We start from the raw sequence: 55,019 nt of genomic DNA, 5'->3' as shown, positions 1-55,019 counted from the left end.
CGCCCTGGGCAAACCTGCCCTGCGGGCTGGAGACCGCCAGGTCCTCCCCCGCGAAGACGTCCCCGAACTGGCGCGCCAGCCGGTGCACCGAGTGCCCTTCGGGCATTACTGGACGACCTCGCCGGTGCGCTCGTACGCGGCGATCTTGCCGATCCGGCGGACGTGGCGCTCATCGTTGCTGAAGGGCTCGGCGAGGAAGGCCTCAATGATGGCCGTGGCCTCCTCGACGCTGTGCTGGCGGCCGCCGACGGCGACGACGTTGGCGTCGTTGTGCTCCCGGGCCAGCTTGGCGGTGGACAGGTTCCAGGCCAGCGCGGCGCGTACGCCCCTGACCTTGTTGGCCGCGATCTGCTCGCCGTTGCCGGAGCCGCCCAGCACGATCCCCAGGGCGCGGGTGCCGGCTTCCTGGTCGGCCACGACGGCGCGGGCGGCGTTGATGCAGAAGGACGGGTAGTCGTCCTGCGCGTCGTAGGTCTGGGGCCCGTGGTCGATCATTTCGTAGCCCCGGGCGCCGAGGTAGCTGACGAGATGGGCGCTGAGCTCCATGCCGGCGTGGTCGGTGGCGATGTGAACGCGCGGGAAGTCATTGGAAGTAGTCACGGCGGATCCGTTCAGTCGGGCACCGGCAGTTCGGGGATCGGGGCTGCCGGGCGGGGGTGGGGGCTGGTCCAAGCCTACTAGGGCGGCGTAACCGCACCCTCGCCGCTACGCACAGTCCTTGACCCCCTTGGCGCATGCCTCCTAGTGTTAAGCCAAATCTTCTGGGGAGGTCCTCACTATCGGGGAGGCGCCATGTCCTCATCGGATGCCCAAAACAGCAAACCAAAGGCAGCCGCCAATAATCCGAAGCCACTTTGGAAGAGACCCGTCTCGTGGGCAGTGGCTATTATCCTGGCAGCCCTGGCAGCATCGTTGACCGACGTGATCAAGCCCATAATCACTGCTGGAATCAATCAGATCACGGAGACGGGGGACCCCGTGGCCTTTCGGACGGAAGTTCACCAGGGCGCGGGTGATGTCACGCTGCCGCCCGACGCATCCCTATCAGGGGAGGACCTGGCGGCACTGGAGCCCATGAGACTCCAAGGACAAATCGAGTCGTTGAAAAAACGGGGCGCGGTTGTTGCCGGCGGGCAGACCCTGATGGTCACGCTGAGGGGAAACCGGACGGACCCTGTTCGGGTCACGGACCTCCGGGACGCCTCTGCATGCACTGGCCTCCGACGCGGAACGCTCCTGCGGATGGGTGCTCCCATGCCATACGAAGACCTGTCGCTTCGGATCGGGCTCCAGGTTGGCGATTCATCTTCTGAAGCGAAGCAGTGGGACGAGAAGTCCCTGTCCTTCCGGCCCTACTTTCCCGACAAGACAATAACTCTGAAGAAAGGTGAGGAGCAGGTAATCAACATCGACCTGTATCCGGCTGCGGGCAAGGTTTGCCGGCCCCAGGTGCAAATGACCGTCATCCATCGAGACCAGAAACGCATCCAACAACTGGTGCCCGAATCCCAGCAGGTTCCGCTCATGGCCTCGGAGCCTGCTGAAGCGGAGCCGCGGTATTCCCGTGTCTATATAGGGGGAAACTTCTGCAGGAAGTTTGTGGCGGCGCCTCCCGACTGGGAGCTGGTCAACAAAGAGGTCATTTGTGGACCCGGGAATTCTCCGCCGCGCTAAGAGTTCCGCGGCTCACAAACCAGCGGCTTCGCCGTTCCGGCGGGCGCGTGCCGCCACCTGGGACAGGACCTGCGCGATGTTGTCCGCCGAGGCGATGCTTCCGCCGCTCACCGTCAGCTGCCGCCCGTCGGAAGAATCGACGACGACGGCCGGGCCGCTGCTGACCAGCAGGGCAGTGGCGGCGCCGTGGCTCCGGTAGCCCCAGCCGCCGTAATCGGCGGCCTTGACCTCCTTCGGCGTCGCGGCCTCGATCGCCGCCGCGGGGACGTCCATGACCCGCACGAAGCCCGCGGCGAACACCCGGAACCCGCTCCGGTCAACCCGGATGCGGGCGACCAGGAGGGCCGCGCCCAGCACCGCGGCAGCCACCAGGAGGGCCGCAAGCCACGGCACCGCGATGGCCAGCAGCGCGGCCGGCAGCAGCGTCGCAATCCCGATCATGACGAAGACCGAACTGCGGGCGTGCACCCACACCCGGACCGAGTCCCGGGCCAGATCCGGATCCAGCTCGCGTGCCAGGGCCTCCCGCATGGCCTGGTCATCATCGACCGACCAGCGTTCGTCGGCCTTGAACACGAACCCCATGACCACCCCGAGGCCCAGGGCTGCCCCGCTGCCCAGGGCCAGGACGGACACGTCCACCCGGGATTCCCGTGCGTTGGCCAGGCCCAGCTGGCCCACCAGCACGGCGGCGAGCACGGTCGTGACAAAGAGGCTCAGGGACAGGCCGGCCCCCATCATGAGGCGGCGCATCACCGCCGGGCGGGAGAGCGGTGCCGCCTGCAGCAGCACGGCCCAGCCGATCAGCACGATCAGCGCCGCACCGATTCCCGCGACGGCTCCGAACGGCGCAAAATCCGCCGCCCCGGCGTCGGTCCAGCGGACGGCCAGCGGCTCCGGCAAATCGGAATGGACCAGGAAGGCACAGACAAGGAAAGCGGCGGCCAGCACCACGGGGAACCCCACCGCAAAGCGCAGGGCCCGCACGTCCACAGAATCCCGGAAGTGTCCCATAGCACCAACGCTACCGCGGCGCGCCCGCCGTGATGCCGGTTCTGTGACCCACGCGACTTGCCACCGGCCGGGGTCGTGAAAGAATAATTTCAAATCGACTTCACTGTTTCTAGCCCTTCTGGAGGCACCACTTGCCCGGTATGAACCTGACACGCGCCGAAGCACGCGAGCGCGCCGCCGTGATCGCCGTCCAGTCCTATGAAGTCAGCCTGGACCTGACCCGGGGGGAGAAGGTCTTCGGCTCCACGACGGCCGTGAAGTTCACGGCGAAGCCGGGGTCCTCGACGTTCATCGACGCGGTCACGCATGCGGTGCGGAGCGTGACCCTGAACGGCCGCGAGCTTGATCCGGCGGAGGTCTCCGACGGCATCCGGATCCAGCTGCCGGGACTTGCGGCGGACAACGAGCTGCTGGTGGTGGCCGAGGCCCCCTACATGAACACCGGCGAGGGCCTGCACCGCTTCGTGGATCCGGTGGACAACGAGGTCTACCTGTACACCCAGTTCGAGGTCCCCGATTCCCGGCGGGTGTTCGCCGTCTTCGAACAGCCCGACCTCAAGGCCAGCTTCAGTTTCACCGTCACGGCGCCCTCGCACTGGGACGTGGTGTCCACCTCCCCCACCCCGGTGCCCGTCGGGACCCTTCCCGGCACGGACGGCGCCGCCCGCTCCGTCTGGGAGTTTGCCCCGACCCCCCGGATTTCCTCCTACGTCACCGCCCTGATCGCCGGCCCGTACCAGTGCGTCCGCAGCGAGGTGACCTCCGCCGCGGGCACGGTGACCCCGCTGGGCGTCTTTGCCCGCAAGTCCCTCATGCAGTACCTCGACGCGGAAAACATCTTCGAACTGACCCGGCAGGGCTTCGGGTTCTACGAGGCGCAGTTCGGCTGCCCGTACCCGTTCGAAAAGTACGACCAGCTCTTCGTGCCGGAGTTCAACGCCGGGGCCATGGAGAACGCCGGGGCCGTCACCATCATGGAAGGCTACGTCTTCCGCGGCAAGGTCACGGACGCCCAGGTGGAGCGCCGGGCCATCACCGTGCTGCACGAGCTCGCGCACATGTGGTTCGGGGACCTTGTCACGATGCGCTGGTGGAACGACCTCTGGCTCAACGAATCCTTCGCCGAGTACATGTCCCACCTCGCCGCCGTGGAGAACACCAGGTTCGACCACGCGTGGACCACCTTCGCCTCGGTGGAGAAGTCCTGGGCCTACCGCCAGGACCAGCTGCCCACCACGCACCCGATCTTCGCCGAAATCAACAACCTGCAGGACGTCGAGGTCAACTTCGACGGCATCACGTACGCCAAGGGCGCCTCGGTGCTGCGCCAGCTGGTGGCCTGGGTGGGGCCGGACGAGTTCATGGCCGGCGTCCGCGAGTACTTCCGCAAGCACGCCTGGCAGAACACCGAGCTCGGCGACCTGATGGCCGAGCTGGAGAAGGCCAGCGGCAGGGACCTGGACAAGTGGGGCCGGCTCTGGCTGGAAACCGCCGGCGTCAACACCCTCCAGCCGGAGCTCTCCGTCGGTGCGGACGGCCTGATCGACTCCTTCGCGATCCTGCAGACGGCCACCGAGGACCAGCCCACCATCCGTCCGCACCGGCTCGCCGTCGGCTTCTACAACCTCGACGGCGCCGGGAAGCTGGAGCGTGTCCACCGTGAGGAGCTCGACGTCGACGGCGAGCGCACGTTGGTCCCGGCGCTGGCCGGGCGGCCGCGGCCGGACCTGGTCCTGCTCAACGACGACGACCTCGCCTACGCCAAGGTCCGCCTCGACCCGGCGTCCCTCGCCACGGCCACCGCCCACCTGAAGGACTTCACCCGGAGCCTCCCCCGGACCCTGGTCTGGGGCTCGGCCTGGGACGCGGCGCGCGACGGCGAAAGCCCGGCCCGCGGCTACGTCGACCTGATCCTGGCCAACATCGCCGAGGAGTCCGATTCCTCCGTGATTATGGTCCAGCTGCGCCAGCTGGCCACGACGCTGAACTTCTACGTCGCCGAGGAACACAAGGAAGCCACGATCGTGGCCGCGGCCGACCGGCTCTGGGAGCTTGCCTCCGGTGTTCCGGCAGGCTCCGACGCGCAACTGCAGTTCGTGAAGTCCCATGCGCTGCTGGCACGCAGCGCCGGGCAGCTGGACACCATCGCCGGGCTCCTGGACGGTTCCCTGGTGCTGGACGGCCTGGCCGTGGACCAGGACCTCCGCTGGGAACTGCTCGCCTCCCTCGTCACCGGCGGCAGGGCCGCACAGGAACAGATCGACGCCGAGCTGGAGCAGGACAACACCGCCAGCGGGCAGAACGCCGCCGCCCTCGCCACGGCCGCCATCCCCACCCCCGGGGCGAAGGCCGCGGCGTGGGATTCGATCGTGGCCAAGGGCGACCTCTCCAACGCCCTGCAGGGCTCGGCCGTGAACGGCTTCACCCGGGTCCTGGACACCGCCCTGCTGGAACCGTACTCCGGAAAGTACTTCGATGCCGTCCCCGGCATCATGGCCAGCCGCACCCACGCCCTGGCGCAGCAGATCATCGTCGGGCTCTACCCGGCCCAGCTGACCACGCAGGAGACGGTGGACCGCACCGACGCGTTCCTGGCCGCACTGCCGGAGGACAGCACCTCGCTGCGGCGCATGATGCTGGAGAACCGCGACGGCGTGGCCCGCGCCCTGCGGGCCCGCCAGGCCGACGCCGGAGCGTCATGACCCTGGACGAGCACCGCTACGCGCTGACGGTCCGCTGGACCGGGAACCTGGGCGAGGGAACGGCGTCGTACCGCGGCTATTCGCGGGACCACGACGTCGAGATCCCCGGCCTGCCGGTGTTGCACGGCTCGGCCGATCCGACCTTCCACGGGGACCGTCAGCGCTACAACCCCGAGCAGCTGCTCCTGGCCGCGCTCTCGCAGTGCCACATGCTGTCCTTCCTGCACGTGGCCGTGAAGCATGGCGTGGTGGTGACGGCCTATGAGGACCAGGCCGCCGGGCTGATGCGGACCAACCGGGACGGCAGCGGCCAGTTCGAGTCGGTCACGCTCAAACCCCTGGTGACCACCGCGGGTCCGGTCGCCGCGGGACTGCTGGAAGAGCTGCACGCCGAGGCGAACAAGGTCTGCTTCATCGCCCGGAGCGTCAACTTCCCGGTCCTGCACGAGCCGGCCGCCGCGGTGGGGCCCCAGGCCGGCTGAACCGTTTGCCGGCGGGCTGAACTCCTGTACGGGCGGGGCCCGGGTGCGCACGGGCCCCGCGACGGCGCTAATGTGGAAGATCAAGAGTCTTATGAGTCCCATGCGCCCGGCGAATGCCGGCCAGCGGTCCGGCCGCCCGTCCCACCTCCCCCGTTTTACCCCTGCCGGCCGGCAGCCAGCGCAGCAGTGAGGAGCACCCCCGCCGATGTACAGCCCGTTTTCGACCACCCCCATCACGCCCATCACGCCGCCGGACATCTCGGTGATCAATGTGCCCGGACTCCTGATCAGCATCGGGGTAGGCGTCGGCATCTGGCTCGTGGCCTCCTTCCTGATCGCCGGGATCACGAAACGGGTCGCCGCGGGCACCAAGTTCTTCAAGAAGCCGCACTTCCGCTGGGCGGCACCTGCCCTCCGCGCCCTGGACCACGAACGCCGGGTCCAGCGGGCCCACACGATCGGTGGACTGCTCAACAGCATCGTCGGTGTCCTGATCTCCGTCATCACCATCATCTACGTGTTCAAGAACCTGAACGTGGACATCGCGCCGCTGCTGACCAGCGTGGGAATCCTCGGTGTGGCGATCGGCTTCGGCGCCCAGCAGCTCATCCGCGACTTCCTGTCCGGCATCTTCATCACCATCGAGGACCAGTACGGGATCGGCGACGTCATCGAAACGTCCGAGGTCGTGGGCACGGTCGAGGCCATGGGCCTGCGCATCACCCGGGTCAGGGCCGAGGACGGCACGGTCTGGTACCTGCGCAACGGGGAAATCCTGCGCGTCGGCAACCGTTCCCAGGGCACCTACATCCCTCCCACGGACGAACCGGCGGCCACCACCGACGCCGGAACCGCCCCCCAGCAACAGGCCGGAGAATAGCCATGACGAGCCCCAGCGCCGGCGAACCCCGGCAGCCCAGGCAACTGATGCAGAACGACCCGTTCAGCCAGCCCGGCTACACGGACAATTTCTACGACGCCGTCGGCGGCCACGAGACGTTCGTGAAGCTCGTCGACGTGTTCTACGACGGCGTCGCGGCGGATCCGCTGCTGCGGGCCATGTACCCGGAAGAGGACCTCGCGCCGGCCAAGCGCCGCTTCCTGATGTTCCTGGAGCAGTACTGGGGCGGTCCCACGACGTACGGCGAGGAGCGCGGGCACCCCCGGCTGCGGATGCGCCACGTGCCCTTCCGGGTCACGCCCGAGGCGAAGGATCGCTGGCTGCACCACATGCGTGACGCGGTGGATGCCCTTGCGCTCCCGCCGCTGTACGAAGGGACCCTCTGGGACTACATGGAGCGGGCAGCCGTGTCCATGGTGAACAGCCCCTCCGAGGCCTGAGCAGGGCCTCCGGGTCAGAGCCCGGAGCCGGTCCTGGCCAGGACGTGCCCGCGGGGTCCGCTGAGCCGGAACCAGCGGCCGGCGCGGTACAGCTGCTGCTCGCCGTCGGCCAGGAACCCGAGGGTGAGGGCCGCGAAGGCGGCACCTGACGGGAGCCCCCCGGCGTCGGGCAGGCCCCTGCCCCAGACCGTGGCCCGGGCGTTGTTGACCACCAGGGCGCCGGGCTTGTCCGGAATGATCGCCGCGACCTCGGCGATGCCGGCCTCCGCGGCCTGCCGCAACGCGGTGTCCTGCAGGCTGCCGAGCAGCTCCCAGCCGCTCCGAGGCGCCCCGATCCCGGCCCAGGACTCGGCGACTGTGACCGGCGGCAGCGGCAGTTCGACGTCGTTCTGCCCCGCACGCGCCAGCCGGTCCAGCACCGCGGAGAGCGGCACCGTCACGTCCGTGACCGCCGGCTGCGCGAGCGCCATGGTCCGCAGCCCGAGGATGGTGGGCGTGGACTCCCCCAGCAGGCGGGGCCGGAGCACGCACACGTAGGCGGCCAGCACCGGGCCGGACGCCTGGAGCCGTATGGCGCCGTCGTCGATGGACCTGGCGCGGGTGGCAAAGGTGCGCAGGTCGGCAAGGTCGCTGGGATCGGTGAACTTCAGGGGCAGGGTGAGGACATCAGACACAATATGGACTCTACCGGTTGCGCCTCTTTGGGGTGGTGCCCGGGGGACGTCTAGAGTCAAACCATGACTGAAGCCGAAGCCGGATTGCAGGGCCTGCCTGCCCAGGACCCCACCTCCATGCTCATCGAACTCCTGGACCTCGGAGAACTCCAGGGCGCCCGTACCGATGAGGACATTTTCATGGGCCCGTCCCAAAAACAGCTCCGGCAGCGTGTTTTCGGCGGACAGGTCCTGGCGCAGTCACTCGTCGCGGCCATGCGCACGGTTGATGCCGGGCGCAAGGTGCATTCGATGCACGGCTACTTCCTGCGTCCCGGCGACGCCAACGAGCCCATCACCTTCGGCGTCGAGCGCCTGCGGGACGGCCGCTCCTTCTCGGCGCGGCGGGTCCACGCCTACCAGGAGGGCATGCCCATCCTGTCAATGATCGCGTCCTTCCAGGACCAGGACGAGGGCGTCGAACACCAGTCAGAGATGCCGGCCGGCATCCCGGATCCGGAGTCGCTGCCCAGCACCGCGGACCTGCTGGGGACTTTCGACCATCCGGTGGCACGGGAGTGGGCCTTCGAACGGCCCTTTGACATCCGCCACGTCGATCCTGCGCTTTATGTCTCGGCGACGGGCCGCAAGGAAGCACGGAACGCCGTGTGGATGAAGACCTTCGGGCCCATGCCGGATGACCCCGACCTGCACCGCGCTGCCCTGGCCTATGCGAGTGACTACACGCTGCTGGAGTCCATCCTCCGCAAGCACGGAATGAGCTGGGTTACCCCGGGCATGTCCGTGGCAAGCCTGGACCACGCGATGTGGTGGCACCGTCCCGTCCGGGTGGACGAATGGCTGCTCTACGTCCAGGAGTCCCCCAGCGCGCAGGGCGCCCGCGGGCTGGCCACCGGCAAGATCTTCAGCCGGGAAGGCCTGCATGTCGCCACGGTGGCCCAGGAAGGCATGATCCGCGTCCCCGCCGAGGTCAAGGACCAGGTGGACGGAGCCCTGCGGACGAGGTCCTGAAGCCCGGTTGCGCCGGGCCGGGCGCGGCCGGTGCCGCACCGGCGGCTTGCATGCAGAAGGCCGGCTCCCCCTGAGGGGAGCCGGCCTTCTGCGCTTGCGGCTGCGGGCCGCTGCTTCCGCTGCGGGCGGCCTCAGTCGCGGGTGAGGCGGCGGTGGGTCACCCGGTGCGGCTTGGCCGCGTCGGGGCCCAGCCGCTCAACCTTGTTCTCCTCGTAGGACTCGAAGTTGCCTTCGAACCAGTACCACTGGGAGGGGTTGGCCTCGTCGCCTTCATAGGCGAGGATGTGGGTGGCGACCCGGTCCAGGAACCAGCGGTCGTGCGAGACCACGACGGCGCAGCCCGGGAATTCGAGCAGGGCGTTTTCGAGGCTGCTGAGCGTCTCGACGTCGAGGTCGTTGGTCGGTTCGTCCAGGAGCAGCAGGTTACCGCCCTGCTTCAGGGTCAGGGCCAGGTTCAGGCGGTTCCGCTCACCACCGGAGAGCACACCGGCCTTCTTCTGCTGGTCCGGGCCCTTGAAGCCAAACGCGGCGACATAGGCGCGGGACGGCATTTCGACGTGGCCGACCTGGATGTAGTCGAGCCCGTCGGACACGACCTCCCACAGGGTCTTGTTCGGGTCGATGCCGCCGCGGCTCTGGTCGGCGTAGGAGATCTTGACGGAGTCGCCGATCTTCAGTTCGCCGCCGTCGAGGGGCTCCAGCCCGACGATGGTCTTGAACAGCGTGGTCTTGCCGACGCCGTTCGGGCCGATGACGCCCACGATGCCGTTGCGGGGCAGCGTGAAGGACAGCCCGTCGATCAGGGTGCGGTCCTCGAAGCCCTTCTGCAGGTTCTTCGCTTCCAGCACGAGGCCGCCCAGGCGCGGTCCCGGCGGGATCTGGATCTCTTCGAAGTCGAGCTTGCGGGTGCGGTCCGCCTCGGCAGCCATTTCCTCGTAGCGGGCCAGGCGGGCCTTGGACTTGGTCTGGCGGCCCTTGGCGTTGGACCGGACCCACTCGAGTTCCTCGGTGAGCCGCTTGGCCTGCTTGGCGTCCTTCTTGCCCTGGACTTCCAGGCGGGCGCGCTTCTTCTCGAGGTACGTGGAGTAATTGCCCTCGTACGGGTACAGGTGGCCGCGGTCGACTTCGGCGATCCACTGCGCCACGTGGTCGAGGAAGTACCGGTCGTGGGTGACGGCGAGGACGGCACCGGCGTAGCTGGTGAGGTGCTGCTCGAGCCAGAGGACGCTTTCGGCGTCGAGGTGGTTGGTGGGCTCATCCAGCAGCAGCAGGTCCGGCTTCTGCAGCAGGAGCTTGCACAGTGCCACGCGGCGGCGCTCACCGCCGGAGAGCAGTGTGACGTCGGCGTCGGCCGGCGGGCAACGCAGGGCGTCCATGGCCTGTTCGAGCTGGGAGTCGAGGTCCCACGCGTCGGCGGCATCGATGGCTTCCTGGAGCTGGCCCATCTCCTCGAGGAGCACGTCGTAGTCCGCGTCCGGGCTGGCCATTTCTTCGGAGATGGCGTTGAAACGCTGGATCTTGCCGATGATCTCCCCGACGCCTTCCTGGACGTTGCCCAGGACGGTCTTCTCCTCGTTCAGCGGCGGCTCCTGCAGCAGGATGCCCACCGTGTAGCCGGGGCTGAGCCGGGCCTCGCCGTTCGTGGGCGTGTCCATGCCTGCCATGATCTTGAGAATGGTGGACTTACCGGCACCATTCGGCCCAACAACTCCGATCTTGGCCCCCGGGAAGAAGGACATGCTCACGTCATCGAGGATAAGTTTTTCGCCAACGGACTTACGCGCATTGGTCATTGTGTAGATAAATTCCGCCATGCCTACAAATCTAGTGGTTCGGCACGGATAACTCATATTCCGGCAGGCCCTGATGCGCTGCGGCAGCCGGGCACCGTGCGGGAGTCTCAGACCGGCGTGCCCACCAGGCACCGGCCGCCGGCCAGCACCGGAAGGACACTGACCGTAACGCCGCCCGTCCGGAGCTGGGCAACAACGCAGTCACTGCCCACCTTCACCGCGGCTTCGACGGCATCGGCGTCCAGGCCCGTGGGGGTCCTGCTCGCGGTGACTTCCTGCTGTCCGGAGGTGAAGCCGGCGTCGGTGAGTGCAGCCCGGGCACGGTCCGTGCCGGGCTTTGCCCCGCCGGCGACGGCACCGCCCAGTGCCGCTTCGACCCGGGCTTTCGCGGCGGCCGTGGCCGGGTCGAGCGCGGGCTGGGTCCCGGACCCGGCGGCCAAGGGGGCCTGGGTGGGCGCCTGGGCGGCGGTGTGGGCCGGGTCCGGCGACGGCTGAGTGCCGGTCCCGGCGGGCAAGGAGGCCTGGGTGGCGGTGGGGGCCGCTGACCCGCTGCCTGCGCCGGAGGGCGGCGAGCAGGCGGCCGCCGACGCGAGCACCAGGACCAGAACACCGAGCGAAGCGGGGGACCGGAACCCCGCAGCGCATCGCTTGCCCCCGGCGGGGAGGAAGGCCGTCCGGTCACTGTCATTCCTGGCTCGCATCACCCGGCAATTCTGCCATGGGCGGCCCCGCTCCGAGGTCCGGGCGTGCCCCGAGTGCCCGGGGCGGGCCCGGCGTGCCCGCGGCGGGGGCGCGCCGGGAGTATCGCCCGGCGTGCCCTTCGTCCGGCCCTTGTCCGCGCCTGTCCGGCCATGGTCCGGTCGGCGGGGGCGGCGAGCGCGGGGGCTGCGGGGATGTCCGTATCAGGCCGCCACACCCTTCAGTTCGCCGGTCTCCTCGTCGACCTCCTCCGCCGCGCCGCTGGCGTCGTCGATGAAGACGGTGCGTGAAGCCTCCCCGCCGTCGTTGTCCTGCCCGTCGCCCGGCGGCAACTGCCCGGGGTCGGTGTCATCGTCCCCGGCGGCGGTTGCCGGCTGTGCGGCGGCGCTCTGGCTACCGACGCTGACCATGCGGGTGAAATTCGCGGAGCCCCACATGAGGTCGTGGCCCACGGACTCGGCATCGATCTCCGCCACATGGTAGATCCGGCCGTCCTTCTCCCAGCTCCGCATCTTCAGCCGGCCGACAATGATGACGCGCTGGCCTTTCTTGATGCTGCAGCCGATGTTTCCGGCCAGCTGCCGGTAGCCCTGGACCGTGAACCAGTTCGTGTTTCCGTCGATCCAGGTGCTGGAGGTACGGTCATAGCGCCGCTCGGTGGAACCGAGGCGGAACGACGCCGTGGCCACGCCGCCGGGTGTCGTGGAACTCCTGATCTCCGAGGCGACGAAGCCACGGACCGTGATGTTGTCACTCATTCTCATGTCCTGTCTCGAATTGTCGTGCCCTTAGCAGGCATGTCCAGCTTCATCCCGCGGGCCGTGCGCCGCGAGATGCCGGCTGCTCCATGTGGATAACCGCCGCATAAAACCGCAGCACAAAGGAGGTGTTGGGGACGGGTCCGCAGGACGAGCCGCCGGGCTGCCTGACCGCCGTCGGCCGCGGGACACTGTAAACTTCTTCTGGCGTCCCCGGCAGCAGCCGGCCGGCACGCCGACGTGCCCCAGTAGCTCAGGGGATAGAGCAGCGGCCTTCTAATCCGCCGGTCGGGGGTTCGATTCCCTCCTGGGGCACCAGAGCGCAGTTCTGGCCTGCCGGAACTTTCCGCAGGCCAGGGCCGCGCTCATCACGCATGGGCCGCCGGCCCGGCGGCCAAAGCCTAAATCCACTTGTTGTGCCTGAACGTCCAGTACAGCACCAGGCCCATGGCGACCATGAGGCCCAGGGCCATCGGGTAGCCGAAAAACCACTCCAGTTCGGGCATTGCGCGGAAATTCATTCCGTAGATCGACGCGATCAGGGTCGGGGCAAACAGGATGGCCGCCCACGAGGAGATCCTCTTGACCTGCTCGTTCTGGGCGATGCTCGATTCCGTCAGCAGGCGCATTTCGTCGTTCTGCCGCTGGGCCACCAGCGCCGCGTTGACGGCCAGCGCATTCTGGAGCAGGGCGCGGAAGGCCGTAATGCGGTCGTTCAGCCGCAGGACGTGGTCCAGGACGTCCCGGAAGTGGTCCTGCAGCTCGGGGCCGGGCTGCAGGTCCGGGGACCCGACCATCAGCGCCTGCAGGAGGGCGGCCAGCGGCGCGGTGGCACGCTGGAACATGATGACCTGGCGCGAGAGTTCGTAGATCCGGCGGGACACGCCCGGATCCGCCGCGAAGAGATCGTCCTCGATTTCGTCGACGTCGTTCTCCAGCCCGGCGGCAACCGGTTCGTACTCGTCCACCACCTGGTCCACAATCGCGTACAGCACAGCCGCCGGGCCGAGCGCCAGGAATTCGGGCTGGGATTCCATCCGCCGGCGGACCCGGGCCAGATCCGGTGATTCGGCACGGCGGACGGTGACGACAAAGTCCGCCCCGGCGAAGACGTGGATCTCACCGAATTCAACCTTTTCCAGGTCATCCAGATAGCGGGCCGGGCGCAGGACCAGGAAGAGCGTTTCCCCGTAGTGTTCGAGCTTCGCCCGCTGATGGCCGGCGAGCGCATCCTCGACGGCGAGATGACTCAGGTCGAATTCCTCAGCCACCGAGCGCAGCTCCTCCGCGTCCGGCCGGTAAAGCCCGATCCAGGCCATGCCCTGGCGCTGCCGCAAGATGAAAAAAGTCTCCTCCAGACCCTCCGGGTCCGCGGTCCGGCGACCGTCCACGTACACGGCGTTGTCCACGATGGTCATGGCAGCGGCCTCCTCCGCAAGGCATCCCTTGGCTGAGACGTTATACCGTGCCCGGGCCGGTGCCAACAGCGACGATGCGCTGTCCGCGCCGGCGTCCCGGGGTCTAAAATTCGCATAGGCCCGCTGGCCGTCGGTACCCGAGTCCACGCGGGACGACCCTTGAGAGGAAATTGCCGCCATGACCGAGACACCCCGTGAAACCGGGCCCGATATTCCCGGCGTGACCCCGCAGCCTGGAGACCGGCCCTCCGGGCGCCCGGTCTCCCCCGCACCCGGCTACGGCCCCGACGGAACGAACACAGACGGAACGAACACACGGGCCCCGGCCGGCGGAACCGAACCCGCCGCTGGGCGAGGCGGAACGGTGGATACGCCTCCGCCGGCAGGGCAGCCGGGGCCGAGAGGTGCTGCCGGTCCGGAACACCATAAGGTCACCCGTGCAGGCATGGTCTGGGCGGCGGTTGCCAGCGCCCTCGTCGTGCTGATCCTGCTCATCGCCTTCATCCTGCAGAACCAGGACTACGTCAGGGTAAGGTTCTTCGGCTTGGAAGGCGCCGTCTCCCTCGGCGTCGCCCTGCTCATTGCGGCCGTGGGCGGCGGGGTGCTGGTCGCCATTGCCGGGGCCGCGCGCATCATCCAGCTCCGGCTTGCAGCCCACCGCCAGAGGGTGAAGACGGCCGGCCGCCGCTGAGACCAGCCCCGGCTTGAAAGCGGCCGCGGGCGGATGTCCCGCCCCTTAGGGCAGGGTCAGGATGAGGGGCCCGTCGGCCGTGACGGCGACGGTGTGTTCGCTGTGCGCCGCCCGGCGGCCGTTCGCCGAGCGGAGGGTCCATTCGTCGTCGTCGTGGAAGTAGTCATCCTTGCCGCCCAGGATCAGCATCGGCTCGATGGCGATGACCAGCCCTTCGGTCAGCTTGATGCCCCGGCCGGGCCGCCCGTCGTTGGGGACGGGCGGCTCGGCGTGCATGGTTTTGCCGATTCCGTGGCCGCCGTGGTCCGCGAGCAGGCCGTAGCCGGCCCGGCGCGCTGCGCCGCCGATCGCGTAGCCCAGGTCGCCCATTTTGTTCCCGATCCGGGCGGCGTCAATGCCGCGGGCCAGGGCGGCGTCCGTGGCGTCAATCAGCGCCTGGTCCACCGGGTCCGCGGTGCCCACGATGAAGCTGACGGCCGCGTCTCCGCACCAGCCTTCGAGGAAGGCGCCGCAGTCGACGCTGAGCAGGTCCCCGTCCTGCAGCCGGTAGTCGTCGGGGATGCCGTGCACCACGGCGTCATTGACGCTCGCGCAGATCACGCCCGGGAACGGCACGGCTGCCCAGCGCGGCCGGTAGTCCAGGAAGGCGGGGGTCGCTCCGGCGTCGGCGATCGACGCCGCGGCCAACTCGTCCAGTTCCTTCAGGGACACCCCGACGGCGGACGCCTCCCGGACCTTCGCCAGCGTGTTCGCGACCACCCGGCCCGCCTCGCGCATGAGGGCAATCTCGGCTGGACTCTTGATCATGGACATTGGGTTTCCTTCCGACGCGGACCGGCGGCCTGATGCCATCAACTCTAGGGCCCGCCCGCCGGTGTCTACAGTGGCACCATGGCCAACACAGCACTGATGACCGCGATCCGCTCCGGACTGCAGGCCGCCGCGGATCCGGTCCGGGCGGCGGCGGCGCAGGCCTACCTGAAGTCGGAGATGCCGTCCCTCGGCGTGCGGGTGCCGGAGGTCCGCCGGATCGTCAAGGCCGCGGCCGCCGGCCTGCCCCCGGCCACTGTCGACGATTTGAAGGCCACGGTGCTGGAACTGTGGCGCGGTGCCACGTGGCGCGAGGAACGGTACGCGGCCATCGACCTCACCGGCCTCAGGCTGGCCGCCGGCCAGCTGGGCATGCTGGCCGTCTACGAGGAGATCATCCGCAGCGGGGCCTGGTGGGACCTGGTGGACGGGGTGGCGCACCGGCTCCGCGGGCTGCTGCAGGCGCACCCGGTGGAAATGGCCCCTGTCCTGCGCCGCTGGAGCACCGATCCGGACTTGTGGATCCGGCGGGCCTCCATCACGGCCCAGCTCGGCGCGAAATCCGCGACTGACACGGCACTGCTGGCAGCCGTCATCGAGGCCAACGTGGCGGACCCGGAATTCTTCATCCGGAAGGCCATCGGCTGGGCGCTGCGCGACTACGCCAGGACGGATCCGGGCTGGGTCCGCGCGTTCGTGCGGCGGCACGGCGAAGGCCTCAGCCCGCTGTCACGCCGGGAAGCCGTCCGCAACCTGCCTGCCTGACCCGGCCAAAGGACCGCCCAAAAAACCGGCGCCGGCGGCTCAGATGACCGGGCGGGTGGTGACCGGTTCGTCCGACTTGCTGAACAGCAGCTTGGTCCGCGGATCCAGGAAAATCAGGTACAGGGCGAACAGCAGGGCGATGATGGCGGCGGCGTTGCGGGCCAGGGCGAGGGCCAGGCCAAGGTCGGCCGTCTGGAGGTACGGGAACACGTCCAGCTGGTCCGAGATCGCGTACACCATGAAGAAGGACACGATGAAGTAGAGCGCCTTGACCTGCCAGTCGTCCCGGATGCCCGTGACGGCAAACAGCGGAATGAGCCAGACGATGTACCAGGACTGGATCATCGGGGCCAGGAGCACGACGGCGGCGAACGCCAGGGTGAGGCGGCGCATGAGCCGGTCGTGGTCACCGCGGAAGATCTGCCAGGCGACGATCCCGACGGCGAGCAGCTTGCCGGCGTCGTACACCCATTTGGCCAGTCCCCAGCCGTCGAGTCCGAAGGCGTTGGAGATGGAGGCGACCACCAGGCCGAGCAGGCCGACGGGCGCGTACCAGATCCAGATGCTGCCCGGGGCGGAGAGCCCGTTGATCCAGCCGAAGCCGAAGCCGTTGACCCGGCTCATGGCGTACAGCAGCGCCAGGCTGATCCCGGCGGTGAGTCCCCAGAAGAGGATCTTCCGCGGCCAGCCGGCGTTCTTGCCTGCCCACAGCAGGCCGATGAACGGCAGGAACACGATCGTGATGGGCTTGACCGAGATGGACAGCGTGACCAGCACGATGCCGAGGATGACCCGCCGGGTCGCGCAGTAGTAGAGGCCGGCCAGGGCCAGGCCGATCATGAGGGCGTCGTTGTGGACGCTGGCGATGAAGTTGGTGAGGAACAGCGGGTTGGCGGCGGTCAGCCACAAGGCCCGGTGCGGGTTGACGCCATGGAGTTCGGCGAGCTTGGGCACGTAGATCACGCAGAGCACGATGCCGGCCAGCGCGGCGAGGCGGAACAGCATGATGCTGGCTTCCGGGTGCACGTTGGTGGACCAGACCACGAGCTGTTCGATCCAGAGGAAGAGCTGGCCGTACGGGACGGGCGCCTCGGTCCACATCTTGTCGGCGCCGAGCTGGAAGTAGTTGGACAGCGCGGAGATGCCGTGTTCGTACGGGTTGAAGCCTTCAACCATCAGGCGGCCCTGGCCGATGTAGGCATAGACGTCCCGGCTGAACAGCGGAACGGAGAACATCAGCGGCAGACCCCAGGCCACCACGGCCTGGAGCGTGGCTTTGCGGGCGTCCGCGCCCCAGACGCGCACCCGTTGGCCCAGCCGCAGCCAGGCCCGGACCAGCAGCATGCCGCCGACGGCCAGCAGCACGATGCACAGGGCCACGCCGACGGCTTCGGTGCGCATCCAGATGAAGAGGGGAACCCGGCGGAGTTCGGACACCGGGGCAAGCCAGCCGACGCCGAGCGATCCGATCGCCATGAACAGTGACCCCAGGAACCCCCACAGGATGGGGGAACGTGCGTTGTCCACCTCGGCAGGAGCTGCTGCCGGTCCGGCACCAACAGCTGTTGGGGACGTACCGGCAGCCGTCGTCGCCGCCGCAGGCACAGGCGCCGTCATGTCAGGATCGTCCAATCTGTTGTGGGGCATGTTCCGCCCTCAGCAGGCCGACGGATCGGGCCCGGGGCATGCAGCGATGACGAAAAATTCCGACGGCCGCGTACCCGAAATCCTAGCACCGGGCGGCTCCCGGGCGCCGAAACGGTAGGCTGTGCTGGTGCCTATATCTAATGAACGCATCGTCTGGATCGACTGCGAAATGACCGGCCTGGACACCGTGAACGACGCCCTCATCGAGGTCGCTGCCCTGGTGACGGACTCGGAACTTAATATTTTAGGGGACGGCGTCGACGTCGTCATCAAGCCGGACGACGCCGCGCTGGCCCAGATGAACGACTTCGTCCGCGACATGCACACCAGGTCCGGGCTGCTCGCGGAGCTTCCGCAGGGCAAGACCATGGCCGAAGCGCAGGCGACCGTGCTGGAGTACATCAAGAAATGGGTGCCCGAGGCCAGGAAGGCGCCGCTGGGCGGCAACTCGGTGGGAACGGACCGGGTCTTCCTCTTCCGTGACATGCCCGAGATCGTGGAGCACCTGCACTACCGCGTCATCGATGTGAGCACCATCAAGGAACTCTCCCGGCGCTGGTTCGCCCGCGCCTACTTCCAGTCCCCCGCCAAGCTTGGCGGCCACCGCGCCCTCGGCGACATCAGGGATTCCATCGACGAACTCCGCTACTACCGCGAGGCGGTCTTTGTCCCCGCCCCCGGACCGGACAGCGCCACGGCGCAGCGGATCGCGAAGCAGGTCATGGGCGCCGTGCAAGCACCGGCCGAGGCCGCCGCGGCGCCCGCCCAGGCTCCCGCCGAGTAATCCCGCCGAGTAATCCCGGGCCGCCCGGGAACGTGATCTGCACCACGTTTTGCGGAAATTTTGGCGAATTTCCCAAAAGTGGCAAAACCACCCCCGAACAACAGGTAAGCTATTTGTCGTTGCCTTTCCAGCCAGCCGGTCCGCCGGAGGGCATGCCGAGGCACATGGTGGGCGTAGCTCAGTTGGCAGAGCGCCTGGTTGTGGTCCAGGAGGTCGCGGGTTCAACCCCCGTCGCTCACCCTCATGAAGGACGGCAGTGATTGTCCGACCTTGCACGAAGGCCGTACCGGATATCCGGTGCGGCCTTTGTTGTCTGTCCAGTGTCCGCCGTCTCCCGGTGTTCCCGTCCGGGAGCCGTCCGGGAGCCGTCAATGGAAGGAACCGCCATGCAGCGCAGGCTCTTTGAAGAAGACCACGAGATGTTCCGTGGTGTCGCCACCGAGTTCAACGCGCGCGCGGTCGCCCCGCATTACGCCCAGTGGGACACGGACCACATGATGTCCCGGGAGCTGTGGACCGCGGCCGGCGAGCAGGGCCTGCTGGGCCTGGCCGTTCCCGAGGAGTTCGGCGGCATGGGAATGGACGACTACCGCTTCCGCGCCGTGCTGGACGAGGAATTCGCCAGGAGCAACCACCTCGCCGTCGGCCTCGCCTTCCACCTGCACGACGACCTGGTCCTCCCCCACCTGCTGGCCTACGGCTCCGACGATCTCAAGTCCCGGTGGCTGCCGGGCATGGTCTCCGGGGAGAAGGTCACCTCCGTCGCCTGGACCGAACCCGGCGCCGGCTCGGACCTGCGCGGCATCCGGACCAAGGCCGTGCGCGACGGCGGCGACTGGCTGATCAGCGGCCAGAAGACCTTCATCGGCAACGGCATCTCCGGGGACGCCTCCCTGGTCCTGGCCCGCACCGACGGCGGCACCGGCCGCGGCAGCCACGACTCCTTCTCGCTGTTCATGGTGCAGAAGGGCGAGGGGTACAACACCGGCAAGCAGCTGGACAAGATGGGCCTGAAGGCCTCCGACACCGCCGAACTGTTCTTCGACAACGTCCGCGTCCCGCACGCCGATCTGGTGGGCGAGGAAGGCAGGGGCCTGCAGTACGCGGCCGAACAGCTCCCGCAGGGCCGCCTGGCGATCGCCGTGGCGAGCTCCGCCGTCGTCCGCGCCGTCTACGAGGCGACCGTGCGCTACACGAAGGAGCGCAACGCCTTCGGTGAGCGGATCATCGACTTCCAGAACAGCCGCTTTGAACTCGCCGACATCCTCACCGAGGTCGAGGTCACCGAGGCCTACGTGGACCAGGCAATCCTTGCCTTCAACACCGGCGAACTCGACGCCGCCGCCGCCGCCCGCGCCAAGCTGTGGGCCTCCGAGCGGGCCAAATCGGTGACGGACCGCTGCCTCCAGCTGCACGGCGGCTACGGCTACATCATGGAATACCCGGTGGCCCAGGCCTACCTCGCCGCCCGGCTCCTCACCATCTTCGGCGGCACCAACGAAATCATGCGCGACGTCGTCGGCCGCACCATCGCCGGCTGACCGCCACAAAACAAGCTGCCGACAGCACCCGAGGAACCAACTGATATGACAGTTTTGCCCATCACGATCTGGGGCGAGCCCGTGCTGCACCGCCGGGCCGCCGAAGTCGAAGTCTTCGACGACGAACTGCGCACCCTGATCGCGGACATGTTCGAGACCAACGACGCCGCCAACGGCGTCGGCCTGGCCGCGCCCCAGGTCGGGGTGGGCAAGCGGCTTTTCATCTACAAGTACGAGAACGACGACGGCGCCCCGCCCGCCGGCGCCGTCGTCAACCCGGTCCTGACCCTGACCAAGATCTCCGGCGCGCTGCCGGACCCGGACGAGGAAGTGGAAGGGTGCCTGTCCTTCCCCGGCGGGCAGTACCCGCTCAAGCGTGCCGAATGGGCCCGGGTGCAGGGCTTTGACGGCTACGGCCAGCCGGTGGACTTCGAGGCGACCGACTGGTTCGCCCGCGTGATCCAGCACGAGTACGACCATCTGGACGGCAAGCTCTACATCAACCGGCTCATCGACCGCTACGCCCGCAAGGCCAAGAAGCAGGCCAGGAACAGCGGCTGGGGCGTCCCGGGGCTGACCTGGATGCCGGGCGTGGATCCGGACCCGTTCGGGCACTGACCGCCGGGCCGCCGGGGTGGGGGTGGACGGATTCTCCCCGCCTTTGAAGGGCCGGTCCGGCGTGTTCCACGGAATCACGGGGGATTTCCGGGCCCGCGAAGCCAAAGCCGGGGAATTTCAGCGCACACCCGTCCGTCCGCAGGTCTGCTCCCCGCGGTCCGGGGGGACCTTGGCGCCGACACGCCGTCGCCTGGCCGGGATTCCGTGGCTGGGGGCTTCAAAGTCGCCCCGGACCGCGGCCACCGGCACCAGCGGGGATTTCGGTGGCTGCGATGCCAAAGCCGAGGATTTTCAGCGCACGCCGATCCGGCTCAGCGCCGGGACCCGAATCCCAGGCCGCCCGGCAGGGGCGAACCCATGCCCAGAAGGAAGCCGAAGTCATACCAGTTGCCGGAACGGGCGGAGTTGTAGAAGGGGAACTCGCTCCGGGCCCCGAAGACATGGACGATCAGCACGATCCAGGCGGTCAGCCCGGGCCAACACCGCAAGAGCTGAGTTAACCGGATAGGCATGAGTGGGGAAACTCCGCGTCAGACTGCCGGCGGAGGACCTCCGGGTCGAGGCGGGATGTCATGATGGTGCCCATGAAGCGGAAACTGGCAGGTCTGGCGATTGCGCTGCTGCTCGCTGGGGGAACGGCGGGCTGCTCCGCACCGATCGCATGCCCGGCCCTCGCGTGGATGAACTCCGTCACGGTGACGCTGGACGGCCGCGTTGAGGCCGTGAGCCTCGTCGAGCTTTGCGCGGACGATGTCTGCTCGATTCGCTCGGACGGTCCGGCGACCTTTCCGGTGACTTCCGTCAGCCCGGGTGCCATGCCGGCTCCCGCAACGTCCGCGCCGTCGTTCAACCCGTACTACGCTGCGCGGGTCGACGACCGGACGTGGACGGTCAGCCTGCTGATGAGGTCGCCGGAAAGGGTCAGGGTCCGCGCACTTTCGGCTGACGGAGCCGTCCTGGCCGAGCGCGACGTGGAGCTGGGCTGGACCCGGGTCGGCGGCAGCGAGCAGTGCGGCGGCCCGGCGACGGCGGGTCCGATCACGCTGGTTGTCTAGAAGCGCGTGGCGTGCTCCCCGGCCTATGGCATCACCTTGTACAGGTCGATGACGGTCTCTTCCGGCTGGGAGGTAAACCCGCCCTCGATGCCCGCCTGCATCCTGGGCAGGAGGATCTCGTTGCTGAATTTCTCCCAGCTCTCCTTCGAGTCGTGGACCGCCATGATCGTCCAGCCCCCGGCGGAAGCGCCTGCGGCGTGGAAGGCCTGGCCCTCCGGCAGGCGGCCTTCGCCAGGATGGACCGCGGCGATTGACGCCTCGTACTGCTCCTTGGTTCCCCCCGGGAAAAAATGCACAACTCCGTATGCGGTGGAAGCCATGTCTGCTCCTAGATTCGTGGGCTTGTACCTGACACGCCCAGTCCTAGACCCCGGCATCCCCGGTGTCAATAAACCCGGGCATCGGGGAGGTGCCTGGCTATGGGACAGGCTCAGGGAACAATGGTCTGCTGCTGCGGGCAGGAACCCAGGACCCGCTTCATCGCTTCCTTCTCCGCCGGGGTCACCCACAGCCGGTACGCCGCCTTGACGGAGATCTGCCGGGCCACATAGTGGCAGCGGATGGCCTTGTTCGGCGGCAGCCAGGTGGCGGCGTCGGACGCGCTCTTGTCCTGGTTTGCAGGGCCGTCCACTGCGATCAGGTTCAAAGGATCGTTGGCCAGGTGCTGGCGCTGCTCCGCCGTGAGCTGCTGCGCGCCTTTCTGCCAGGCGTCGCCGAGGGCCACGACGTGGTCGATCTGCACGTCCTTGCTGCTCTCCGCTCCCCTGCGGAAGACGATTCCGCGGCCGGTGTACGGTTCCCGGAACGTCCCTGCGGCCACCCGGCAGCGCGAACCGTCGGCAAATTCGGCGTCCGACAGGTCCCGGCGGAGGATGTCGTTGCGCGTGTCGCAGCCGTTGCGGTCCACGTCCAGCCAGGCCTGGCCGAACGCGCTGCGATCATAGTTGTCCTGGCCGGCACGGCCCTTGACCGCGAGGGTTTCCAGCGCGGCCGTTGCGGATCCCCGCGGCACCGCACGGACGGGGGCCACGGCCCTCATCCAGCCGGCGGCCAGCACGGGGGCGTCGGCGGGGCCCGTGGCCTCGGGTTCCGCCGCGGCGAACTGGCCGGCGGTGAAGAACCAGCCGAGGCCTTCTGTCCCCATTTGAAGGCTGCTCAACGGTCTGTCTTCCGGCCACGACGACGAATGCCATGGCCAGCAGGGCCCAGGCCTGGCCGGAGCGCCTGCGGGCGCGCCGGAACTCGGTCCAGGTAACGCTCATGAAGCTGTCCGGTGGGCTATTTCCTGCTGCACCCCCAAAGCCTAGGCCAAGGCTGCGACACTGACGGTGTTATCCACACTGTGGGGGACAGCTGGCGGAGCTACTGCTCTCTGGTCACGCGCCCCAGGTCTTCGTTGGCGATGTCCAGCAGCTCCCGCAGCTGGTTGACCCTGGCGTCGTCGATCTCGCCGGCGTCACGCTTGGCGAGGGCATCGTCGAGGAGGCGCTTGGCTTCCTTCGCGTTCCGCCGCGCGACGTCCAGCGCGTGTTCGAGGGTGGTTTCGTGCTCCACAGCCGGGTTCTGTTCCATGGCTCCATTGTGGTTCCCTTTCCCGGCCGATTCCAGAGCATCGGCCGGGAAAGGGTAAATAAGTCCCGGTCAGGGACGTGCGGTGAGGCTGCCGCTACCGGAGCCTGCAGGCCCGGCAATCAGGCGTCGGTAATCAGGCGTCGGCGGCCAGGCCCGCGGCGACCAGGATCGAGGCCGCGTCCTTTGCGGGGAAGGACGGCGGGTTCACGCCGGCTATTTCCTCCATGACGCGGACCACCTGGCAGCTGTAGCCGAACTCGTTGTCGTACCAGACGTACAGCACGAGGTTCTTGTCGCTGGAGATGGTGGCAAGGCCGTCAACGATGCCTGCCCGGCGGGAGCCGACGAAGTCCGTGGAGACAACCTCGGGCGAATCGATGTAATCGATCTGCTTGCGCAGCTCCGAGTGCAGCGACATTTCCCGCAGGTAGTCGTTGACCTCGTCCTTGCTCGTGCCGTTCTCGAGGCTCAGGTTCAGGATGGCCATGGAGACGTCCGGGGTGGGGACGCGGATGGCGTTGCCCGTGAGCTTGCCCTGGAGTTCCGGCAGGGCCTTGGCCACGGCCTTGGCGGCACCCGTCTCGGTGATGACCATGTTCAGGGCGGCCGAGCGTCCGCGGCGTTCACCCTTGTGGAAGTTGTCGATCAGGTTCTGGTCGTTGGTGAAGGAGTGGACCGTCTCCACGTGGCCGTGCACGACGCCGTAGCGGTCGTTGATCGCCTTCAGCACGGGGGTGATGGCGTTGGTGGTGCAGGAGGCCGCGGTGACGATCTTGTCGGAGTCGGTGATCGCACCGTGGTTGATGCCGTGCACGATGTTCTTCAGGTCGCCCTTGCCCGGAGCGGTGAGCAGCACACGGGAGGCGCCCTTGCTCTGCAGGTGCTGGGACAGTCCCTCGGCGTCGCGCCAGCGACCCGTGTTGTCGACGATCAGCGCGTCGTGGATGCCGTAGGCGGTGTAGTCCACGGTGGCGGGGTTGTCCGAGTAGATGACCTGGATCTGGACACCGTTGGCGGTGATGGTGTCGTTCTCGAGGTCCACCTTGATGGTGCCCTCGAAGGGTCCGTGGACGGAGTCGCGGCGCAGCAGGCTGGCGCGCTTGGTCAGGTCGTTGTCCGAGCCGCGCCGGACCACGATGGCGCGGAGCCGCAGGCCGTGGCCGCCGCCGGCCTTTTCGATCAGGAGGCGGGCCAGGAGCCGGCCAATGCGTCCGAAGCCGTACAGGACGACGTCGGTGCCGGTGCGGTCGTCGCCGCCGCGCTTGCCCACGACCTCGGCGAGTTCCTCGCGGAGGAATTCATCCAGCGTGGCGCCGTTGCCTTCCGCCCGGTACTTCTCGGTGAGCCGGGCGACGTCGATGGCTGCCGCGCCCAGTTCCAGCTTCGTCAGGGCCTCAAGGAGAGGTGCGGTCTCTTCGAGGCGCAGCTCTTCGTGGCTCATCCGGCGGGCGAAACGGTGCGCCTTCAGGATGTTCATAGTGGACTTGTTGATCAGGCTACGGCCGTGGATGGAAGTCACCACGTTGTTCTCGCGGTACAACCGGCCGATGAGGGGAATCATGGCCTCGGCGAGCGCCTCACGGCCCATCCACGTATCAAGACAAGAATCTGATGTCTGGCTCACAGAACTACCTTCCTAAAATCCACCACATACGTCCGCGTATGTGGAAGTCGGCCGCCGGAGGGTGTCCGGGAACCTGGCCGCCGGCGGGGATTCGGTCCACCCCGGGCGCCTGCATGAAGTGCAAAGAAAAACCGCCGGCTGCGAACGCAGACCCGGCGGGAGAACTTCTACGTTCACGATCCATTCTAGGGTGGCGCCGCGGTGGCCGGTGCACGGCCCGGCGTGAAATCACTCACATACGCCGTGCGGAGGCCCGGCCGGGTGGAGGCACAGGTGGCGCCGCGGCCGGTGGGTGGATGGGTTGACCGATACGCCGGGTTCTGTGTTCCCGCGCCGTTACCGGCGCGGGAGTAGCGGCCATCCATCTACGAACGCCGTTGCCGGCGCCCTCCAGCGGCCTACCCGGACACTCGGGCGGGCAGCCCTCAAACGTGCCCTGTCTGGCCTTGCTCCGGGTGGGGTTTACCTAGCCTTCCCGGTCACCCGGGAAGCTGGTGGTCTCTTACACCACCGTTTCACCCTTACCTGCCCTGCAGCCTGTGCAAGCACCAACGGCAGGCAGGCGGTCTGTTCTCTGCGGCACTGTCCTGCGGGTTACCCCGAGTGGGCGTTACCCACCACCCTGCCCTGCGGAGCCCGGACGTTCCTCGAGCCACTTGCGTGACGCGCGGCCGCCTGGTCAACCCATCCGCAGTCCATTCTACGGTCCCCGGAGGCGCGCCATCACCGGATCCATTTGGGGTCCCTGGTGGGACAATGGAAGCAGGAACGGGGCAGGACAGTCCCCGGCTTCAGGTTGCACAAGGGAAGTGATCCGGTGGACCTCACCAGCATCGTCGTCCTCATCGTCGTCGTCGTACTGCTGCTGACGCTGGCCCGGATGTCCATCCGGATCGTCCGCCAGTATGAGCAGGGCGTCCTCTTCCGGCTCGGCAGGGTGATCGGGGTGAGGTTGCCCGGGCTGCGCTTCATCATTCCGGTGATCGACAAGCTCCCGCTCGTCAGCCTGCGGATTGTGACCATGCCGATCCAGTCGCAGGGCATCATCACCCAGGACAACGTCAGCGTCGATATTTCCGCCGTGGCGTACTACCGCGTGATCGACGCCGTGAAGTCGGTCGTCGCGATCGAGAACGTGGCGGCGGCCATCAACCAGATCGCCCAGACCACGCTGCGGAAAGTCGTCGGCCGGCACAGCCTGGACCAGACGCTGTCCGAAACCGAGCGCATCAACAGCGACATCCGGGAGATCCTGGATGCCCTCACGCTGGAGTGGGGAGTCCAGGTCACACTGGTGGAGCTCAAAGACATCCAGCTGCCCGAGAGCATGAAGCGCGCCATGGCCCGCCAGGCCGAGGCGGAGCGGGAAAAGCGGGCGAAGATCATCGCCGCCGAAGGCGAGTCCATCGCCGCTGCCGCCCTCGGCGACGCCTCGGACACCATGATGGCCCACCCGCTGGCCCTGCAGCTGCGGAATCTTCAGTCCCTCGTGGAGATCGCGGTGGACAAAAATTCGACGGTCGTCTTCCCTGCACCGCTCATGAGCACCATTGCAGAGCTCGCCGCCTTCCTCGCGCGCGAGACCCAGGCGGCCCGGACGGCCCAGACAGCGGCGTCGGCCTCCGCCACTCCGATCAAGGCCGCGTAGGACGGCGGGTAGGAACTACCCGTGTGCCAGGCGGCCCCGGTGTCTATGATCAGACAATGAAAGGGCCGTTGCTTGGTCGCCGGCGGATACTGGAGCTCGGAGCCGGGCTGCTGGGCGCCGCCACGCTGGACGCGTGTGCGACCGCGGAAAGCCGGCCGGAGGCCGGAACGGCAACCACAACTGCAGCCCAACAGCCTGACGGGATGGCCGGGACGCCGTCGGCCGAACCCGCAGCCGCTCCGGACGGGCCTGAGGCGCCTGGGGAGACGGGTGCGCAGCTGGAGTTCAGGACCGGGTCCTTTGTCTCGGAGTTCCGGCCCGGCGTCGCCACGGAATGGTCGGTGGCCGCGCCGCTGCTGTACGGCCGGGCCGGGCAGCACAAGCTTCCCGTGGCGGTGTTCCTCCACGGCACCGGCAGCAGCAACCGTTTCATCTTCGACGTCCTCGGCGCCCAGGCTGTCCTGCAGCGGCACCTCGCCGAGGGCGGACTGCCCTTCGCCATCGCAGCCGTGGACGGTGCCGACACGTGGTGGCACCCGCGCGCGGACGGTACCGATACCCAGTCGATGCTGCTCGCCGAGTTCATCCCCCTCCTCGCCGGGCAGGGGTTCGACACCGGCAACCTCGGCCTTGTGGGCCTGTCCATGGGCGGTTTCGGTGTGCTGCTGTTGGCCTCGCAGGGAAAGATCCCCGGGCTCCGGGCCGTCGCCGCCATGAGTCCCGCCGTCTCGAGCGACTACGACGCCAGCCTGGAGGATGCCTTCGACAGCCCCGAGGACTTCGCGGCCAATGACGTCTTCGCGCTCCGGCCGCAGCTGGCACCGCTGCCCAAACGGATCGACTGCGGCACCGACGACGCACTCCTAGCCACGGTCCAGGACTACGTCAGCGGCCTCCCCGGCCCCGTCGAAGGTGGCTTCCAGCCCGGCGGCCACGAGGACGGCTATTGGCGGCTGGTCCTTCCCGACGTCGTTGCCTTCCTGGCCAGGCACCTGGCCTGACCGGGCGCCTGGCCTGACCGGGCGCCGGTAAGATCGGACGGTGCTGATTCTGCTGCCGCCCTCCGAGGGCAAGACCCCCGCTGCCGGCGGCGACTCCGTCGACTGGACCTCCCTCAGCTTTCCCGGGCTCAACACGTACCGGGCCAGGGTTCTGGAGGCCCTCGGGACGGTCAGCGCGCATGAGGACGCGCTGGCGCTGCTCGGCGTCGGCGCGTCGCTGAAGGCCGACGTCGAACGCAACACCAGGCTGCACGCCGAACCGGCGGCCCCGGCCCACCAGGTGTATTCCGGCGTACTCTATGACGCTCTCGGCTACGGCTCCCTCACGGCGGCGCAGCGGAAGAAGGCCGACGAGTCCGTGCTGGTCGTTTCCGCGCTCTGGGGCGCCATCCGCTTCGCGGACCGGGTGCCGGCCTACCGGCTGTCGATGGCCACCGCACTGCCCGACGTCGGACGGCTGGCCCCCTTCTGGAAGCCGCAGCTGAACGCCGCCCTTGCCGCCGCCACCGCCGGCGAACTGCTGGTGGACTGCCGCTCCAGCACCTACGCCGCGGCGTGGACTCCCCCGCCGGCGCAGACTGTTGCCGTGAATGTCTTCACCGAGGCGGGCGGCGTGCGCAAGGTGGTCAGCCATTTCGCCAAGCACACCCGCGGTGAGCTGGCACGCCATCTGCTGCAGCGCCGCGGCAAGGCGCCGCAGACCCCCGCACAGCTGCAGAAGGCGGCAGCCGCCAGGTGGACCGTGGAGCTCATCGAGGGCACGGCCCGGAAGCCGCACACCCTCAACATCATCCTGCCCAACTAGCTCGCATTAGTTGTCGTTTTGAGCCCTCAGAACGACAACTAATGCGAGTCAGTTGGGGCGGGAAGAGGCTAGACCCACTCGGCCGAGCGGACCAGGATGCAGCCGGAATCCGGGCAGAACACGATGTCGTCCTCGGCCGCGGCCTTGATCTCGGCCAGGTCGCCCGGGCTGAGCTGCATGCCGGAGCCTTCCGAGGTTCCGTGGAACAACCGGGCCGCGCCGACACCGCGCCGGGCGAGGGTCTTCTCATAGACCGCGAGCAGCCCGGACTCCAGGTCAGCGGCGAACCCGGCCCGGCGTCCCCGGACCACGGTGGCCTCGGCGGCGATCTCGGCCAGCGCCTCGTCCAGTTCAGCACGGATGACGCCGAACGAGCCCTGGATGTCATCGACGATCTGCTGCTGGGCCGCCTGCCGCAGCCGGAGCGAATCCAGCCGTTCCAGGACCTCGAGCTCGACGTCCTCGAGGTCCGAGCGCCGCTTGTTCAGCGAGACGAGGTCACGCTGCAGGGCAACCAGGTCCTTGGACAGGCCGGTGCCGCTGTTGAGCTTCGCCTCGTCGCGTTCGATCCGGGACGCCACCTGCTCCACGTCCGCCTCGGCGCGCTTGAGCTCAAGTTCGGCGTCGTGGACGGCCATCTTCGCACCACCCAGCTCGCTGTGCGCAACACCGAGTGCGGCTTCAAGATCGGTGATCCGGGAGTCGCTTTCAAGGGCCACGCGGCGGTTGGACAGGGACTTGAGCTTCGCATCGAGCCCCTGCAATTCGAGCAACTTCAACTGTTCCGCCGGTGCTGCCTTGGCCACTGTTACCTCCGCTTGATCCCTTCCGGCCGGGGCCGGGCACCTTATCGGCGCTTAGTAGACTCTAATCCCCGCCCGGAGTCAGAATGAAGTCCCAGGGGTCGCTGTTGGTGCTGCTGACCCGGATCTCCACCTCATGGCCCTGGTCGGACAGGACGTTGCCGAGGGCCGCGGCCGCCGCGGGCAGCCACAGCCACTCGCTGGCGAAGTGCGAGACATCGATCAGGTACGGCCGGCCGTTGACGGCTCCCTCACGGGCTTCCGACGCCGGATGGTGCCGCAGATCGGCCGTCACGTAAACATCGGCGTTGCTCGCCCGGACCGCGCCGAAGAGGGAATCCCCGGCGCCGCCGCACACGGCGACGCGCCGGATGAGGCCGTCCGGGTCACCGGATACGCGCACTCCGCCGGCCACGGCGGGCAGGATGCCGAAGACCCGGGCCGCGAAGTCGCCCAGCGTCAGGACATCCGGCAGGTCCCCGACCCGGCCGATGCCTTCCTCCGGGAGCCCGTTCATGGCCGGGGTCAGGGGTGCCACGTTCTGCAGCCCGAGCGCGTCGGCCAGGACGTCGGACACGCCGCCGACGGCGGAGTCGCCGTTGGTGTGGACCGTCAGCAGGCCCGTTCCCGACTCGATCAGGCGGTGAACGGCCTTGCCCTTGGCGGTGTTGGCCGCGACCGACGTCACACCCGTCAGCAGCAGGGGATGGTGGCTGATCAGCAGTTCCGCACCGAAGTCGATGGCTTCCTCGATCACCTCGAGCGTCGGGTCGACGGCGAAGAGGATCCTGGTCACCTCGGCCGAGGGATGCCCTGCGACGAGGCCGACCTCGTCCCACTCCTCGGCGAGGGATTCGGGCCAGAGTTCCTCGACGGCGAGCAGGATCGTACCGACGGTGGGGGCGTCCGTGTTGGTGCCAGTGTCGATGGCAGCGTCAGTGCCAGTGTCGATGGCAGCGTTGGTGCCAGTGTTGGTGCCAGCCTCTGTGCCTCTGGCGGACTCAGCTGAAACGTCGGTATTCACAGGTTCCATGCCTCATTCTTACCCTATCCGGTGACCTGCCCCACAGCCGCCGGGCACCAGGATGCGGCTCCGGGAATCATCCGGGCAGTTCAACCATTGAACAGGACATGAGAACTTTTGTCCTCGGCGGAGGCTGCTTCTGGTGCCTCGACGCCGTCTACCAGAAAACCAAGGGCGTCAGCTCGGTCATTTCGGGCTACACCGGAGGCCATGACCGTGACCCCGACTACTACGCCGTGTGCTCCGGAACCACCGGCCATGCGGAGGTCGTGGCGGTGACATTCGACGAGGACGTGATCCCGGCCGAGGTCATCCTGGACATGTTCTTCGCGCTGCACGACCCCACCACGCTCAACCGGCAGGGCTACGACGTCGGCACGCAGTACCGCTCCTCGATGTTCTACGAGACCACGGAGGAGAAGGTCCTTTTCGAGGAGGCGATCGAACGGAACCAGCAACTCTGGGCCGACCCGATCGTGACCGAGGTCAGCCGACTGCCGGTGTTCCACGTCGCGGAAGCCATGCACCAGGACTTCTACGCCAAGTACCCGGGCGAGGGCTACTGCCGGGTGATCATCAACCCGAAGCTGGCCAAGGCGAGGAAATATTACTCTGCATGGCTTAATGCTTAGCTAGGGTCCGCGCGTGCTCGTTAGGCTGACCCCAGCACCCACCCGCTTCTTCAGACAGGCACCCATACACATGGCACAGATCTATGACGATGTTACCCAGCTGGTTGGCGGCACTCCGCTGGTTCGGCTCAACCGGCTCACCGAGGGCCTGGACGCCACGGTGGCCGTCAAGCTGGAGTTCTACAACCCGGCCAACAGCGTCAAGGACCGCATCGGCGTAGCCATTGTTGATGCTGCCGAGAAGTCCGGTGCCCTGAAGCCCGGCGGCACCATCGTCGAAGGGACCTCCGGCAACACCGGCATCGCCCTGGCCATGGTGGGCGCGGCACGCGGCTACAAGGTCATCCTCACCATGCCGGAAACCATGTCCACGGAACGCCGTGTCATGCTCCGCGCCTACGGTGCCGAAATCGTGCTGACCCCCGGTTCCGAGGGCATGCGCGGCGCCGTCGAGAAGGCCCAGGAGATCGTGGCCAACACGGAAAACTCTGTCTGGGCCCAGCAGTTCGCCAACGAGGCCAACCCCGCGATCCACCGCACCACCACCGCGGAGGAAATCTGGACCGACACCGACGGCAAGGTGGACATCTTTGTGTCCGGCATCGGCACCGGCGGAACCATCACCGGCGTCGGACAGGTCCTCAAGGAGCGCAAGCCCGGCGTCCAGATCGTTGCCGTCGAGCCGAAGGATTCCGCAATCCTGAACGGCGGCCCCGCGGGTCCGCACAAGATCCAGGGCCTCGGCGCCAACTTCGTGCCGGAAATCCTGGACACGGGCGTCTACGACGAGGTCCTGGACGCCACCCTGGAGGATTCCGTCCGCGTCGCCCGTGACCTCGGCATCCAGGAAGGCATCCTGGGCGGCATTTCCTCCGGCGCCATCGTCTGGGGAGCCCTCGAACTCGCCAAGCGCCCGGAGAACGCCGGTAAGCTCATTGTTGCCGTGGTCTGCGACTTCGGTGAGCGCTACATCTCCACCGTGCTGTACGACGACATCCGCGGCTGAGCCCGCACCGCTGTCCCACGATTCCTGTAGAAAGGTCTTTGTGAGCTTTTTCGCAAGACTAAAGGAAGACCTCGACGCCGCCCGGTCACACGACCCGGCGGCCCGAGGTTCTTTTGAAAACTTCTTTGCCTACTCCGGACTGCACGCGATCTGGGCCCACCGCCTGACGCACCGGATGTGGCAGAACCCGGCCCTCCGGTTCCCCGCCCGGCTGGTGTCCCAGCTGGCACGGTTCGCGACGGGGATCGAGATCCACCCAGGCGCCACGATCGGCCGGCGGTTCTTCATCGACCACGGGATGGGCGTCGTCATCGGCGAGACGGCCGAAATCGGCGAGGACGTGATGATCTATCACGGCGTGACCCTCGGCGGGCGTTCCCTGGCGAAGGTCAAGCGGCACCCCACCATCGAGGACCGCGTGGTGATCGGCGCCGGGGCCAAGATCCTGGGGCCCATCACCATCGGCCGGGACAGCGCCGTGGGCGCGAACGCCGTCGTGGTCAAGGACGCGCCGGCCGAATCGATCCTCACCGGCGTGCCGGCCACGTGGCGCCACCGCGACGCGCAGCGCGAGACCAAGCCCGCCGTCGACCCGGCCGAGTACGTCATCGACTACCACATTTAGCGTCCGCCACGCTCCGCCCGCCGGACGCTCGGCCACTACCGGAAACTGCTACGCCGGAAACCGCTTGTAGATGGTCCAGATCACGGCGTCGAACACGCGGTCCGGCAGCAGGCGCCGCAGCAGCAGCAGGGCCCGCGCGCTCCCGCCCACTTGATACCGGGTCTTGGGTCGGGGCGATATTGCGGCATGGACGATGGCATCGGCAACCGCTCCGGGCGGCGTGCAGAATGCGGCTTTGTCCGTGGTGGCAAGCACCGCCGCCATGACCCTGGCCTGCGCCGCGTACGGCCCGGTCCCGGAACTGGCCCGCAGGCCCCGGGCGGAAATGGCACCCCACTCGGACCGGGTACCTCCCGGCTCGATGATGGACACGCCGATGCCATGGGGCTTGAGTTCCATCCGCAGGCAATCGCTGAGGCCCTCGACGGCGAACTTCGTGGCGTGGTACCAGGCACCGAGCGGCTCATACATCTTCCCGCCCATGGAAGAGACGTTGATGATCCTCCCCCGGCCCGCGGCCCGCATCGCGGGAATCACCAGCTGCGTCATCCGGGCCAGGCCGAAGACGTTGACGTCGAACTGCCGCCGTCCCTCGGCCGGCTCCACCTCCTCGAGCGAGCCGTAGGAACCGTAGCCGGCGTTGTTCACGAGGACGTCAATCCGCCCGTGGGCCGCGATCACCCCGCCGACGGCGGCGCTCATGGACTCCTCATTTGTCACATCCAGCGCCACAATCCTGACCCCGCGGGCCGCCAAGGGCTCCATCTTGTCCACCCGCCGTGCTCCGGCATAGACGGTGAAGCCGTGCGCCGCGAGCTTCTTCGCGGTTTCAAAACCGATCCCGGTGGAGGCGCCGGTGACAAACGCTACGGGCTGGGTCATTTCCGGGCTCCTCAGGTGGCGGGACAGCCGGCGGCTTAAACGCCGACGGCCGGCGCCTCCCAGAGTAACGGGAAGGACCGGCCGTCCGCAGTGGCACGGGGATCCGGGCAGAGTGGGGCAGCCGGGTCCCTGCGTGGCGACGAAGTCGACACGAAAGGGATCCGGGCAGAGTGGGGCAGCCGGGTCCCTGCGTGGCGACGAAGTCGACACGAAAGGGCCTGCCCCAATCCCTAGTGGGTGTCCACTGCCTCGATCTCGGACTTGTCCTCGCCCCAGAGGGTGTGGAACGTGCCCCCGGCGTCGATCCGGCCGTAGGTGTGGGCGCCGAAGAGGTCGCGCTGGCCCTGGATCACGGCAGCCGGGAGGCGCTTGCGGCGCAGGCCGTCGTAGTAGGCCAGCGAGGAGGAGAACACCGGCACCGGGATGCCGAGCTGTACCGCCGTGGAGACCACCCGGCGCCACGCCGGAAGGACCTCCGCGATGGCCTTGGTGAACGCCGGAGCGAACAGCAGGTTGGCCGGCTTGTCCTCCAGCGCATAGGCGTTGGTGATCTCCTTGAGCAGCTCAGCCCGGATGATGCAGCCGCCGCGCCACAACGAGGCGATCTCGTCCAGCTTCAGGTCCCAGCCGTATTCCGTGGCCGCCGAGGTGAGCATGTCCAGTCCCTGGGCGTAGGAGACCAGCTTGGAGGCGTACAGCGCCTGGCGGACGTCCTCGACGAAGCCCTCGGGGACCTCGACGTCGGCCTCTCCGCCGGCCAGCAGCTCCTGGGCCAGCTTGCGCTGCTCCGTCTGGGAGGACAGGGCGCGGGCGAACACCGATTCGGCGATGCCCGACGTCGGGGAGCCCAGTTCGAGGGCGGAGATGACCGTCCAGCGGCCGGTGCCCTTCTGCCCGGCGGCGTCCACCACGACGTCGACGAACGGCTTCCCGGTCTTCGCGTCGACGTGGCCGAGGACCTCGGCGGAGATCTCGATCAGGAAGGAGGCGAGGTCTCCCTTGTTCCATTCGGTGAAGATCTTCGCCTGCTCGGCCGGTTCGATCCCCGCGCCGGAGCGCAGCAGGTCGAAGGCCTCGCCGATGACCTGCATGTCCGCGTATTCGATGCCGTTGTGGACCATCTTGACGAAGTGTCCGGCGCCGTCGGTGCCGATCCAGGCGCAGCACGGCTTGCCGTCCACGTGCGCGGCGATCTTTTCCAGCAGCGGTCCCAGGGCGTCGTAGGACTCCTTCGAGCCGCCGGGCATGATCGAGGGCCCGTTCAGGGCGCCTTCCTCGCCGCCGGAGACGCCGATGCCGACGAAGTGCAGGTCCTTCTTAGCCAGGGCGGCTTCGCGGCGGCGGGTGTCCTCGTAGTGCGAGTTGCCGGCGTCGATGATGATGTCGCCGGCCTCCAGCAGCGGCTCGAGCTGCTCGATCACGGAGTCGACCGGCTTGCCGGCCTTGACCATGATCAGGACGCGGCGGGGCTTCTCCAGCGAGTCAACGAGCTCCTGGAGCGTCTCCGTGCGGACAAAGTCGCCGTCCGTGCCGTGCTTTTCCAGCAGCGCGTCGGTTTTCTCCACCGAGCGGTTGTGCAGGGCAACGGTGAAGCCGTTCCGGGCCAGGTTGCGGGCGAGGTTGGCCCCCATCACCGCAAGGCCGGTGACACCGATGTGTGCTGACATCAAAACTCCAATTCATTCTGTGCAACGGGTGCAATGCGTCCCGCGATTGCCGCGGGACACGCTTCGTGGGATCAGTGGCTGTCAATAAACCATATGTATTCGGACGGCGATGGGAAAGCGGTGCCCATCTTTCGGAATACGGCACGTCCTGACCAGTCTATGATTTCCGGGCCCTCTCCGCCGGGCAGGGCCCGGCCGGCGTCGGAATCGCCATGCGCAGCATTATGCTTACGACTATGTCAACCAGCCTCCACCACCGTGCCATTGAGCACCTCGGGACCCGCATCGTCGCGGGCGACCTCCCCACCGGCCACGTCATGCTGGCCGAGCAGCTCGAAGCCGAGCTGAAGGTCTCCCGTTCCGTGGTCCGTGAGGCGGTCCGCGTCCTGCAGTCCCTGGGCCTTGTCGAAACCGTCAAGCGCGTGGGGATCCGGGTCCTGCCCGCCAGCCGCTGGAACCCGTTCGATCCCCAGGTGATCCGCTGGCGCCTCGCCGGCGAAGGCCGCGGCGCGCAGCTCCGCTCCCTCGCCGAGCTGCGCACCGCCGTCGAACCGGTGGCCGCCGAACTCGCCGCCGTCAACGCTCCCCTCGAGCTCCGGCGTAAGCTCGTGGAGGTTTCCCACGCCATGCGCGACGCCGGCCAGTCCGGTGACGTGCCCCGCTTCCTGGAGCTGGACATCCAGTTCCACTCCCTGCTGCTGGCTGGATCCGGCAATGAGATGTTCGCCAACATGGCCGGCCAGGTGGCCGAAACACTGACCGGGCGCACCCTTCACGGCCTGATGCCGGACCACCCGCGCGCCACCGCGCTTCAGTGGCACGTGGAGGTGGCGGAGGCAATTGCCGCCGGCGACGCCGCCAGGGCACGCGAGGCGTCGAACAGGATCATGCGCGGCTCCATCTCGGAGCTGGAGCCGGCCTGGAAGGACCAGCCCAGGGTGTTCGTTCCGCTCCCGAGCCGCTGACGCGAGCGGCCCGCGGCGAGCGGCCCGCGGCCCCGACAGGGCTACGGCGCCGCTTGCCCGTCCGGGGCCGCCCTGAAGTCCAGCAGCACCTTTCCGGACCCGGCGGAGTTTTTGGCCACCTCGAAGGCCTCCAGTCCGCGGTCCAACGGGAAGGTGTGGGTGACCACCGGGTCCACGGACAGCGATCCGTCGGCCAGTGCGGCAATGACGTCATCGATCTCGTCGTTGAAGCGGAAAGAGCCCAGCAGCTCCAGTTCGCGGGTAATCGCCAGCGAGATCAGGACCGGCTGCGGGCCCGACGGCAGGAGCCCCACCATCACCACCCTGCCGCCGCGCACCGCACCCTTGATCGCCGAGGCCAGGCCCTGGTGGCTGCCGGAGGACTCGATGACGACGTCCGCCTCCACGGCCGCGATGGCGTCTGCGTCATCGCCCTTGAGGACCTCGTCAGCGCCCACGGCGCGGGCTATCTCCAGTGGTTTCGCATGCATGTCCACGGCCACGATCCGCTGCGCACCGGCGCGTTTGAGGACAGCCACCGCCAACGCGCCGATGGGACCGCTGCCGACCACCAGGGCCGTCTTCCCCGCCACGTCGCCCGCACGCGAGACCGCGTGCCAGGCGACGCTCGCCGGTTCCACCAGGGCGGCGGTCCGTAGCGGAAGGCCCGGGGGCAGGGGCCGGAGCATCCGGGCCGGCAGGGTGGCATACCGGCTGAAGGCCCCGTCGGTGTGCGGGAAGCGCGCGGCACTGCCCAGGTAGGTGCAGCCCGGTGACAGGTTCGGGCGGTCCTCCGGATACCGCGCCGCGCCCGGGCCCGACGTGGCGGGATGCACGGCTACAGCGGTGCCGGCCGCGGGCCCCGTTCCGTCCTCCGCCGCCACGAGCACTGTTCCCACGATCTCGTGGCCCAGGACCATGGGCGCCTTGAGGACCGATTCGCCCGCGGCGCCGTGCAGCCAGTAGTGCAGGTCCGAGCCGCAGATCCCCCCGTACGCCACTTCGACAACGGCCTCATCGGACGCCGGTGCGGGCACCGGGATGTCCTCGATCCGCAGGTCCCCGGCCGCGTGGGCCACCACCGCGGCCGCCGCGGCCGGAAGTACTGTTGCGCCGCCCATCAGACCACCACCGTCATTCCGCCGTCGATGAAGATGGTCTGGCCGTTGACGAAATCCGAGCCGTCGGACGCGAGCCACACCGCCGGGCCGGCCAGGTCCTGCACGGTCCCCCACCGGTGCGCCGGGGTCCGGCCCAGGATCCAGGAATTGAAGTCCTCGTCGTCCACGAGGTTCTGCGTCATTTCGGTGTGGATGTAGCCGGGGGCAATGCCGTTGATCTGCAGGCCGGACCCGGCCCATTCCGCCGTCATGGCCCGGGTCAGGTTCCGGAGTCCGCCCTTGGCCGCAACGTAGGGGGCAATCGTGGGCCGGGCGAGGTCCGTCTGGACGGAGCAGATGTTGATGATCTTGCCCCTGCCGCGCGGGATCATGTGCCGCGCTGCCGCACGGCCCACGAGGAACGCGCTGGTCAGGTCCGTGGAGATCACCCGTTCCCAGTCCGCGACGTCCAGTTCCAGCATGGGCACGCGGTGCTGGATGCCGGCGTTGTTCACCAGGATTTCCAGCGGTCCCACGTGCTCCTCCACCCACGCCACGCCGCGGGCCGCCTCGGCGTCCTTGGTGACGTCGAAGGCGCAGCTGTGGACCCGGCCGGCCGGATAATCGGCCGCCATGGCGGCTTCGGCGGCCTTCAGCCGTTCCGCGTTGATGCCGTTGAGCACCACCGTGGCGCCGGCGTCGGCCAGGGCCCGCGCCAGAGCGTTGCCGATGCCGCGGCTGGAGCCGGTGACCAGCGCGGTCCGGCCCGTCAGGTCAAAAAGTGCGCTCATGGTTCGTTGATCCTCACTCGGTCCTGGCTGCTGTCTTGCCGCTGAACGGCTGTGGTGTCACTGAGATTCGAGATTGTCTGCCGGACGACGGCGAGGTCCCGGTCGCCCAGTCCCTGGCGCTTGAGTTCCGCATAGAGTTCGACGCCGGCGGCCGCCATCGGCACGGCGGCCTCCACGGCGGCGGCGCTTTCGAGCACAAAGGACAGGTCCTTGTGCATGAATTTGGCCGGGCCCGTGGGCTCGTAGTCCTTGGCGGCAAGCCGTGGCCCGACGAAGTCCAGGACCCTGCTGCCGGCCAGGCCGCCCGCGAGCACCTCATAGAGGGCCGCGACGTCCATGCCCGAGCGTTCGGCGAGCTCCGCGGCTTCGGCGAGCGCCGCCGTCGTGGTTCCCACGATGAGCTGGTTGCATGCCTTGGCGAGCGATCCCGAGCCCAGCGGTCCCAGCCGCCGCACCGTGCTGCCCATGGCGCTGAACAGCGGCAGCAGCCGCTGGAAGTCCTCTTCGCTTGCGCCGGCCATGATGGCCAGGGTCCCTTCCACGGCACCTTTCGTGCCGCCGCTCACGGGAGCATCGACGACGACGGCGTTTCCGCCGCTCGCCCGGGCCACCCGCGCCCCGAATTCCTTCACCGCGGCCGGCGAGACGCTGCTCATGACCACCACGGCGGTCCCGGCGGCCGGCGGCTTTGCGGACCAGCTGGCCAGGAGTGCCGCGGCCGAGTCCTCAATGTAGGAGAGATCCGGGAGCATGAAGATGATGGCCGGCTGGTCGCGCAGGCCTTCCACCCCGGCCACGCGTCCGCCTCCGAGGGCTTCGAACGCATCAAGTGCTGCCGGTGAGCGGTTCCAGGCGGTGACGGCCCAACCCGCCTTGAGGAGGTTTGCCGCCATCGGCGCACCCATGAACCCCAGGCCCACAAAGCCGGCTTCTTTCCGGTCCAAATCCATGTTGCCTCACTTCTTTATGGTTGGTTCAGTGGTTAATCTTCGAAATCTGTTCAATATCCTAACCTCCATTCAGTATGATGAACACCATGACGTATGAAACCACCGTCGCGATCGCCGTCCCGCTCGAAGCAGAGTTTGTGGAGCGCATCCGCGCCGTAGATCCTTCCGTTACCGTCCTTTACGACCCGGAACTGTTGCCGCCGGAACGCTTTCCCGCGGACCACTCGGGAGATCCGGACTTCCGCCGGACGCCGGAGCAGGAGGAGCGCTACTGGGACATGCTGAATAAGGCCCAGGTCCTGTACGGGTTCCCCAACGAAAGCCCGGCGGGCCTCGCCCGGATCGCCGGCAGCAATCCCCGCCTTGAGTGGATCCATGCCATGGCCGCCGGCGCCGGCGGTGCCGTGAAGGCGTCCGGGCTGGATGCCGCGGCGCTGCAGAAGTTCCAGGTGACCACCTCTGCCGGCGTCCACGCCCTGCCGCTCGCAGAGTTCGCCGCCCTCGGAATCCTCAACGGCTTCAAGCGCAGCGCGGAACTGGCACAGGACCAGGCGGCCAGGATCTGGCCCGAGCTCCGCACGCCCACGCGCCTGGTCAGCGGCTCCCGCCTCGTGATCACCGGGCTGGGCGAGATCGGGCTCGAGACCGCACGGATCGCCCGCGCGCTGGGCATGAGGGTCAGCGGCACCAAGCGTTCCGTCGAAGCGATCGAGGGGATCGACGAAGTCGCGGACAACGACGGCCTCGCCGGTCTGCTGGCCGCGGCGGACGCCGTCGTCAATACGCTGCCTGGCACGAGGTACACCGAAAAGCTCTTCAACCGCGAAGTATTCGCTGCCATGAAGCCCGGAACCGTGTTCGTGAACGTGGGCCGCGGCACCGTGGTGGACGAGGAGGCCCTGCTGGAGGCGCTGGAGAACGGCCAGGTTGCCTACGCGTGCCTCGACGTGTTCGCCGTGGAGCCCCTCCCCCAGGACAGCCCGCTGTGGAACCACCCCAAGGTGATGGTGTCCCCGCACACCTCGGCCCTCAGCGCCGCCGAAAACCGCCTGATCTCGGAGCGCTTCTGCAGTAACCTGCGGACGTTCCTGGACGGCGGCGAACTCCCCCACCTCGTGGACACGGTCCACTTCTACTAAGCCTTGATCCACCGATCCGCCTGGGTGGATGGTCTGTATCCGGTTTCGGCTCGTTGTGCGGCCTGAGGGTATGCCGGGGTGCCGGGCCTCGCTGCCCTGGGTGTTCCACGGGTTTCCTGGTTGCGCCGTGCGGCTGGGTGGACGGGTTCAGGCGGCTTGCGGCGGCGGGTAGAGCTGGTCGAACAGGTCCTGCCATGATGTTTGCCAGGGCCAGGCTTCGGGGAGGTGAAGACGGATGCGTCGGGCGCTGGTGGCGATGCGGGCCGGGACGTGGATGAGTTTGCGGCGGATCGTGCCGGTACGGGCCTTGCCGAAGGGCCCGGAGGCGAGGATCCCGGCGGCGCGGGTGAGGTTGTAGGCCATGACCGCGGCAACGAGCCATGCCGAGTTCGCGGCAAAAACGCTGGAGGGCAGGTGCGCCAGCGCACTGTCCTTCAGTCTGCATTGACCTGCTCGATATTATGCAGACGTCTGCATAATATCGATTATCTTGATGTCCGGATTATGCCGATGTTTCCCTGAAACTGCTGGTCAGCGTCGTGTTGGTGGCGAATACTTCGGCATAACTAGAGCGAGGAGGTCCACGCTTGTCCTTTCCGATTGCGTGGAAGGACTGGACTCATGAGCCATCCGTCAAAGGTCGTCATTGTCGGCCCGCTGGCCGTCTTGCGGGAGCAACTGACAACGGAATTTGTTCGACTCGGCTATGCCCCGTCGACAGTTGCCCGCCAGCTCCAACTCTTGGCCCATTTGTCGCGGTGGATGACCGCGCGAGGGGTCGGCGCAGGGGAACTTTCGTGGGCGGACATCGCCTTTTTCTGTTCGGACTACGGCCTGTCCTGCATTCATCGGTGTGCACCGCCGCCGGTAATGATCTTGATGAGTTTGATCCGCCCGGAGGCTGTGCCGTCAAGGGCAGTGCGACCAGGCGCTGTTCTGCCGTCAGAGACGGAAGAATTGTTGGCGTGCTTCGGCGAATATCTTCGCGACGAACGGGGCCTGACGGCAACGACCAGGGCTCTCTACCTGTATCAGCTTCGCTTGTTTGCGCTGTGGTTCGTTGCACGGTTCGGTTCGGATCTGACTGTGATGACGATCGCTGCGGTCGATCAGTTCTATGTTGATCGCGGGGGCATCTGGTCGACGTCATCCGCACGTTCGTCCACGATCGCCCTGCGCGCTCTGGCTCGATGGCTTTTTCTTACTGGCCGATCGACGCTGAATCTGTCGACTGCCATCCTGACTGTTAAGGACACCTCACAGAACGCTTTGCTCAAGGCATTGTCCGGCGCGGACGTTAAGACTCTGCTTTCTGTGAAAATGTCGGTGCGAGACCGAGCGATTCTTCTCGTGCTCACGCGAATGGGACTGCGGGCAAATGAGGTCTCAGGGTTGACCGTCGACGATTTTGATTGGCGCGCCGGAACGGTTCTCATCCACGGCAAGGGTAACGATTCCCAACTCATGCCGGTGCCTGCCGACGTTGGTGAAGCCATCGCCGAATACTTATCCGGACAGCGAAGAACCAAGTCGCCATACCGTGAGGTGTTTCTGGGCGTCTATACCCCGAATTGTCCTTTGAACAGGTCCTCGATCTCGATGGTGGTCACTTACCTGGCCAAACGTGCCGGGATCGTTGGGCGTGTCGGGGCACACCGCCTCCGCCACACCGCGGCGACAGCGGTCCTCGCGGGCGGAGGGACGCTGGAGGAGGTGGGGCAACTTCTTCGTCATCGAAGCACCCACGCGACGATGATCTATGCGAAAACTGACCTCGGCGCGCTGGCTCAACTCGCGCGGCCGTGGCCCGGTTCAACAAGGCAGGACAGTGCTCATGAGTGAGTTGCTTCGCAAAAGCGCTGTCGATTACCTACTCCTGCGCAGTCTGAGGGGATACCAGCCCGGCGATCAAGAATGGTTGATCCGGGAGTATCTGGACTTCCTCGATCTGCAGGGCTTCACAACGATCACGGTGTCCAACGCGTTGGCCTGGGCGTGTTTACCGGTGAATGCCCGATCGCGGTGGCGCACCCAAAGGCTCACGGTCATCCGGCTCTTCGCTGCGCACCTGCGCGCCAGTGCACCTGATGCAGCTGAGCTGATTCCGCCTGGACTGTTGCCAGCTCGGGTGGTGAGGTCTGCTCCCTACCTCTATCGGTTCGACCAAGTGGAAGCGCTCATCCGTGAAGCCATCAATATGCGCCCGGCACTGCAGGGTCAAACGCTGGCGACCATTATCGGGCTGATGGCAGCCACGGGAATGCGCACCGAGGAGGCGCTTGCGCTGAATACGGCAGACGTTGACGCCGGGCAGGGGACGATTCTGGTCCGAGGCAAGGGCGGCAAGCAGCGGTTGTTGCCGGTTCACGATTCGACGATAGCGGCGCTGGCCCGCTACGTCACGAGCAGTCGCGCCTTGACGCCCCACGATGATGCGCTCTTTGTAAGTCCGGCAGGATCGAGGCTGCTCGCCAATACTGTCCAACAAGCTTTCCGACGAGTCGCCACAGCCTGCCATTTGCAGCCGGGTCTGGGGAAGCGGGATCCCCGCCTCCATGACCTCCGGCATATTATCTCTGCTTAGTTCCCGTGTTGCGATAAGCCTTTGAGGTGGGCGCTCCCTCGGTGTCTGGGCTTTGCGTCACGGTGTGTGGTGTTTCTATTGTCAGCTCTGTGATTATGAGTTTCTTCTCGTCGCGGGGCTGGGAGTCCTGGGATATCGAGTACAGGCCGGTGATCCCGGAGGGGATGCCGGTGCTGGTCGATGACGACTTGCTGTTCGAGGACGGTCCGGCTGCACCGCGGCCGGCTGCGGTGGTGAACCGGTGGCTGCGCGAGCTCCCGGTCAGCGGGGCCCCGGCACCGAGTTCATGGGAGAACTACGCGCGGGCGGTGAAGGAGTGGGCGGAGTTCCTCGCCGTGCACGGGATCGCGTTGTTCGACTCGCGGGAGCGGCTGAAGGCCGGGTTGAGCCGGTATGCCGAGCATCGGGCCGCGGGTCCGGTGAAGGGCAGGTTCGCGGCGACGACGTGGGGCCAGCATATGAGCATTCTGTCGCTGTTCTACCGGTGGGCGATCGATGAGGGGTATGCGGCCGCCGAGCCGTTCACCTACCGGTCGGCGCGGGCGTTGTTCGCCGGCACCGGACGGGAGGTGAAGGTGAACCTGGCGGTGCGGCGTACTCCGAAGCCGCACGTGACTATCAAGTACCTGGAGCCGGACTTCATCGAGCTGTTCCGCAACGGCCTGCGCGGGCTGGCACCGGACGGCTCGCCCGACACCGGCTTCGCTGGCCGGGAGATGCCGCGCAACGCCGCGATCGGCGACCTGGCGCTGGCCACCGGGCTGCGGCTGGCCGAGTTCACACACCTGCTGCCCTGGGAGATTCCCGCGCTGCCGCCGACACCGACGACTGTGCCGATCCCGTTCCCGGTGCCGGCCGGGATCACCAAGGGCCGCAAGCCGCGCACCACGTGGACCTCCTACGATGCGCTGGCATCCGTCCACGACTACATGGGCCTGGACCGGGAGGCCGCAACCGCCGGCTCGGCATGGCGTCCGCCGCGACGCTGGGGCGAGCCGCTGCTGGTGAGCGACCCCGACGAGCGGGGCGGCCGGATCAATGGCGTCCGCCGGCCGTGGGCGTCGCTGACACCGGCGGAGCGGCGACGTCTGGTCGCGCCCGGGGGCGGATCGTGCCTGCTGGCGGTCAAGAGCGGCGGCGGCCCGTTCACAGCCTGGGCCACGGTGTTCGAGCGGACCTCGGATCGGATCCGGGCCCGGTTCGAACCCAGGTTCCCCCACGTAAACCCCCATCGGCTTCGCCACAGCTTTGCCATGAGAACCCTCGAGTACCTGGTCAGCGGGCACTACCGGGCTGCCGCACGGCTGGCGAAGGACGCTGACGCCGACGCGGCGCTGGTGTTCTACCTGTCGAAGGCCGACCCGCTGCTGGTGCTGCGCGATCTCCTCGGCCACTCGACTGTCTTGACGACGGAGAAGTACCTCAAGCGCTTGGACACCACACGGATCTACCGGCACGCTTACGAGGCCGCCGGGGCGGAGGCGGGGATCCTCGACGCGGCCGCGGCCGAGCGTGAGTCCGATGCGGAGTTTGACGAGCAGGACCAAGCCTGATGCCCACGATGGTTCTCGATGATCCGCTGGGCGTGGTCTGCGTGTTCAGCGACGGTGACACGGCCGAGTTCTCGCTTGAGGGCCTGCCCAACCCGCGCCTGGCCAGGGACCTGGCGGTCGGCTTGGTGGAGCTGATCCATCCGCACGGCACCGTCGATTCGGCAGGCTCGGTCGTTCACTATGTCCGGGCTCTGCGGCGTATGGTCCTGGCCGTGGCAGAGGGGGGCTTCATCGGCGGTGCCGGTGACCTGCGCCGGGGCCAGTTGGCCAAGTTCTGGATGGCCGGTCCGACCCATCTGGAGGCGCAGACCCGGGCGTTGGTGGAGGGGTTCGCCCGCTCCGGCGGCGTCCTGGGCGAGGGGGTGCTGGAGTTGGCCGCGGGACGCCACTTCAACATCCAGCCGAACCGGCAGGCGTTGCCGCCCTACCCGGAGGCCGAGTGGGACCGGTTGGCCTCGGCATGCCGGACGCTGGTCGAGGAATCCTACGCCGCGCACCGCAGAGCCCTGCTGTCAGTGGCCGCAGGCCGACACCCGGCCGAAGGCGGTTGGACAGCGGAGAACTTCTGTTGGCTGCTGGCCCGCAGCGGCCCGATCAGCACGCCGGGCTTCGCCGCCGCGCTGGGCGTCACCTACGACGCTTTCCGCAGCCGCGGCGGCACTGTCCTGTTCCACCAGGCCGTACAGGCCGCGTTCCCGCACCTTGATGCACTCATCGCCTACCGACTGCTGTTCGGCGTCTACTCCGGGATCGTCCCGGACGGTATCGCGGACCTGGGCGTCGGGGATGTCGACTGGGCCGGTGACTCCACGGTGCTGCTGTCCTATGTCAAAGGCCGGACTTCGACGGAGAGCCTGAACCTGCCGCGGGCCGCGGTGCGGCTGCTGGAGCAGTGGCTCTCACACTCGGCGTTGCTGCGGGGCCTGGTTCCCGCCGCCGAGCGCGACAGGCTCTGGCTGGGAATGAGCCTGGTCGGCAATGCCCGCCTGGTCCGGGATGTTGACCGCGTCGCTATCCAGCGCTGGGTCCGCCGCCGGGAGGTCTTCGGCTCGGACGGGCAGCCGTTGAAGATCCACCGGTCGCGGATCCGCACCACCTACCACGCGGTGCGTGACAAGAGCACCTGGAGCGGCAGCGCCCGGGCCACGATCGATCCCAACCACACCCCGTCGGTCGAAGGCGACCACTACCTGACCGCCACGACGCCGGCGCAGCGGCACCTGGTCGAGACGATCGTGGAGGATGCCCAGCACGACATCCTGCGCCGTGCTCACCCGCCCACGGTGATCACCGAGGAGGACGCGGCTGCGCTGGCCAGGGACTACCCGCAGCTGATGGCCGGGCTCGGCCTGGGCGACGCCGCGATTTCCGAACTGGTCGGCGGAGCCCGGGACGTGTTCACCGCAGCCTGCGGCGACCAGCTCTCCGGGCTGCACGGCCCGGCGGGCAAACCGTGCCCGGCCCGTCCCTGGGTCTGCCTGCTCTGTCCGCTGGCGGTGTTCGCCCCGCGCCACGCGGCGAACCTGCTGCGCCTAAAGGCATTCTTCTCCCGCCAGTGGCAGCAGATGCCCGCCGCCCAGTTCATGGCCGTTTTCGGCCCCTATGCCGTCCGGATCAGCCAGGTGCTGGACCGCTTCGACCCCGCGGTCGTGGCCGCCGCGGCAATCGCCGTGGCCGGCGCCGACGAGGAGATCCCGCTACGTCCCGAGGAGCGCACCACATGAGATCCGCCGTTTCCCCCATCCAGGCCGATGACCGCCGGGCCGCCCCGTTCACCGGCTCCGACATCTGCGGCGAGGCCGGCTTGACACTCCCGCCCGACACCTACCGTCCGGTGTTCGAGGAGGACCTCTGGGACTTCACCGACGTCGTCGGCCTCCCGGTCGACATGGCTCTGGCCAACCGGCGCTTTGACTTCGCCGCGATCACCGATCCGCGATGGCGCATGGTCGCCAAGGAACTCGTCCTGGCACTGCTGGCCCCGCGGCACGAGGCCGTCGCGCTGCTGCCACGGGCCTACCGCACGCCGCTGCACCTGCGCAGCTGCAACGGACGCCTGAAGGAAATCACCAGGTTCTTCGCCTGGCTCGCCCAGCGCGGGCTGCCCAGCCTGGAACACTTGGAGACCGCCGACTGCGAGGCACCTGGGGCATCGGCGCTACATCGTCGATGACGAAGGCGTCGTCGTCGGAGAGCAGAGCCACGGCATCCGACGCACCGCCGCCCAAGTCATCGTCGATCTGGTCAACTACCGGGAGCTGTTCACCGCCGACCGCGTCCGGACAGACCTGCGGCCCTGGGGCGGGGCCACGGCTTCGGCGGTCGCCGAGATGCCCTCGGGCCGGACAGGGAACGCCACAGAGCCGGTCCCCGACCACGTCCTGCAGCCGATACTCGCCGCGGCCCTGCACTTGGTCGGCGTGCTCGGCCCGCACGTGATCGAACTGCAACAGCAAGTACGCGCCGTCGACCGCGTCTCCTCGCTCAAGGCAGCCGGCCTGCGCCACAGCTCCCCGTCCTTCCCCGAGGACATCAAGGCCGTGCTGGCCCAGTACACATCCGCCGGCACGGGGCTCCCGATGATGGAAGACCACGACATCGCCGCCCGGATCGCCGACGGCTGGGCGGCCGAGGACCCGCTGCTGCCACTGGCCACCGGAGCGCTGGCCAGGACGGCCGGTTATAGCCAGTTCTGGGCCCGGTGGATCCCGACCATGCGGGGGCCACTGGAGCAGGCGGTGGCGTCGGTGGGGGTTGAGAAGGTGTTCGGACGCGACGCGGCCGACACCCCGGCCGCCGACGGCTCCGGCACGCTTCCCTGGACACTCCCGCTGCACCGGTCCCAGGCCGTCGCGCTGATCGGAACCGTCCGCACCGCTTCGATCATCGTCCTGGCCGCGGTCTCCGGGATGCGCGCCTCCGAGCTGATGGCCCTGCGCGTCGGCTGCCGCCGCCCGGTCGAGGAACCCATCCCCGGCCTGCACCGCTTCCGGATCGCCAGCAAGATCGTCAAGGTCAGCCCCTGGGCGGCACCGACGACGAGTGGATCGTCATCGAACCGGCCTACCGGGCGGTCGAGCTCGCCGAACGGCTGCACGAGGACGCCCACGACGGGGCGCCGCTGTTCGGGCGCTTCGCCTTCTCGGTCCGCTACGCCTGGTTCCGGGCCTGGGTCAACTCCCCGGCCGGGGCACGGATCGGCCTGGACCCGATCCCGGAAGGCCGGGTGAACCTCAGAATGCTCAGGCGGACACTGTCCTTGGAGATGGCCTACCGGCCCGGCGGCGTCCTCGCCACCAAGATCCACCTGAAACACATCGCCGTCGCCACAACGGAGGGCTACAGCTCTCGCCCCGGCGGCGCCCAAGCCATGCTGTTAGCCGAGGTCAACAAGAATGAAGCCGACCGGAACCTGGAGCTGGTCCTGGCCGAGTTCCGAAACTACCAGCAGGGCATCCTGCCGGCAGGACCCGGCGCCCGGGCCCTGACAGAGTTCTTCGCCAGCATCGACGGCACCCCTAATGAGGGCTCCGCCCCGGCGCCGACGATCCAGCGCAACGACCGCGACATCCTCAACCTGTTGAGCAAGCGGGCGAAGGTGCTGCACCTGGGGCCGGCGAACTACTGCTGGTTCACCGACCCCTCCCGGGCGCTCTGCCTGAAGCTGGCCGGCACCCCTGCCGCGACGCGGCCGCTAGCCGGAATGTGTGACTCGGCCCGTTGCCCGCAGGCCACCCACCACCTGGCCCACCGCCCGGTATGGGCCGAGCACGCCGCAAGCACCAAGGCGTTCCTCGGCCAGCTCGGCAAGACCCGCACCGCCGAACGCACACGTCTGAGCGGCGACTACGACCGGGCCCTGCGCGTCATCGCCGAGATCGACGTCGCTTCGTCCCAGATCACGAAGGAGGACGACGCGTGAGGATTACTGCCGCGGCCCGCACCGAGAACGAGATGCGCATCCGCGCCGCCATGGACCGCCTGCTGCGCGGCGAGATCCCGCCCGGCGGGAACTGCGACATCAAGACCCTGGCCCGCGAATCCGGCGTCGACCGAACCGCCTTCTACGGCAGCCGCCCCTACGCCCACCTGCGCGCCGAGTTCGAGGACCGACTCAAGCGCCTTCAGGACACCGGGACCACCCCCGACCCGAAGATCGCGCAGGTCGATCGACTCAAGACTGAGAACGCCAAGCTCAGGGACCGTCTCACACAGGCGGAACAGGCCATCGCAGAACTCGGCGACTTCCGCGGCAAGACCCTGGCCCGTCTGGCCGCGCAGCACGAGGAGATCATCCGACTCCGCGCCGTCGCCGACACATCGAGCCGCGTCGCCCGTCTCCCGGTACGCCGAGCGAAGACCCCATCGATCGGACCATGCTGAGCTGCCCAGCCGACCCGACAGCATCTGCGCGACAGCGACTCCGCGCCACACGGGTACTCACAACGCGTCCGCAATGTGATCTCTGTCATGGCGTCAGCGGTCGAATGCAACACGCTGGACGATCCACGTCACCATCACATCGTCCTTAACGAACCCGGACCAATGACCACACAAACCCGACCGCACACGGCCTCTGCGGACACAAGCCACACATTCGCGGTGAACACCTTGATCGATGCCCACAGGAGTGGTTCCGGCATCGACGCACGCATCGCCGCACTGGCCACCTACCTCGGCCACGGCAGTCCGATCCATACCTATTGGTATCTCTCAGCCAGCCCGGAACTGCTCCACCTGGTCAGCGACCGAATTGAAAAGCACGTTCAGGGAGACCGACCATGAGTACGTTCACCGTGACGCTGCAGGCCTTCTTCACAACATTCCTGGTGGGCCAGAAAGCGGCCAGCCAACACACCATCGCCGCTTACCGGGATGCCTTCAGAATGCTCCTCCTTTACTTGCACGACACGACCGGAACGACGCCTGACACGGTCGAGTTCACCGACCTGAACGCTGAAGCGATCGCTGGATTCCTGACATATTTGGAGGCCGTTCGAAAGAACACGGTCCGGACCCGCAACGCTCGTCTGGCTGCCGTTCATGCGTTCTTCGCCTACGCCGCTTACCAGCATCCCGAACACGCTGACGTGATTGCGCGGGTCCTGGCCATAAAGTCCAAGAAGACCACCACGACGGTGCTCACCTATCTCACCGACCCGGAAGCCGACGCTTTACTCAGGGCGCCCGACCAAACCACCACGACCGGTCGGCGCGATCAGGCGATCATTCTGGTTTTCCTCACAACGGGTCTGCGCGTGAGCGAGCTGACCGCACTGACCACGCAGGACCTGCAGCTGAGCAAACCAGCACACCTCCTCTGCCACGGCAAAGGCCGCAAGGACCGCATCACGCCACTCAACAAGCAGACCACGATCGCCTTGCGGGAATGGGTCGCCCGAAGGCCCGATGCGCACCCGCAAGACCCGATATTCACGGCGCAAGGAAGCGCACGGGCGATTGGCCGCGACGCGATCGCAGCACGTCTTCGCGTTCACTGCGCTGCTGCAGCCATACTCTGCCCGAGCCTGGTCAACAAAACCGTTACCCCGCACACGCTGCGCCACACTACCGCAGGCCTACCTTCACGCCGACCTCGGCATGAAGGAGCGTGCGATGGCTCGAATCGCCCCACTCGGATCCAACGGGCCTCGATTCATCCCGAAAGATCACATGCTCACGTTCCTCGAGGCTCTCTAGTTATGCCGAAGTATTCGCCACCAACACGACGCTGACCAGCAGTTTCAGGGAAACATCGGCATAATCCGGACATCAAGATAATCGATAATGGCGTGTTTCCGGTGGGTCTTGTCCGCCGCGACGGTGTCCAGGACCCCGGCGTCCACGGTGGTGAAGAACCCGTGGTGCCGGTGAGTTTGGAACAGGGTTTCCTGCCCCTCGTCGGCTTTGCGGTTCAGTTCCGGGATGCGGCGCACGACCAGGCGGCCGGTGATCTGCTCGTCCTTTTTGCGGGAGCTGAACGCGGTGAACACGGTCTCGGCGACCTCGGCCTTCGAGACCCAGGTGTTGGTGGTCTCGTCGAAGACCGCGTCGGTGTATTCGATTGTTTCCCACGCCGTCTCCGGGATCCCGGCGATGGCGCGTTTGACGGCCGGGTCCATGCGCGCGGTCACCGAGACCTCCGCCCCGCCGGCCAGCGCTGCGGACACCGCGGCATGGCCGTAGAAGGCCGAATCGAAACGGCAGAGCACCCGCCCGCCGGTGTGGACGCGCTTGAGCGTGGACAGGGCGTCGGTGATCAGGCGTTTGGCTCCGCGGGCCGAGTTCGCCGCGCCCTTGCGCAGCCGCTGGGCGGCGACCACGGGGGCGGTGTCCTTGGTGGAGACCGTGGCCAGCAGGGCGTTCAGCCCGCGGACTCCCGAGTATCCGTAGCCGGAGCCCTGCTTGGCGTAGCCGTGGACCTCGATGATCGTGTCATCGACATCGACGAACACGAAGTCCTCCACCCCGGGACGCCCGAGCAGCGGGGCCCGGGTCCCCAGGTTGGCCAGGAAACGGGACGCGACAGCGTCCAGTTGCCGCACGTGACCGAACGTGAAGGACCGAAGAAACGAACCCAGCGTCGAGGGCGCGTAGCAGGCCTTGAAAAGCCGCTTCATTCCGCCGTGGCGCAGCAGGGCCATGTCATCGATGCTGTCCGCGCCGGCGACCATCCCGGCGACCAGGGACGCGACCTTCAGCCCGGCGTTCGCACCCTTGTCCGTCGGGACCGACAGCCATTCATCGGCCAACTCATGCAGCCCGGCGTCCCGGGCCAACGTCATGACCGGCAACAGCCCTGCCGCCGACACGAGATTCGGCTCGTCAAAGGAAACTGACACCGCGGACGGTTTATGGGAAACTTCCACTTACGAGATGCCTCTCTTTTCGGTGGTCAAAGGGTTCTAGACAAGCTCCATTTTCCTTGAAAAGACGGGCATTCTCGGTTTAAACCGCCGTCGGCGCCCCGACCAACATCGGTGGATCAAGGCTAAGTCCGCGGCCCGTTCCGCACCACATAACAGGCGGCCTCTCCGGAAACGGAGGGGCCGCCTTTGCGTTGGCGTGCTGTAGCGCCAGGCATTCGGCGCGTCAGGAGGCACCGTCCACGTCACGGAAAAGCCGCGGCCCCTTCCTTGGTGGAAGGAGCCGCGGCCGGAGATGCGGCGGACGGCGCCGCGAAGGTGGGAGCGGCTAGCTCGCGTCCTCCGTGAGGACGAGGTCGCGTCCCACTGTCTCGGGGGTGAAGAACGTGGTGACAAACGAGATGAGGGCAAGCACCAAGGAGTAGATGCCGAGCACCAGCCAGGAGTGGCCCGTGGCCGCCAGGAGCGCGGCACCCACCAGGGGAACAAGTCCGCCGGCCATGACGGCAGAGAGCTCGCGGCTCATGGCCACGCCGGTGAACCGGTACTGCGAGCCGAAGAGTTCGGGCAGGAGCGGGCACTGCGGGCCGAGCATGGACTGGACGCCGAGGGCGATGCCCACCACCATGACTACCCAGACGAGTGTCACATTGCCCAGTGTCACCAGATAGAACGCCGGCAGGGCGATGATCGCCTGGAAGAGCGCACCATAGCGGTAGACGGGGACACGGCCGAACCGGTCGGACAATGCACCGAAGGTGACCACCATGACCGCGGCGAAGCCGGCGGCGATGAGGAGGCCCACCGGGCCGATGAACTTGTCGCCCGGGAAGACCCCGTCCTTTGCGGCCAGGAAGGCGATGAGCAGGGCCGAATAGATCGAGGAATTCCCGTTCTCACCCATCCGCAGGCCAATGCCGATCAGCACGTTCTTCTTTGAGTGCTTCCAGAGCTGGCCGATGGGGTTCTTGACCACGCTCTTGTGCTTCTCCAGCTCCTGGAACACCGGGGTTTCCTTCAGCCGTAGCCGGATGAAGATGGCCACCGCAATCAGGATCACGCTGGACAGGAACGGCACCCGCCAGAGCCAGCCCTCCAGGGTGGCCTTGTCTGCCATGGCAATCAGGGCAAAGGTTCCGGCCCCGAGCAGGGTGCCCAGCTGGATACCGACGAACGGCAGCGAGGCGAAGAAACCACGACGGCGGCGCGGAGCGACTTCGGAAATCAGCGTGGTGGCGCCCGCCTGTTCCGCACCGGCTCCCAGGCCCTGGAAAATGCGCAGGGTCACCAGCAGAACGGCGCCCAGCATGCCGGCCTGTTCAAACGTGGGCAGCAGGCCTATGGCGAAGCTTGCGGTTCCCATCAGGCCGATCGTGAGGATGAGGACCATTTTGCGGCCGAACCTGTCGCCGATATAGCCGAAGACCAGTCCGCCGAAAGGCCTGGCGGCGAAACCGACGCCGTAGGTGGCAAACGATGCGATCAGGGCTCCGTCTTCGCCGAGCGGCTTGAAGAAGAGCGGGCCGAAGATCAGGGCCGAAGCCAGGCCATAGATGTAGAAGTCGTAGTACTCCAGAGCGGAGCCCACGGAGCTGGCAAGAGTTGCCCTTCGCAGCTGGTCCGGATCGACGACCGCGTCGTCCGCATCAGCAAGCGGTGTATTAGTACTGGTTGTCACAAGCACTCCCTCAAGAACACTCCAGACCCCCGTTGGCCTGGTGGGATAGGAACAACGCCCTGAGACGCTGATCACTATGTTGAACAGCGTACAACATAGTGATCAGTTAGCCAATCTAAAATCAGACTTAGATTTCCGGTCACCCGAGCGGCTGAACGACGGCGCCGGCTCTACCCCATGGGATTGCCCAGGGACCGGGCCAGTTCCTTCAGCTCCTTCACCATCTGGGCGCCCTGCTCCTCCGAGTAGGTGGCCTTCAGGGCGGTGACCGACAGGCCAAGGCTGGGTCCGTGCGCGCCGCGCGTGGGGACCGAGACGGCCAGGCACACGACTCCCGTCGTTGATTCCTCATCCTCGAAGGCATAACCCTGTTCCCGGATGACGGCGAGTTGGGACTTCAGCTCGGCACCGGTCCGGAGCGACTTCGGGGTCAGGACCGGAAGTTCGGCGTCGTCCGGGAACATCTCCGCAATGTCGTGGTCATGCAGCCGGGCCAGCAGCGCCTTGCCCACGGCGCAGAGGGACACCGGCATCTTGTCGCCGATGTTGGAGGTGAGGCGGACTGCGGGGTGGCCTTCATAGCGGGCCAGGTAGATGACGTTGGTGCCGTCCAGCATGGCGATGCGGACGGTTTCGCCGGAAAGCGTCGGAGCCTGCTCACAGAACCGGTAGAACTCCTGGACCTCATCCAGGCGGCTAAGGTACGCGGCGCCGAGCTCAACCAGCTTGCGTCCGAGCGTGAACTCGGCGCCCTGGCGGTTGATGAGCCGGGCCTCCTCGAGGGCAAGCAGGAGATTCGATGTTGAAGACTTCGGAATGCCCAACTCCCTGGCGAGGTCACTCAGCGTGAGGCGCCCGGTCGCGGAGGCGGCCAGGGCCTCCAGCACAGCAGCGGCGCGGGTCACCGCCGGTGCGGGTGAGGCACTCCCCAGTCCGTCGGAGGTGCGGGGAACTCGGGAATCGGCCATGATTCTCCTTCAGGTATCGCGCGTTTGTCGCCGGCGCCACTCACTCGAATGCTGTTCAGTCAGTTGAACAGTAACCATCATAATGTCTGGCGCCGGAAATCTCGCCCTGAGGTTGGCCGCCTCCCCACGCCAATTTCCACAGGTCGGGCCAGGGACGAGCTGCCGCGAACACCGTCAGGCTGCGGCCACGACCGGATTTGTCAGCTCGCCGATGCCCTCGATGTGGCACGTGACGGTGTCGCCGGGAACGATCCGCGCACACTCTGCGGGGAAGCCCGTGAGCACCAGATCCCCGGGGTGGAGCGTCATGAAGGACGTCAGGTACACCAGGATTTCCTCCACGCCCCAGCCGAGATCAGCGGAGCTGGCCGCCTTGAGCTCGGTTCCGTTGTGGTTGATTCCGATCGACAGGTTGTCGTCATTCAGAGCCGTGACGATCCACGGCCCCACGGGAGTGAACGTGTCCTGGCTCTTGGCGCTGATCCACAGTTCGTCGGATTTCTGCAAGTCCCTGGCGGAGACGTCGTTTCCGATAGTGAAACCCAGAATTGCGGCCCGTGCGGTGTCGAGCGTGAGTCCGCGGACCCTGCTCCCGACGACGATCGTCAGTTCTGCTTCCGGGTCGACATGGCCCACGCCGGGCCGCAGTTCTATCGCGTCTCCCGGACCGACCACGCTGGTCGCGGCCTTGTGGAACGCCTGCGGAGGGAGGGCGCGGCCCGCCTGGCCCGTGTTGTGCGCCATACCGAGCACGTTGGCCGGGACGCTTGGCGCCAGGAAGGTGAACGAGCCTTCTTCCACAATGGCGCCGCTTTGCCAGCCATCGCGGGGTTCGCTGCCGGGATTGGCCAGGGATCCAGGGAACGGCGTGGTGACCACCATCCATGCCTTTCCGGCTTCACTGTCGAAGTCCGGGGCGTCGTTGGCGACGAAAAAGTGCTCGGCCTCCGAAACATGGGAGAGGGGACGGACTCGGGCAATTCGACGGGCACGCGTGGCGGACATGAAGACATCCTAGGTCCCGGGCCGGGGCGGGGACGGATTGTGTCAGGTCAGGGCGGCGGATCCGAACGCCTGGTTTAACCATCGATTAGGCCAAATACCGGCTGCGAAACAACGTCTGGGCGTTTCACATTTCCTGGCATTCACGGTATATTCGTTCTAAGCCTTCCACCGCGGCATCCCCCAATAGTCGCGGTGGAAGGCTTTTCCAATGCCTGATTGGATCGGGTGCCTGATTGGATCGAGGCCTCCCGCGCTGCAGATTCGCGGCGCCGCCTGCTACGCCGCGTCCGCCACGGCGTCCCGCAGCCGCCAGCCACCACCCAGGCCGTCCCGGATAAGTTCCATGGTGGTCAGGGCCGAACCTCCATTGCGCCCCAGCCTCGCCTGGATCTGCCAGACCTCGACGTCGACACGGCCCAGGCCCTTGGGCATCCGGCGCTCCGCTTCCCACCAGCTCACCCGCTCAAACCAGCGCACCGGCTCGGCGCCGACCGTCCATTCACGGCCGCCGCGGACTACCGCTACCGGCCTGCCGTCGGGGCAGGTCCTCACCATGACATGTTCCATGCCTGTCACGGTAGGGTCTGGCTGTGACAATTTTCGGGGCCAACAAAAAACCCCGCCGTGCGGACCGTTCGGCCTGCAGTGACGGGG

55 protein-coding genes, 2 tRNA genes, 1 other RNA gene and 3 pseudogenes (1 of these 61 cut by a window edge) are annotated in these 55,019 nt (G+C 67.4%); 32 read left to right on the top strand and 29 right to left on the bottom strand.

Annotated elements, in window-relative coordinates:
- Both ACQCSZ_RS06745 and ACQCSZ_RS06740 read right to left on the bottom strand, forming a co-directional pair.
- Window positions 1-106: the beginning of an Fpg/Nei family DNA glycosylase gene (locus tag ACQCSZ_RS06745; RefSeq protein ID WP_427007277.1), read on the bottom strand. Its footprint begins 827 nt before the window's first position; only the first 106 of its 933 coding nucleotides appear in the window; the start codon lies at window positions 104-106; the stop codon falls past the left edge of the window.
- Entirely contained in the window at window positions 106-600 is a 495-nt protein-coding gene (locus ACQCSZ_RS06740; protein ID WP_427007276.1) for a ribose-5-phosphate isomerase, read from the bottom strand. Before ACQCSZ_RS06740 ends, ACQCSZ_RS06745 begins: the two co-directional genes overlap by 1 nt.
- A 192-nt stretch (window positions 601-792) precedes the next feature.
- On the opposite strand from ACQCSZ_RS06740, the gene ACQCSZ_RS06735 reads away from it, so the two are divergent.
- Entirely contained in the window at window positions 793-1,674 is an 882-nt protein-coding gene (locus ACQCSZ_RS06735; RefSeq protein WP_427007275.1) for a hypothetical protein, read from the top strand.
- 12 nt (window positions 1,675-1,686) lie between these two features.
- On the opposite strand, the gene ACQCSZ_RS06730 is transcribed toward ACQCSZ_RS06735, so the two are convergent.
- Window positions 1,687-2,688 (bottom strand): hypothetical protein, encoded by a 1,002-nt coding sequence (locus tag ACQCSZ_RS06730; protein ID WP_427007274.1) that lies wholly within the window; start codon window positions 2,686-2,688, stop codon window positions 1,687-1,689.
- A 140-nt stretch (window positions 2,689-2,828) separates the two neighbouring features.
- On the opposite strand from ACQCSZ_RS06730, the gene pepN reads away from it, so the two are divergent.
- From pepN to ACQCSZ_RS06710, 4 genes are all read left to right on the top strand, one after another.
- Window positions 2,829-5,390, top strand: a complete 2,562-nt coding sequence (gene pepN, locus ACQCSZ_RS06725; protein ID WP_427007273.1) for an aminopeptidase N — start codon at window positions 2,829-2,831, stop codon at window positions 5,388-5,390.
- Window positions 5,387-5,872, top strand: a complete 486-nt coding sequence (locus tag ACQCSZ_RS06720) for an OsmC family protein (RefSeq protein WP_427007272.1) — start codon at window positions 5,387-5,389, stop codon at window positions 5,870-5,872. Before pepN ends, ACQCSZ_RS06720 begins: the two co-directional genes overlap by 4 nt.
- Before the next feature lie 205 nt (window positions 5,873-6,077).
- Entirely contained in the window at window positions 6,078-6,752 is a 675-nt protein-coding gene (locus tag ACQCSZ_RS06715) for a mechanosensitive ion channel family protein (protein WP_427007271.1), read from the top strand.
- A 2-nt stretch (window positions 6,753-6,754) separates the two neighbouring features.
- On the top strand, window positions 6,755-7,213 hold the full coding sequence (locus tag ACQCSZ_RS06710; protein WP_427007270.1) for a globin: 459 nt from the start codon (window positions 6,755-6,757) through the stop codon (window positions 7,211-7,213).
- Window positions 7,214-7,227: 14 nt separating this feature from the next.
- Here the strand turns inward: ACQCSZ_RS06710 and ACQCSZ_RS06705 are convergent, their stop codons facing one another.
- A complete protein-coding gene (locus ACQCSZ_RS06705) occupies window positions 7,228-7,887 on the bottom strand; it encodes a hypothetical protein (protein ID WP_427007269.1) in 660 nt (219 codons plus the stop codon).
- Between the two features lie 63 nt (window positions 7,888-7,950).
- Here ACQCSZ_RS06705 and ACQCSZ_RS06700 point away from each other — a divergent pair, with 63 nt between their 5' ends.
- Window positions 7,951-8,898 carry an acyl-CoA thioesterase gene (locus ACQCSZ_RS06700; protein ID WP_427007268.1) on the top strand — a complete coding sequence of 316 codons (948 nt, stop codon included), beginning with the start codon at window positions 7,951-7,953 and terminating at the stop codon, window positions 8,896-8,898.
- A gap of 131 nt (window positions 8,899-9,029) precedes the next feature.
- On the opposite strand, the gene ettA is transcribed toward ACQCSZ_RS06700, so the two are convergent.
- The 3 genes from ettA to ACQCSZ_RS06685 all read right to left on the bottom strand — a co-directional run bounded on the left by ettA (window position 9,030) and on the right by ACQCSZ_RS06685 (window position 12,148).
- Entirely contained in the window at window positions 9,030-10,712 is a 1,683-nt protein-coding gene (ettA, locus tag ACQCSZ_RS06695; RefSeq protein ID WP_427007267.1) for an energy-dependent translational throttle protein EttA, read from the bottom strand.
- An 86-nt stretch (window positions 10,713-10,798) separates the two neighbouring features.
- Window positions 10,799-11,392: a DUF6993 domain-containing protein gene (locus tag ACQCSZ_RS06690; protein ID WP_427008267.1), complete on the bottom strand. Its 594-nt coding sequence runs from the start codon at window positions 11,390-11,392 to the stop codon at window positions 10,799-10,801.
- Between the two features lie 201 nt (window positions 11,393-11,593).
- Window positions 11,594-12,148: a single-stranded DNA-binding protein gene (locus tag ACQCSZ_RS06685; protein WP_427007266.1), complete on the bottom strand. Its 555-nt coding sequence runs from the start codon at window positions 12,146-12,148 to the stop codon at window positions 11,594-11,596.
- Window positions 12,149-12,390: 242 nt separating this feature from the next.
- On the opposite strand from ACQCSZ_RS06685, the gene ACQCSZ_RS06680 reads away from it, so the two are divergent.
- Window positions 12,391-12,466 (top strand) — tRNA-Arg (locus tag ACQCSZ_RS06680).
- 83 nt (window positions 12,467-12,549) lie between these two features.
- On the opposite strand, the gene ACQCSZ_RS06675 is transcribed toward ACQCSZ_RS06680, so the two are convergent.
- Window positions 12,550-13,566: a magnesium and cobalt transport protein CorA gene (locus ACQCSZ_RS06675; RefSeq protein ID WP_427007265.1), complete on the bottom strand. Its 1,017-nt coding sequence runs from the start codon at window positions 13,564-13,566 to the stop codon at window positions 12,550-12,552.
- Window positions 13,567-13,744: 178 nt separating this feature from the next.
- On the opposite strand from ACQCSZ_RS06675, the gene ACQCSZ_RS06670 reads away from it, so the two are divergent.
- Complete coding sequence (locus ACQCSZ_RS06670; RefSeq protein WP_427007264.1) at window positions 13,745-14,257, top strand: LapA family protein; 513 nt, start codon at window positions 13,745-13,747, stop codon at window positions 14,255-14,257.
- Window positions 14,258-14,302: 45 nt separating this feature from the next.
- Here the strand turns inward: ACQCSZ_RS06670 and map are convergent, their stop codons facing one another.
- On the bottom strand, window positions 14,303-15,070 hold the full coding sequence (map, locus tag ACQCSZ_RS06665; RefSeq protein WP_427007263.1) for a type I methionyl aminopeptidase: 768 nt from the start codon (window positions 15,068-15,070) through the stop codon (window positions 14,303-14,305).
- A 78-nt stretch (window positions 15,071-15,148) separates the two neighbouring features.
- Between map and ACQCSZ_RS06660 the strand changes: the two genes are divergently transcribed.
- The gene (locus ACQCSZ_RS06660) at window positions 15,149-15,832 is read left to right on the top strand and encodes a DNA alkylation repair protein (protein ID WP_427007262.1); all 684 of its coding nucleotides are present in this window, start codon (window positions 15,149-15,151) and stop codon (window positions 15,830-15,832) included.
- A gap of 39 nt (window positions 15,833-15,871) precedes the next feature.
- Here the strand turns inward: ACQCSZ_RS06660 and mptB are convergent, their stop codons facing one another.
- Complete coding sequence (gene mptB, locus ACQCSZ_RS06655; RefSeq protein WP_427007261.1) at window positions 15,872-17,449, bottom strand: polyprenol phosphomannose-dependent alpha 1,6 mannosyltransferase MptB; 1,578 nt, start codon at window positions 17,447-17,449, stop codon at window positions 15,872-15,874.
- A 157-nt stretch (window positions 17,450-17,606) separates the two neighbouring features.
- On the opposite strand from mptB, the gene orn reads away from it, so the two are divergent.
- The 4 genes from orn to def all read left to right on the top strand — a co-directional run bounded on the left by orn (window position 17,607) and on the right by def (window position 20,422).
- Window positions 17,607-18,263: an oligoribonuclease gene (gene orn / locus ACQCSZ_RS06650; protein ID WP_427007260.1), complete on the top strand. Its 657-nt coding sequence runs from the start codon at window positions 17,607-17,609 to the stop codon at window positions 18,261-18,263.
- A gap of 167 nt (window positions 18,264-18,430) precedes the next feature.
- Window positions 18,431-18,503, top strand: a tRNA-His gene (locus tag ACQCSZ_RS06645).
- A gap of 146 nt (window positions 18,504-18,649) precedes the next feature.
- A complete protein-coding gene (locus ACQCSZ_RS06640) occupies window positions 18,650-19,804 on the top strand; it encodes an acyl-CoA dehydrogenase family protein (protein WP_427008266.1) in 1,155 nt (384 codons plus the stop codon).
- A 45-nt stretch (window positions 19,805-19,849) separates the two neighbouring features.
- The gene (gene def / locus ACQCSZ_RS06635; protein WP_427007259.1) at window positions 19,850-20,422 is read left to right on the top strand and encodes a peptide deformylase; all 573 of its coding nucleotides are present in this window, start codon (window positions 19,850-19,852) and stop codon (window positions 20,420-20,422) included.
- A gap of 311 nt (window positions 20,423-20,733) precedes the next feature.
- Here the strand turns inward: def and ACQCSZ_RS06630 are convergent, their stop codons facing one another.
- A complete protein-coding gene (locus ACQCSZ_RS06630; RefSeq protein WP_427007258.1) occupies window positions 20,734-20,877 on the bottom strand; it encodes a hypothetical protein in 144 nt (47 codons plus the stop codon).
- 129 nt (window positions 20,878-21,006) lie between these two features.
- Here ACQCSZ_RS06630 and ACQCSZ_RS06625 point away from each other — a divergent pair, with 129 nt between their 5' ends.
- On the top strand, window positions 21,007-21,477 hold the full coding sequence (locus ACQCSZ_RS06625) for a hypothetical protein (protein WP_427007257.1): 471 nt from the start codon (window positions 21,007-21,009) through the stop codon (window positions 21,475-21,477).
- 23 nt (window positions 21,478-21,500) lie between these two features.
- On the opposite strand, the gene ACQCSZ_RS06620 is transcribed toward ACQCSZ_RS06625, so the two are convergent.
- The 5 genes and pseudogenes from ACQCSZ_RS06620 to rnpB all read right to left on the bottom strand — a co-directional run bounded on the left by ACQCSZ_RS06620 (window position 21,501) and on the right by rnpB (window position 25,360).
- Entirely contained in the window at window positions 21,501-21,797 is a 297-nt protein-coding gene (locus ACQCSZ_RS06620) for a hypothetical protein (protein ID WP_427007256.1), read from the bottom strand.
- 110 nt (window positions 21,798-21,907) lie between these two features.
- Window positions 21,908-22,739 (bottom strand): annotated as a pseudogene (locus ACQCSZ_RS06615) (HNH endonuclease family protein).
- Window positions 22,740-22,839: 100 nt separating this feature from the next.
- Window positions 22,840-23,049: a hypothetical protein gene (locus tag ACQCSZ_RS06610; RefSeq protein WP_427007255.1), complete on the bottom strand. Its 210-nt coding sequence runs from the start codon at window positions 23,047-23,049 to the stop codon at window positions 22,840-22,842.
- A 133-nt stretch (window positions 23,050-23,182) separates the two neighbouring features.
- A complete protein-coding gene (locus tag ACQCSZ_RS06605) occupies window positions 23,183-24,673 on the bottom strand; it encodes a glyceraldehyde-3-phosphate dehydrogenase (RefSeq protein WP_427007254.1) in 1,491 nt (496 codons plus the stop codon).
- Between the two features lie 293 nt (window positions 24,674-24,966).
- An RNA gene (rnpB, locus tag ACQCSZ_RS06600) (RNase P RNA component class A) lies at window positions 24,967-25,360 on the bottom strand.
- 130 nt (window positions 25,361-25,490) lie between these two features.
- Between rnpB and ACQCSZ_RS06595 the strand changes: the two genes are divergently transcribed.
- From ACQCSZ_RS06595 to ACQCSZ_RS06585, 3 genes are read left to right on the top strand one after another with little or no spacing between them, the layout of a single operon-like run.
- A complete protein-coding gene (locus ACQCSZ_RS06595) occupies window positions 25,491-26,321 on the top strand; it encodes a slipin family protein (protein ID WP_427007253.1) in 831 nt (276 codons plus the stop codon).
- 56 nt (window positions 26,322-26,377) lie between these two features.
- A complete protein-coding gene (locus ACQCSZ_RS06590) occupies window positions 26,378-27,322 on the top strand; it encodes an alpha/beta hydrolase (RefSeq protein ID WP_427007252.1) in 945 nt (314 codons plus the stop codon).
- Window positions 27,323-27,362: 40 nt separating this feature from the next.
- A complete protein-coding gene (locus tag ACQCSZ_RS06585; protein WP_427007251.1) occupies window positions 27,363-28,127 on the top strand; it encodes a YaaA family protein in 765 nt (254 codons plus the stop codon).
- Between the two features lie 68 nt (window positions 28,128-28,195).
- Here ACQCSZ_RS06585 and ACQCSZ_RS06580 read toward each other — a convergent pair whose 3' ends face one another.
- Window positions 28,196-28,933 carry a zinc ribbon domain-containing protein gene (locus tag ACQCSZ_RS06580; protein ID WP_427007250.1) on the bottom strand — a complete coding sequence of 246 codons (738 nt, stop codon included), beginning with the start codon at window positions 28,931-28,933 and terminating at the stop codon, window positions 28,196-28,198.
- Window positions 28,934-28,994: 61 nt separating this feature from the next.
- The gene (locus ACQCSZ_RS06575) at window positions 28,995-29,963 is read right to left on the bottom strand and encodes a Nif3-like dinuclear metal center hexameric protein (protein WP_427007249.1); all 969 of its coding nucleotides are present in this window, start codon (window positions 29,961-29,963) and stop codon (window positions 28,995-28,997) included.
- 98 nt (window positions 29,964-30,061) lie between these two features.
- Between ACQCSZ_RS06575 and msrA the strand changes: the two genes are divergently transcribed.
- From msrA to epsC, 3 genes are all read left to right on the top strand, one after another.
- Window positions 30,062-30,586: a peptide-methionine (S)-S-oxide reductase MsrA gene (gene msrA, locus ACQCSZ_RS06570; protein ID WP_211878798.1), complete on the top strand. Its 525-nt coding sequence runs from the start codon at window positions 30,062-30,064 to the stop codon at window positions 30,584-30,586.
- 70 nt (window positions 30,587-30,656) lie between these two features.
- Window positions 30,657-31,592, top strand: coding sequence for a cysteine synthase A (gene cysK, locus ACQCSZ_RS06565; RefSeq protein WP_427007248.1), 936 nt, complete (start codon window positions 30,657-30,659; stop codon window positions 31,590-31,592).
- Window positions 31,593-31,632: 40 nt separating this feature from the next.
- The gene (epsC, locus tag ACQCSZ_RS06560) at window positions 31,633-32,217 is read left to right on the top strand and encodes a serine O-acetyltransferase EpsC (protein ID WP_427007247.1); all 585 of its coding nucleotides are present in this window, start codon (window positions 31,633-31,635) and stop codon (window positions 32,215-32,217) included.
- A 48-nt stretch (window positions 32,218-32,265) separates the two neighbouring features.
- Here the strand turns inward: epsC and ACQCSZ_RS06555 are convergent, their stop codons facing one another.
- Together ACQCSZ_RS06555 and gndA are read right to left on the bottom strand one after the other, a co-directional pair.
- Complete coding sequence (locus ACQCSZ_RS06555; RefSeq protein WP_427007246.1) at window positions 32,266-33,099, bottom strand: oxidoreductase; 834 nt, start codon at window positions 33,097-33,099, stop codon at window positions 32,266-32,268.
- A 230-nt stretch (window positions 33,100-33,329) separates the two neighbouring features.
- A complete protein-coding gene (gene gndA / locus ACQCSZ_RS06550; RefSeq protein ID WP_427007245.1) occupies window positions 33,330-34,766 on the bottom strand; it encodes an NADP-dependent phosphogluconate dehydrogenase in 1,437 nt (478 codons plus the stop codon).
- 236 nt (window positions 34,767-35,002) lie between these two features.
- Between gndA and ACQCSZ_RS06545 the strand changes: the two genes are divergently transcribed.
- Complete coding sequence (locus ACQCSZ_RS06545) at window positions 35,003-35,731, top strand: FadR/GntR family transcriptional regulator (RefSeq protein WP_427007244.1); 729 nt, start codon at window positions 35,003-35,005, stop codon at window positions 35,729-35,731.
- A gap of 41 nt (window positions 35,732-35,772) precedes the next feature.
- Here ACQCSZ_RS06545 and ACQCSZ_RS06540 read toward each other — a convergent pair whose 3' ends face one another.
- The 3 genes from ACQCSZ_RS06540 to ACQCSZ_RS06530 are packed head-to-tail and all read right to left on the bottom strand — an operon-like array spanning window position 35,773 to window position 38,572.
- Window positions 35,773-36,852, bottom strand: coding sequence for an L-idonate 5-dehydrogenase (locus ACQCSZ_RS06540; RefSeq protein ID WP_427007243.1), 1,080 nt, complete (start codon window positions 36,850-36,852; stop codon window positions 35,773-35,775).
- Entirely contained in the window at window positions 36,852-37,622 is a 771-nt protein-coding gene (locus ACQCSZ_RS06535; RefSeq protein ID WP_427007242.1) for an SDR family oxidoreductase, read from the bottom strand. Before ACQCSZ_RS06535 ends, ACQCSZ_RS06540 begins: the two co-directional genes overlap by 1 nt.
- Window positions 37,619-38,572: an NAD(P)-dependent oxidoreductase gene (locus ACQCSZ_RS06530; RefSeq protein ID WP_427007241.1), complete on the bottom strand. Its 954-nt coding sequence runs from the start codon at window positions 38,570-38,572 to the stop codon at window positions 37,619-37,621. The genes ACQCSZ_RS06535 and ACQCSZ_RS06530 overlap by 4 nt, the downstream gene beginning before the upstream one ends.
- A 74-nt stretch (window positions 38,573-38,646) precedes the next feature.
- Between ACQCSZ_RS06530 and ACQCSZ_RS06525 the strand changes: the two genes are divergently transcribed.
- Complete coding sequence (locus ACQCSZ_RS06525) at window positions 38,647-39,711, top strand: D-2-hydroxyacid dehydrogenase (protein ID WP_427007240.1); 1,065 nt, start codon at window positions 38,647-38,649, stop codon at window positions 39,709-39,711.
- 147 nt (window positions 39,712-39,858) lie between these two features.
- On the opposite strand, the pseudogene ACQCSZ_RS06520 reads toward ACQCSZ_RS06525, so the two are convergent.
- Window positions 39,859-40,169, bottom strand: a pseudogene (locus ACQCSZ_RS06520) (transposase); the annotation flags it as partial.
- A 163-nt stretch (window positions 40,170-40,332) separates the two neighbouring features.
- Here ACQCSZ_RS06520 and ACQCSZ_RS06515 point away from each other — a divergent pair.
- The 10 genes from ACQCSZ_RS06515 to ACQCSZ_RS06470 all read left to right on the top strand — a co-directional run bounded on the left by ACQCSZ_RS06515 (window position 40,333) and on the right by ACQCSZ_RS06470 (window position 49,583).
- Entirely contained in the window at window positions 40,333-41,553 is a 1,221-nt protein-coding gene (locus tag ACQCSZ_RS06515) for a tyrosine-type recombinase/integrase (RefSeq protein WP_427007239.1), read from the top strand.
- Window positions 41,546-42,295, top strand: a complete 750-nt coding sequence (locus ACQCSZ_RS06510; protein WP_427007238.1) for a tyrosine-type recombinase/integrase — start codon at window positions 41,546-41,548, stop codon at window positions 42,293-42,295. The genes ACQCSZ_RS06515 and ACQCSZ_RS06510 overlap by 8 nt, the downstream gene beginning before the upstream one ends.
- 95 nt (window positions 42,296-42,390) lie before the next feature.
- Window positions 42,391-43,848 (top strand): tyrosine-type recombinase/integrase, encoded by a 1,458-nt coding sequence (locus ACQCSZ_RS06505; protein WP_427004859.1) that lies wholly within the window; start codon window positions 42,391-42,393, stop codon window positions 43,846-43,848.
- A complete protein-coding gene (locus ACQCSZ_RS06500) occupies window positions 43,848-45,572 on the top strand; it encodes a hypothetical protein (RefSeq protein WP_427004860.1) in 1,725 nt (574 codons plus the stop codon). Before ACQCSZ_RS06505 ends, ACQCSZ_RS06500 begins: the two co-directional genes overlap by 1 nt.
- Complete coding sequence (locus ACQCSZ_RS06495) at window positions 45,569-46,021, top strand: hypothetical protein (protein WP_427007237.1); 453 nt, start codon at window positions 45,569-45,571, stop codon at window positions 46,019-46,021. Before ACQCSZ_RS06500 ends, ACQCSZ_RS06495 begins: the two co-directional genes overlap by 4 nt.
- Before the next feature lie 157 nt (window positions 46,022-46,178).
- Complete coding sequence (locus tag ACQCSZ_RS06490) at window positions 46,179-47,078, top strand: hypothetical protein (RefSeq protein ID WP_427007236.1); 900 nt, start codon at window positions 46,179-46,181, stop codon at window positions 47,076-47,078.
- An 8-nt stretch (window positions 47,079-47,086) separates the two neighbouring features.
- On the top strand, window positions 47,087-47,770 hold the full coding sequence (locus ACQCSZ_RS06485; RefSeq protein ID WP_427004862.1) for a hypothetical protein: 684 nt from the start codon (window positions 47,087-47,089) through the stop codon (window positions 47,768-47,770).
- The gene (locus ACQCSZ_RS06480; protein ID WP_427004863.1) at window positions 47,767-48,231 is read left to right on the top strand and encodes a hypothetical protein; all 465 of its coding nucleotides are present in this window, start codon (window positions 47,767-47,769) and stop codon (window positions 48,229-48,231) included. The genes ACQCSZ_RS06485 and ACQCSZ_RS06480 overlap by 4 nt, the downstream gene beginning before the upstream one ends.
- Before the next feature lie 219 nt (window positions 48,232-48,450).
- Complete coding sequence (locus ACQCSZ_RS06475) at window positions 48,451-48,633, top strand: hypothetical protein (protein WP_427007235.1); 183 nt, start codon at window positions 48,451-48,453, stop codon at window positions 48,631-48,633.
- On the top strand, window positions 48,630-49,583 hold the full coding sequence (locus ACQCSZ_RS06470) for a tyrosine-type recombinase/integrase (protein WP_427007234.1): 954 nt from the start codon (window positions 48,630-48,632) through the stop codon (window positions 49,581-49,583). Before ACQCSZ_RS06475 ends, ACQCSZ_RS06470 begins: the two co-directional genes overlap by 4 nt.
- Window positions 49,584-49,619: 36 nt before the next feature.
- Here ACQCSZ_RS06470 and ACQCSZ_RS06465 read toward each other — a convergent pair.
- From ACQCSZ_RS06465 to ACQCSZ_RS06445, 5 genes and pseudogenes are all read right to left on the bottom strand, one after another.
- A pseudogene (locus tag ACQCSZ_RS06465) lies at window positions 49,620-50,717 on the bottom strand (IS1380 family transposase); the annotation flags it as partial.
- Window positions 50,718-51,042: 325 nt separating this feature from the next.
- Window positions 51,043-52,392 carry an MFS transporter gene (locus ACQCSZ_RS06460; RefSeq protein WP_427007233.1) on the bottom strand — a complete coding sequence of 450 codons (1,350 nt, stop codon included), beginning with the start codon at window positions 52,390-52,392 and terminating at the stop codon, window positions 51,043-51,045.
- 170 nt (window positions 52,393-52,562) lie between these two features.
- Window positions 52,563-53,360 (bottom strand): IclR family transcriptional regulator, encoded by a 798-nt coding sequence (locus tag ACQCSZ_RS06455; RefSeq protein ID WP_427007232.1) that lies wholly within the window; start codon window positions 53,358-53,360, stop codon window positions 52,563-52,565.
- A 174-nt stretch (window positions 53,361-53,534) separates the two neighbouring features.
- On the bottom strand, window positions 53,535-54,365 hold the full coding sequence (locus tag ACQCSZ_RS06450; RefSeq protein ID WP_427007231.1) for a fumarylacetoacetate hydrolase family protein: 831 nt from the start codon (window positions 54,363-54,365) through the stop codon (window positions 53,535-53,537).
- Window positions 54,366-54,641: 276 nt separating this feature from the next.
- A complete protein-coding gene (locus ACQCSZ_RS06445) occupies window positions 54,642-54,932 on the bottom strand; it encodes a hypothetical protein (RefSeq protein ID WP_427007230.1) in 291 nt (96 codons plus the stop codon).
- Window positions 54,933-55,019: the final 87 nt, after the last annotated feature.

The organism is Pseudarthrobacter sp. H2 (assembly GCF_050157045.1).
Taxonomy (GTDB): domain Bacteria; phylum Actinomycetota; class Actinomycetes; order Actinomycetales; family Micrococcaceae; genus Arthrobacter.
Note: the sequence above shows the minus strand (reverse complement) of the source record. Positions and strands in the feature narration are given on the sequence as shown.

Coding starts and splice junctions, on each gene's coding strand:
- ACQCSZ_RS06735 (WP_427007275.1), top strand. CDS start 793: ATGTCCTCATCGGATGCCCAAAACAGCAAACCAAAGGCAGCCGCCAAT.
- ACQCSZ_RS06730 (WP_427007274.1), bottom strand. CDS start 2,688: ATGGGACACTTCCGGGATTCTGTGGACGTGCGGGCCCTGCGCTTTGCG.
- pepN (WP_427007273.1), top strand. CDS start 2,829: ATGAACCTGACACGCGCCGAAGCACGCGAGCGCGCCGCCGTGATCGCC.
- ACQCSZ_RS06720 (WP_427007272.1), top strand. CDS start 5,387: ATGACCCTGGACGAGCACCGCTACGCGCTGACGGTCCGCTGGACCGGG.
- ACQCSZ_RS06715 (WP_427007271.1), top strand. CDS start 6,078: ATGTACAGCCCGTTTTCGACCACCCCCATCACGCCCATCACGCCGCCG.
- ACQCSZ_RS06710 (WP_427007270.1), top strand. CDS start 6,755: ATGACGAGCCCCAGCGCCGGCGAACCCCGGCAGCCCAGGCAACTGATG.
- ACQCSZ_RS06700 (WP_427007268.1), top strand. CDS start 7,951: ATGACTGAAGCCGAAGCCGGATTGCAGGGCCTGCCTGCCCAGGACCCC.
- ettA (WP_427007267.1), bottom strand. CDS start 10,712: ATGGCGGAATTTATCTACACAATGACCAATGCGCGTAAGTCCGTTGGC.
- ACQCSZ_RS06690 (WP_427008267.1), bottom strand. CDS start 11,392: ATGCGAGCCAGGAATGACAGTGACCGGACGGCCTTCCTCCCCGCCGGG.
- ACQCSZ_RS06685 (WP_427007266.1), bottom strand. CDS start 12,148: ATGAGTGACAACATCACGGTCCGTGGCTTCGTCGCCTCGGAGATCAGG.
- ACQCSZ_RS06675 (WP_427007265.1), bottom strand. CDS start 13,566: ATGACCATCGTGGACAACGCCGTGTACGTGGACGGTCGCCGGACCGCG.
- ACQCSZ_RS06670 (WP_427007264.1), top strand. CDS start 13,745: ATGACCGAGACACCCCGTGAAACCGGGCCCGATATTCCCGGCGTGACC.
- map (WP_427007263.1), bottom strand. CDS start 15,070: ATGTCCATGATCAAGAGTCCAGCCGAGATTGCCCTCATGCGCGAGGCG.
- ACQCSZ_RS06660 (WP_427007262.1), top strand. CDS start 15,149: ATGGCCAACACAGCACTGATGACCGCGATCCGCTCCGGACTGCAGGCC.
- mptB (WP_427007261.1), bottom strand. CDS start 17,449: ATGACGGCGCCTGTGCCTGCGGCGGCGACGACGGCTGCCGGTACGTCC.
- ACQCSZ_RS06640 (WP_427008266.1), top strand. CDS start 18,650: ATGCAGCGCAGGCTCTTTGAAGAAGACCACGAGATGTTCCGTGGTGTC.
- def (WP_427007259.1), top strand. CDS start 19,850: ATGACAGTTTTGCCCATCACGATCTGGGGCGAGCCCGTGCTGCACCGC.
- ACQCSZ_RS06625 (WP_427007257.1), top strand. CDS start 21,007: ATGAAGCGGAAACTGGCAGGTCTGGCGATTGCGCTGCTGCTCGCTGGG.
- ACQCSZ_RS06620 (WP_427007256.1), bottom strand. CDS start 21,797: ATGGCTTCCACCGCATACGGAGTTGTGCATTTTTTCCCGGGGGGAACC.
- ACQCSZ_RS06610 (WP_427007255.1), bottom strand. CDS start 23,049: ATGGAACAGAACCCGGCTGTGGAGCACGAAACCACCCTCGAACACGCG.
- ACQCSZ_RS06590 (WP_427007252.1), top strand. CDS start 26,378: ATGAAAGGGCCGTTGCTTGGTCGCCGGCGGATACTGGAGCTCGGAGCC.
- ACQCSZ_RS06575 (WP_427007249.1), bottom strand. CDS start 29,963: ATGGAACCTGTGAATACCGACGTTTCAGCTGAGTCCGCCAGAGGCACA.
- msrA (WP_211878798.1), top strand. CDS start 30,062: ATGAGAACTTTTGTCCTCGGCGGAGGCTGCTTCTGGTGCCTCGACGCC.
- cysK (WP_427007248.1), top strand. CDS start 30,657: ATGGCACAGATCTATGACGATGTTACCCAGCTGGTTGGCGGCACTCCG.
- ACQCSZ_RS06555 (WP_427007246.1), bottom strand. CDS start 33,099: ATGACCCAGCCCGTAGCGTTTGTCACCGGCGCCTCCACCGGGATCGGT.
- gndA (WP_427007245.1), bottom strand. CDS start 34,766: ATGTCAGCACACATCGGTGTCACCGGCCTTGCGGTGATGGGGGCCAAC.
- ACQCSZ_RS06545 (WP_427007244.1), top strand. CDS start 35,003: ATGTCAACCAGCCTCCACCACCGTGCCATTGAGCACCTCGGGACCCGC.
- ACQCSZ_RS06540 (WP_427007243.1), bottom strand. CDS start 36,852: ATGGGCGGCGCAACAGTACTTCCGGCCGCGGCGGCCGCGGTGGTGGCC.
- ACQCSZ_RS06535 (WP_427007242.1), bottom strand. CDS start 37,622: ATGAGCGCACTTTTTGACCTGACGGGCCGGACCGCGCTGGTCACCGGC.
- ACQCSZ_RS06530 (WP_427007241.1), bottom strand. CDS start 38,572: ATGGATTTGGACCGGAAAGAAGCCGGCTTTGTGGGCCTGGGGTTCATG.
- ACQCSZ_RS06525 (WP_427007240.1), top strand. CDS start 38,647: ATGATGAACACCATGACGTATGAAACCACCGTCGCGATCGCCGTCCCG.
- ACQCSZ_RS06515 (WP_427007239.1), top strand. CDS start 40,333: ATGAGCCATCCGTCAAAGGTCGTCATTGTCGGCCCGCTGGCCGTCTTG.
- ACQCSZ_RS06510 (WP_427007238.1), top strand. CDS start 41,546: ATGAGTGAGTTGCTTCGCAAAAGCGCTGTCGATTACCTACTCCTGCGC.
- ACQCSZ_RS06505 (WP_427004859.1), top strand. CDS start 42,391: ATGAGTTTCTTCTCGTCGCGGGGCTGGGAGTCCTGGGATATCGAGTAC.
- ACQCSZ_RS06500 (WP_427004860.1), top strand. CDS start 43,848: ATGCCCACGATGGTTCTCGATGATCCGCTGGGCGTGGTCTGCGTGTTC.
- ACQCSZ_RS06495 (WP_427007237.1), top strand. CDS start 45,569: ATGAGATCCGCCGTTTCCCCCATCCAGGCCGATGACCGCCGGGCCGCC.
- ACQCSZ_RS06490 (WP_427007236.1), top strand. CDS start 46,179: ATGCCCTCGGGCCGGACAGGGAACGCCACAGAGCCGGTCCCCGACCAC.
- ACQCSZ_RS06485 (WP_427004862.1), top strand. CDS start 47,087: ATGCTCAGGCGGACACTGTCCTTGGAGATGGCCTACCGGCCCGGCGGC.
- ACQCSZ_RS06470 (WP_427007234.1), top strand. CDS start 48,630: ATGAGTACGTTCACCGTGACGCTGCAGGCCTTCTTCACAACATTCCTG.
- ACQCSZ_RS06455 (WP_427007232.1), bottom strand. CDS start 53,360: ATGGCCGATTCCCGAGTTCCCCGCACCTCCGACGGACTGGGGAGTGCC.
- ACQCSZ_RS06450 (WP_427007231.1), bottom strand. CDS start 54,365: ATGTCCGCCACGCGTGCCCGTCGAATTGCCCGAGTCCGTCCCCTCTCC.
- ACQCSZ_RS06445 (WP_427007230.1), bottom strand. CDS start 54,932: ATGGAACATGTCATGGTGAGGACCTGCCCCGACGGCAGGCCGGTAGCG.